The following is a 55,793-nucleotide window of genomic DNA, read 5'->3' on the forward strand; positions in this document are numbered from 1 at the left end:
GCGCCAGAACCCGGCGGGGCCGACCACATCACGTACGAGCTGATCGTGGACGGCGAGCGGTCCGTCCGTTACGACGCCCTGCCGCAGGACTGGCAGGACGTGACGGCCATCCTCGACCAGGTGATCGAGCGCCAGTAGGGAGGGCCGTGCTCGAAGGGGCGGTCCCCGCCGCCCTTTCGTACGGACCTCCGGTCCTTCTTGCCCGCTGCGGAGCGTGTCAGCGTCGGGGAAACGACACTGCTCCCAGGGGGCGCTATGCACAGGCATGCCGGTGACCTCGGCGCGGAGTTCCGACCGCCGGGCGACCGCGCGCGAACCGACGAGGGGGCGGCTCTCGACGCGGGGGGAATGGATCCACGCGGCCTGCTCGGCCTGCAGCGCACGGCGGGCAACGCGGCGGTCAGCGGGATGCTGGAGGAGGAACGCTCGCCGGTCCACGACGTGATCTCCTCGGGTGGTCAGGCCCTCGACCACGAGGTCAGGGCCGACATGGAGGGCAGGTTCGGCGCGGACTTCTCCGACGTGCGGATCCACACGGGCGAGCAGGCCCGGCACTCGGCCACCTCCGTGAACGCCCAGGCGTACACGGTCGGGTCGGATGTCGTGTTCCAGCACTACGACCCGTCCTCCGACGCCGGCCGTCACATGCTCGCCCACGAGCTCACGCACGTCATCCAGCAGCGCAACGGCCCGGTGGACGGCACGGAGTCGGGGGGCGGCGTGCGGGTCAGCGACCCGTCCGACCGCTTCGAGCGCGAGGCCTCGGCCACCGCCGACCACGTGATGTCGGCCCCCGCTCCCGCCGTTCAGCGCGAGGAGGCGCCGGAGGAAGAGGAGGCGACGGCGCAGACGCACGTCCAGCGCCAGGAAGAGCCCGAGGAAGAGCAGGCGGAGTAGCCGTGCCGCCGATCGTGGACCACTCGCGGAGCGAACCTCTTCGTCGTCCGGCACAGGTGCAGCGGTGTGGAAGAGATCACCCCTGCGACTGTTCGGAGGAGCAACAGGCGGCGGCCGCCGTGCAGCGCACGGTCAGCGACCCGTCCCAGGCGGTGCGGTCACCTACCGCCCTCCTCAGCCTGCAACGGACTTCGGGAAACCTCTCGGTCGCCCACCTGGTCGTCCAGCGGAACACCTACACCAGCGACAAGGTGAAGACACTCCTCACGGAAACGGCGGCCGATGACGTGCCGGGGGCGATCACTTCCGACCACGGCGCATGGCTGGGCCAGGCGAGCGACGACGAACGCATCGCACTGCTCAACGCATGCACCGGCGGTTCGTCCAAACAGGCCGAGCAGGCGATCGACCTCATCTGGCACCGCACGCAGAACTGGCGGGCCCTCGCCGCGGCCAATCCCGGCGTGTGGCAGCGCAGCGTCAAGGCACTCCCAAGCGACGGCTCCTTCTTCCGTAACCTCGAGGACGCCTTTCTCGAGGACACCGAGCAGGTGGCGCGTGGCTACCTGACGATGAACGAGCAGTACTGCGACTCCTCGCTCACCTCTATGGCGTACGACAGGAACGGAAAGCCAATCATCGGGCCGCCGACCGCCGAGCAGGCCAAGGCCAGGGAGAACCCGGTCGACCAGCAGGCCGCGAAGGACCTCGTCGTCCTGCAGGAGAAACTGTCGGAAGCCCGGAAGATCGAGCTCGGCACGCGCCCAGTGGTCACCGGGTCCGCGGAGAGCCCCTCGACGGAGTGGGTGCCCGTGTACTTCAACCCGGACGCGGCTCCGGCCGATTATTCGAAGAGCCCGTCCGCCCCGCCGTACGAGGAGCTGAAGAAGGCCTACGACTTCGGCGTGGAGGCCATAGGCGACCTTCTCTCACTGCACCCCCGCCTGTACATCCTCGTCCGCGACAAGATCGAGGACACCTCCAAGACCGCACGCGTCTCCTCCGACACGTCGGCCGGCCGCCAGGACACGCTGACCCTGATCGCGACCGAACTGGCCGCGACGATCGCCAGCATCGGGACGACTCGGCCGATGCTGGGCAAGGTCGTCGCGAAGGAGCTCACCCCGATCCACCGGCAGCTGCGCCAGGGCACGGCCACCAGCCCCGCCAGGCCCGGACGTAACTGGAGCAACGATCCCGTGTGGAAACCGGTCGCCGACATGTACGCCGAGCGCTCCGGCGATCCGCCATGGTGGGTGAAGCTCGGGCTCACCGCACTGGAGATGGGCGTGTACGTCATCGCCGGCCTCGCCACCGGAGGCATCGGTTTCGCGGCGGCCATGGCGATCAAGGGTGCCGGCGAGGCCGCACTGGCGGCGGGAAAGGCCGGCATCCTTACAGCCGCATCCCGGGCCAGCGTCAGTGACGACACCAAACTGGCTGACTCCCGCAAAGCCGAGGAAGCTCAGTCCGAGGTCAAGATGGCGCTGGCGTTCGCCGCGCTCGACGCCGTGATGATCGGCGTGGAGGTCCGGTCTCTCCTCATCGCCGGGAAGGTCGCCACCGCCGAGGGCGCGCAGGCGATCAAGGCGATCGAGATGTCCGGCGAGGTACTCACCATGGAACGCAAGCTCCTCGGACGAGTGCCGCTGGCCGAGGCCGAGGAGACCACCGCGCTGGCCCGCACCAAGGCGGACGAGGTGCGCAAACTCGCCGGGGAGGCGCGCGCCGCGGCGGCCAAGAGCGGCGGCAAGGACGCCCAACTGGAAGCCAGAGCACGCATGGCCGAGGCCGCGGCCGAGCGAGCAGACAAGGCCGCCAACCGGGTCAAGGACCTCAAGGACAAGATCGCGATCAGCGAGCAGGCCAAGTCCGCGGTGCCCAAGGAGGAGTTGGGCGAGGCGTTCTCGATCGGCCTGGAAGGTGGCGGCGAGCTGATCGTCACCAAGACCGGGAAGCTCTTCGTCTGCCAGTCCCCGTGCATGGCGCTCACCGAGCGCTACGCGGCCGTCATCTCCCGCAATCGCGAACTCACCCAGCGCGCCGTGGCCGTCAGGATGGCGGAGCAGGACGCGGAGAAGCTGCTGCCGGGGATGAAGGCGCCGTCGGCGAAGGCCGTACAGGCCCGGCTGGGTGCTCTGGCTCAGACATTCCAGCGGGACTGTGTGCTCTTCCAGCGCGCCGAGGAGATCGCCGGCTGGTTGCACACGGCCGAGAGCACCTATCCAGGGCTCAAGGGCGCTAATCTCGACGCCGCCGCGGTCGTCCGCGTCCTCAAGAAGGGGCCGGGTGTGGAGGCGGCGAAAGGGCAACTCCTCGAGGAGATCGCCGCTGTCCAGGTCAAATCGATGCTGGCGACGTCCGAGGGGAGGGCGAAGCTCGCCGGCCAGTTCGCGGGTGAGGCGCTGGAGTTCATCCCCGGCCACAGGTTGCGGGACGCGCAGGGCCGGCAACTCACCGACGGCATCATCGGGTTCTGGGAGGGGCCGAAGTTCCGGATCGTCACCGTGATCGAGTCGAAGGCGGGACGCTGGTCGGCCGAGGGGTTGCGCTACGGCAAGCAGGATCTCCAGGCGATTCTCACCGCCCGGTCGAGAGTCATCCGCAAGGCGTTCGCGCAGAATCCGGACGCGGTGCCCAACATCCGGGCGCTGTCTCTCGACGACTTCATCCAGCTGTACGACCCCGAGATCAAGGCGGCGCTGCGCAGGGTCGAGTCGGAGGACGACTGGAAGCGGGAAGCCCTGGAAGAGGTGAAGAAGCGGGCCGCGGCCGAAGTCAGAGCCGCCGGAAACGCCCGCGAGGCCGCCAGGATCCAGGGCATGGGCCTGAAGGAGTTCTCGGCGAAGTTCCCCGAGAAGGCGGCGCTGGCCGACGACCTGGTGCCGTTGCCCGAGGCCGGGCAGTTCGCCCTGGATCTCGAACGCGCCGAGCAGATCGGCGGCCAGATACTCGACGCCGGCAACCTGCCGCAGATCGCGGAGGACGGAAAACTCGGCAAGGGATGGGCCGGCGCCCAAGTGCCGTCCGGCACCTGGAAACCGACCGAGTTCGTGGGGAACCGCGGTTCCGTCCGGATGCAGGGATTCGTCCCGGCCGACGCCAACGCCGGCCAAATCGCCGCCAACATGCAGTCCACCCAGGGCCTGCAGGGAGACGTCGCCAAGAGCGGCCTGTCCACCACCGAGTTCCACGACATAGCCGACGAGATCGTCAAGCGCGGCAAGAACCAGTCGAAGTAGCACGTGACCAGCGGTGCCGGCCGCCAACAGACCTGCCCCTTGGGGCAGCGGACGAGGGACCAAAGGGTGGGCGCGCGGACGCTGTGCTCACGGCCTGGGCGTCTGATTCTGGATGCGGGACGAGATTCCGCGAACGGAGGCAAGGATGCCCACATATCTGACCCCGGGTGTGTACGTCGAGGAGGTCGAGGCGGGCTCACGACCGATCGAGGGGGTCGGTACGGCGGTCGCCGCGTTCGTCGGCTTCGCGGCTCTCGGGCCGTACAACACCGCGACCCTCGTCACGAGCTGGAGCCAGTTCACCCAGACCTTCGGGGACTTCATCCCGGGATGCAATCTCGCACACGCCGTTTATGGATATTTCCTGAACGGCGGCGGCACCTGCTACGTCGTCCGCATCGGCGGCGACGGCGCGGGGACCATGCCGGAACCGCAGGCGATGCTCGGCACCTACCGCGTCGCCGCGAAGGAGCTGAAGAACGGCACGCCCGAGATCGTCGTCGAGGTGGCGCAGCCGGCCGGGCAGGAAGAGGCGGGCGACAGGTTCAACCTGGTCGTGAAGCGCGACGGCAAGGTCGAGGAGACCTACGACGGCGTCACCGCCAAGCGCGGCAAGGACAACGTGGCGACCCAGGTGCAGAGCAAGTCCCGGCTGATCACGCTCGTGGACACCGGCACCACCGCCGCCGTGCCGTCGCCCCAGTCGGTCACCCTGCGGACGCCGCCGGCCCCCGCCGCCGTGCCGGACCACGTGTCGGCCGACGACTACGTCGGCAACGTCGCGGAGCGCACGGGCTTCGGTGGTCTGGAGGCCGTCGACGAGATCACCATGGTGGCGGTGCCCGACCTGATGGGCGCCTACGAGCGGGGGGCGATCGACCTCGAGGGAGTGAAGGTCGTCCAGGACGCGATCATCGCGCACTGCGAGCTGATGGGCGACCGCATGGCGATCCTCGACGCGCCTCCCGGCATGACGGCCCACCAGGTGAAGGAGTGGCGCACCGACCTGGCCGGATACGACAGCAAGTACGCCACGCTCTACTACCCCTGGGTCAAGATCTTCGACCCGGCGGTGAACGCCACCCGATTCCTGCCGCCCAGCGGCCACGTCGCCGGGATCTGGGCGCGCAGCGACGCCACGCGCGGTGTGCACAAGGCCCCGGCCAACGAGGTCGTGCGCGGCGCGGTCGCCCTGCAGACCCAGCTCACCAAGGGTGAGCAGGAATTGCTGAACCCGATCGGAATCAACTGCATCCGGGCGTTCTCCGGCCGCGGGATCCGGATCTGGGGCGCGCGGACGTTGTCCTCCGACCCGGCCTGGCGCTACCTCAACGTCCGGCGCCTGTTCAACTACCTGGAGGAGTCGATCCTCACCGGCACCCAGTGGGTGGTGTTCGAGCCCAACGACGACGCCCTGTGGGCCCGGATCCGGCGTTCGATCGGCGCCTTCCTGATCCTCGGCTACCAGCAGGGCTCGCTGTTCGGCCGCACGCCCGACGAGGCCTTCTACGTCAAGTGCGACGGCGAGACGAACACCGCGGAGAGCATCGAGGCGGGACAGGTCATCTGCGAGATCGGCGTCGCCCCGGTGAAGCCGGCCGAGTTCGTGGTCTTCCGGCTCGCCCAGATATCGGGCGGCGCCGGCCTCATCGGCGAATAGCACCCCGAACAGCACTCAAGGAGTTAGGTGATGGCACTCCCCGAGATGGACACCTCTGTCGGTCACTCCTTCGGCCTGGAGATCGACGGCATCGTCATCAAGCAGATCAGCGAGGTGTCCGGGCTCAAGATGGAGCAGGACGTCATCGACCTGCCGCAGAACACGGCCGACGGCAAGTTCATGCGCAAGAAGCTGCCCGGCCGTCCGAAGCCCGGAGAGGTGACGCTCTCGCGTGGTCTCACGAACGACCAGAGCTTCGAGAAATGGGCCAAGGACGCCCAGTTCGGCAAGATGAAGGACGCCAGGAAGGGCGGCGCCATCATCGTGTACGACTTCGAGGGCGTCGCCATCAAGCGGTACAAGCTGCACAACGCCTGGCCGAAGAGCCTGGAGATCGGCACCCTCAAGGCCGGCGACGCCACCGTGCTGATGGAGAAGCTCGTCATCGTGCATGAGGGGATGGAGCCCGCGTGATGCGCCGCACCGCCCCGGCCGCCATGTCACCGGCCCTGTCACCGGCCCTGTCACCGGCCCTGTCACCGGCCCTGTCCCCTGTCGCCGCGGCCGTCCCCGGTACGGGCGATCCCGGCATGGCCGCGGCCGTCACCGGTGACCACGCACAGAACGGCCGGCCGTACGGCGCGGCCGAGTCCCGGCGCGAGACCATGCGCACGGAGTTCGCGTTCGAACTGCCCCGGGGCTACGTCGACGAGTACGGCACGGTCCACCGCGACGGCGTCATGCGCCTGGCCACCGCGCGGGACGAGCTGGTCCCGCTCAGGGACGACCGGGTGCGCGAGAACCGCGCCTATCTCACGGTGGTGCTGCTCGGCCGGGTCGTCACGCGCATCGGGACCATCACCGACGTCCATCCCGGGCTGATCGAGAACTTCTTCGCCTCCGATCTGGCCTTCCTGCAGGACCTGTACCGGCGGGTGAACAGCGAGGGTCAGTCGCGGGCGGCCGTCGCCTGCCCCGAGTGCCGCCACGAGTTCACGGTCGACCTCTCGGGCAGCCGCCTGGGGGAACCATGACCGACCGGCTGTACGAGGAGATCACCTATCTCGCGTACCACCTGCACTGGCCGCTCGACGACCTCCTCGACCTGGAGCATCACGAACGCCGCCGGTTCGTCGCCGAGACCGGCCGGCTGGCCGGGTAGGCCACGATGCGGTGGCCATGGACGCGCTCCGAGCCCGGGCGACCCGGCGAGGACGGCGCACGGACCGGGACCCGGGAGGACGCCCTGGTCGAGACTCGGCCGGCTCCCGTGCATCGCGGTGAGTGGCGGTCGTTGCCCCCGCTCCAGCGAGTGGTCGGCCCGCACCCGCTGGCCAATCCGGGCGACGCGTTCTCCGGCGCGCTGACGGCCTGGCGGAACCCGTCGTCGCTGGCCCCGCTCGGCCACTACGTCGTGGACCGGACCGGCGGCCTCATCGGCTCCCTCTCCCCCGATACGGCTCCCGCCGCACGGCCGGGCACACCGGGTGACGACCACCCGCCGGTACGGCCGGCGCCCCCGGCCGGGCACGAGCCGGTGGCCATCTCCCGGTGGACGGCTCCGGCACCCTCTCCCGGCGCGCTGCCGGTCGTGAGCCGTGAGGACGGATCCTCGCTCGCGGACGCGGGGTCGCACGGCCAGATGGGGGAAGGCGTGCACGTCGACGTTTCTCATGGAAACACCCAGGCGTTCCCGGGAGAATCCTCGGGCGACACCCTCCGCCATGCTGCCAGCGCCTCCGCCGACTATCCCCCGGACCACTCCTGGGGGGCCCACGCGGACGACGCCCCACACGGCGCCGGGGGCACCCACGCCATCGGCACCTGGGACGGCTCGGCGCACGTTCACGCAGGTGACGCGGGCCTCGCGGGAAGCGGCATGCGTGCGCTCGCGGGCGACACGTCCTTGAGCACGAATGCCGCCGAGCCCGCTCCGCCGCTCTTTCACGAGACCGCCTCAGGGCAGGTCTCCGCGAAGGTGACCGGGCCGCGGAACCACCGCGAACCGCAGGCAGCGGGTCTTCCCTCTGTGCAGCCATCCGTGCAGCGCACGGCCGGACGGCGGCTCGGACTCGGCCCGCCCCTCGAAGGCGACGCGCTGGGAAACGGCCACTCTGCGGACGCGCTGGGAAACGGCCGGCCTGCGGACGCACTGGGAAACGGCCGGCCTGCGGACGCGCTGGGAGGCTCGCCGACCCGGACATCCGGCGCAGGACGGTCATCCGGCGGGACAAGCGGGTCGGACATGATTCCCACGGTCGCGCGGATGGAAGCGCCCGGCACCACCGGCCTCGCGAACTCGTCGATCCAGCCGCACACGCTCACCCGATGGGCCACCCGCGACCCGGCGGAGACGCCGTCCGGCGTGCGGGCACAGGTAGACGCGGACCCCGTCGCGTCCACGCTCGGGTGGGATCGGCTCGACCTGACCGTGTCCCCGGCCGACTCCGGTCGCACCACCACCGGCACGGAGCGAGCGGGCACCACGGCCACCCGAGGGCCCGGCGAACCCGTCCAACGGACGCCGGCGGGCACCGTCACCTCCCGAGGCCCGGATGAACCCGTTCGACGGACCGCAGCTGGAACCGATGTCCTGGGCAGCCCGGCCGGCGCCCGGCCGGATGTCGTCGCGCGAGCCGTACGGCCGGAAGTGGCGGAGACGCGCCCACTTCTGGGCCTGAGCCTCATGCCCGAGGCGCCGCAGGCCGTTTCCGGCCTGCTCTTCGACGGCGGTCCGCAGCCGTCCCCCGGCGATCCCGCCGCAGGCGCCTCCCCGGTCACGCGGCCGAGCATGAGGCAGGCGGAGCAGCCCGGGCTCCAGCGCTCCACGGACATGCGGGGGCGCACCACGCTCCGGACGGCGGCCTGGCCGGAGAGGCCCCCGGGGATCCGGACGGCCGGCTTCAGCGCACAGGCCATGCCTGCCGTCCAAGCGTTCAGCGCATACGCCATGCCTGCCGTACAGACCGCACAGACCGTGCAGGCCGTGCAGGCCGTGCAGGCCCTCGGCACTCCCGCGGACTCCTCCGGCACCGGAGCGGAGTCCGGCCACGCGGCGCCGTACGGCATGGCGGAGATGGCGGAGCGCGTCGTGATGCGGCTGGCCGCGTCGGGAATCCCGGTGGCCCGCCAGGAGGATCCGGCCGCCGACCCGCCGGCAGTCGTGGAACCACCACCGCCAGTCGCGCCGCCGGCCGAACGGGCGGGACGCGCGCCGGGGGACGCGAAGCAGGATCAGGAACTGGTGGGACGGCTGCTCGAACCGCTGCTGCGCCGCCTCCGGGCCGAGCTCTGGCTGGAACGCGAGCGCCGCGGCGACCTGTCGGAACCCGGCGGGAGGCGTTTCTGAATGACTCGAATGGGCGGGCTCGGACAGGCGACCCGGATAGGTGATCCGCATGGATGAGGACCTGATCGCGGTCTCGGTGTGCTTCGTCGTCACGATCGACGGCAAGAACATCGGGGCGTTCAACAGCTGCGAGGGCCTGGGCTGCGAGGTCATGATCGAGCAGCGTGAGGTGGGCGGCAACAACGGGATGGTGCTGCAGTTGCCGACCCGGTTGAAGTACCCGAACGTGAAGCTGACCAGGCCGATCACCAAGGCGACCGCCGACAAGATCCCCATGTGGCTGACGAGCCTGGCCAAGGGCGTGCAGCGCAAGACCGCGACCATCGAGGCGCGTACGGCCATGGGCGAGGTCATCGTCGCCTGGGGCCTCACGGGGGTGGTCCCCGTGAGATGGACCGGGCCGCAGTTCACGCTCGACTCGCCCAAGGTGGCCACCGAGACGCTGGAGCTCGCCCATCACGGGTTCACCGGACCGGGATGGGGGGGCTGAGCGATGGCCGCCACTCCCGTCACCTTCAGCGCCCCCGGCGTCACCGGCGCGGCTCCGGCCAGCGTGCAGGAGGCGTTCCTCGCGATCCACGAGCCGCCGAAGACGCCGACGGACCGCAATCCCGGCGCGCAGATCGGCACCGTGAAGTTTCAGTACAACCCGAAGGAGCTCTCGCTCACCAAGTCGGCGAGCTGGGAGCGCAAGGCGCAGAAGAAGACCGATCGCAGCGCCCGTCCGCAGTATCTGGGGTCGGACCCCTGCAAGCTGCAGCTGGAGATGTTCCTCGACGCGACCGAGAAGATGGACGACGGCGTGGTCAAGGCGGTGGAGCGGCTGTTCTCCTGCATGGTCTGCGCGGAGGGCAAGCCGACGCCGCCTTGGGTGATCTTCAACTGGGGCGGGCTGACCGGCTTCCCCGCGTTCGTCAGCAGCGTGACCGCGAAGTACACCCTGTTCACCCCCGGCGGGATGCCCGTACGCGCCCTGTGCACGATCGCCGTGGAGGAGGTGTTCGGCACCACGAAGCGGCAGAACCCCACGTCGGGCTCCCTGGCCGCCAGGGACGTGCACGTGGTGGTCGCCGGGGACACCCTGGCCGGCATGGCCTACGCCTACTACGGCGAGCCCGGCTTCTGGCGGGAGATCGCGAAGGCCAACGACATCGGGGACCCGATGCGGCTCCGGCCGGGCGCCCGGCTGCTGATCCCCGCGAGGGAGGAACTCGGTGGCGGGTGAGACGTTCTCCAGTGCCCTGCTGGTGGAGGTGGGCGGCGCCGAGCTTCCGCCGGAGATCGCGGCGCTGCTCGTCCACGGCTACGTGGAGGACAGCAGGAACCTGCTCGACACGTTCCTCCTGCGGTTCCGCGACCCGGGCCACCTGGTGGTGGAGAAGGGCGGGCTGACGGTGGGCGCGAAGGTGACGCTGAAGGCGCAGACCTCCGACCCCGGCCCGCCGGTGACGCTGATGACGGGCGAGGTGGCCGGGCTGACGCTCGACCTGGACGCGGCGGGCACGATCACCGAGGTGCGCGGCTTCGACGCGGCCCACCGGCTGATGCGCGGCCGCCGCGTCGCGGCGTACCCGAACATGACGGTCAGCGACGTGGTCCGCCAGGTCGCCAGACGGGCGAACATCCCGGTCGGGCAGATCGATCCGCTGCCCGGCGTCGGCGGGCGGCTGCACACCCAGCTCAGCCAGGACAACGTGAGCGACTGGACGTTCCTGACCCGGCTGGCCGACCGGGTCGGCGCGCAGGTGGGGGTCTCCGACGGCAAGCTCTTCTTCCGCCTGCCCGCTCCCCCGTCCGGCGCCCCGGGGCCGACGGAGAAGGCCGAGCAGAACCCGCTCGTGCTGGAGGCCGACGCGAACCTGGTCTCGCTGCGCGCCTCGGTGACCGCCGCCTCGCAGACCGCCGAGGTGGAGGTTCGCGGGTGGGACTACGAGCACAAGCAGGAGATCACGGCCACGGCCACGCCGGCGCTGAAGGAGGCGGGCGCCGATCCGGCCGAGCTCGGCCGGACGTTCGGCGCGCCCACGGTGCTGGCGGGAGTCAGCGGGCACCGGACGCAGGCCGAGGTGAAGGCCGCGGCGGACGCGCTCGCCGCCGACCTCGGCGGCACGGCCGTCGAACTGGACGGCGTGGCCAAGGGCAACCCGCGGCTGCGTGCCGGCGCAGCGGTCTCGCTGGCCGGGGTCGGCGCGCCCTTCGCGGGGAAGTACACGCTGAGCGGCACCCGCCATCTGTTCTCGCCCGACACCGGGTACACGACCGCCTTCTCGGTCTCGGGCCGCCAGGACCGTTCGCTGTACGGCCTGGCCTCGCGGGGCGCGTCCGGCGTGGCCCACGGGCTCGTCCCCGCCATCGTCAGCAACATCAAGGATCCGCTCACGATGGGCCGCGTGTGCCTCACGTTCCCATGGCTGAGCGGCGAGTTCACCAGCGGCTGGGCTCGCGTGGCCCAGCCGGGCGCGGGCAAGGACCGCGGGCTGGAGTTGCTCCCCGAGGTGGGCGACGAGGTCCTCGTCGGCTTCGAGAACGGCGACTTCGACAGCCCCTACGTCCTGGGAGGCCTGCGCAACGGGACCGACACCGCACCGAGCCTGTCGGCCGCGGTGGTCGACGACACGAGCGGCCAGGTGGCGGTGCGCGCGCTCGTGTCCCGCGCCGGCCACCGGCTGGAGTTCCTGGAAGAGCCCGGCGCCGTACGGCTCAGCACCGGCGACGAGCAGGTGACCCTGACGCTGGACGGGAAGTCGGGAGCCGTCGTGATCAAGGGGGCGAAGGGCGTGACCGTCGACGCGGGAACCGGCGCCATGGAGGTCACGGCGACCTCGGGCATCACCCTCGACGCGGGCACAGGGCCGCTGGAGCTCAAGGGGAGCCGGGTCACCGTCAGCGGCCAGGCCGACGTGACGGTCACCGGCGCGATCATCAAACTCAACTGACCGAACTCAACCGACCGAACTCAACCGACCACGGGAGACGCGAGATGCCGGCCGCCGCACGTGTGGGAGACCTGACCGGGCACCCGGGAACGATCAGCGGGCCCGGCGTGCCGACCGTGCTGATCGGCGGGATGCCCGCCGCCACCGTGGGCACGATGCACACCTGCGCCTTCCCCGCGGTCCCCCCGGCGCCCCCGCATCCGCCGACGCCGCTGGCCGGGCCCGGCTGCCCCACCGTGCTGATCGGCGGGATGCCCGCCGCCGTCCAGGGCGACATGACGGGGTGCGGCGCGCCCGTCGTCATGGGCTGCCCCACCGTGCTGATCGGAGGCTGACCGTGACGTCCGACTTCATCGGCGCGGGCTGGACCTTCCCCGTCCGCACTGACGCGACCGGCTCGATCGCCCTGGTCCGGGGGGAACGGGAGATCGCGGAGAGCATCCGGCTCATCCTCGGCACCTCGCCGGGCGAACGGCCGATGCGGCCCGAGTTCGGCTGTGCCATCCACGACCTGGTCTTCGCGCCCGCCGACGCCCGCACGGCGGGCAGACTCGCCGCGGAGGTGCGTCTCGCGCTCGAACGGTGGGAGCCGCGCATCGACCTCGACGACGTCCTCGTCCACTTCGACCAGGTGGACGAGGGGATCCTGCTCCTCGACATCAGGTACGCGCTGCGCGGTGACAACGATCCCCGCAACCTCGTGTTCCCGTTCTACGTGATCCCCGACGACGCGGCCCCCACCGGTGACGAGGGAGAGATCTGAATGACCCTGCCCGTGCCCGACCTCGACGACCGGCGGTTCCAGGACCTGGTGGACGAGGCCAAGCGCCTGGTCCAGCAGCGTTGCCCCGAGTGGACCGACCACAACGTCTCCGATCCGGGCGTGACGCTGATCGAGACGTTCGCGTTCATGGTCGACCAGCTTCTCTACCGGCTCAACCAGGTGACCGACCTGCACTACCTGCGCTATCTGGAGCTGATCGGCGTGCGCCTGTTCCCGCCGACGGCGGCGCGCACCCAGGTCACCTACTGGCTGTCCGCCGCGCAGCGGCAGCCGGTGGTGATCCGGTCGGGCGCGCAGATCGCGGCCGAGCGCAAGGAGGGGGACGAACCGGTCGTCTTCACCACCGAGGACGAGCTGGCCATGCCGCCGTCCGCGCTGGTCCGCGTGGTGACTCAGAACGGGGGCGGCGAGCCGGTCGACCGGGGAGACGACCTCGCCACCGGCCAGGGATTCGCGTGCTTCTCCGAGGCGCCGGCCGCCGGTGACCTGCTGTATTTCGGCCTGTCCGTGGCGGTCCCCCGCTGCGCCGTGCTGCTGCGCGTGGAGTGCGAGCTCACCGGCGCGGGGGTGGACCCGCGCGATCCGCCGCTCGTGTGGGAGGCGTACACGGGCGCCGGCTGGACGGCCTGCGAGATGGACCGGGACACCACCGGAGGGTTGAACCGGCCCGGTGACGTGGTCCTGCACGTGCCCGAGGGTCACGTCACGTCGGTGGTCGGCCAGCACGCGGCCGGCTGGCTGCGCTGCGTCGTGTCCCAGCCCGCCGAGGGCCAGCCCTTCTACACCTCCTCGCCCCGGCTGCACGCCGCGGCCGCCTCCACCATCGGGGGCACCGTGGCGGCCGTGCACTCCGACTTCGTGTACGACGAGGTGCTGGGCACGAGTGAGGGGATCCCCGGCCAGCGGTTCGGCACCCAGCACGCCCCGATCATCAGCTCGGACAAGCCTCTGGTGGTGCTGGTGGTGGGCCACGGAGGCTTCCAGGAGTGGTGGGAGGTCGCCTCGTTCGCCGAGTCCGGGCCGGGAGACCGGCACATCCGGGTCGACAGGGCGGAGGGGACGATCGAGTTCGGGCCCGCCGTGAGGGAGGCCGACGGGTCGCTGCGGCAGCACGGCGCGGTCCCGCCCAAACGAGGCGTCGTCCGCATCCCCGTCTACCGGACGGGCGGCGGACGGCGGGGCAACGTCGCCCGCAACGCGCTCGTCGTCCAGCGCGACGCCGTGCCGTACGTCGCCTCGGTGACCAACCGCAGGCCCGCCACGGGCGGCGTGGACGCGGAGTCCGTCAGGGACGCGGCGGTGCGCGGGCCGTTGCTGCTGCGCACCCGGGACCGCGCGGTGACCACCGGGGACTACGAGCAGCTCGCGAGGGAGGCGGCGCCCGACCTCGCGCGGGTGCGGTGCGTCCCCGTGGGCGCGGACGAGCGCGGGGTCGCCGCGGGCGTGCGCGTGCTTCTCGTGCCCGCCGTGCCCGACCCGGTCGAGGTGGCCTTCCGCGACCTCCGGGTCCCCGCCCCGCTGCGGGACCGGGTGACCGCCTACCTCGACGAACGCCGCTGCGTCGGCGCCAGGGTCGTCGTCGAGCCGCCGTTCTACCAGGGCATCACGGTCGTGGCCCGGCTCAGGGCGGCACGGGACGCCTCACGCGACGGCGCCCGCGACCGTGCCCTGCTGGCGCTGCGGACCTATCTCAACCCGCTGGTCGGCGGGCCGGACGGCAGGGGCTGGCCGTTCGGCAGGGCCGTACAGACCGGGGAGGTCTTCGCGGTGCTGCAGCGGGTGGCGGGCGTCGAGCTCGTCGAGGAGGTCCTGCTGTTCAAGGCCGACCCGGTGACCGGGGAACGCACGACGCAGGCCCAGGTCATCGACCTCACGCCGAACGCGCTGGTCTTCTCCTACGGCCACCAGATCAAGGTGGAGGTCTAGATGCGCGGCGGCCTGAGCGGGCTCGGCACCGCGTTCCCCATCGGTGAGGCGCTCCCCTCCCTCTACGCCGAGGACGGGTACACCCAGCGACTCACCGAGGCGCTCGACGAGGTGCTCGCGCCCGTGTTCACCACGCTCGACTGCCTGGACAGCTACCTGAGTCCCGAGCTCGCCCCCGAGGACCTGCTGGAATGGCTGGCCGGGTGGGTGGCGCTGAGCCTGGACGAGCACTGGACGGTACGGCAGCGCCGCGCGATGATCGCCCGGGCGGTGACCGACTCGCGCGCCCGCGGCACGCTGCACGGGCTGCGCGACCAGTTGCGGCTGCTCACCGGCACGGACCTGGAGGTCGTCGACACCGGCGGATGCGTCTGGTCGGACGAGCCGGGCGCCCCACTTCCCGGCTCCGTGGCCAACCAGGTGCTGATCAAGGCGCCCGGGCTGGATCCCGACCGGGTGCGCGCCCTGGCCGAGCGCATGCTGCCCGCCCACGTCCGCGTCGTCGTCGACGGCGGTACGGCTCCCGCGGACGCCTGACCGGTGCGCGTCCGCGCAGCGGCTGGGATGTCTAGCCGGTCCAGGCCGGGCCGCTCGTCCCCTCCGCGGAGACGAGCACCCCCGATTCGGTCGGCGTCAGCCCTGGCTACCAGGCGAGCTCGCCCGTCGTCTCCTGGAAGGTGCCGGTGGGGCCGTCCTTGCCGATGGACGCGAGGCGCACGATGACCTCGGCGCTCTCCTGAACCGGACGCCCACCACCCCCGAAGGGGGCAGTGAGGTCGGTGGCGGTGTAGCCGGGCTCGACCGCGTTGAACTTGATATCCGGCAGCGCCTTGGCGTACTGGACCGTGAGCATCGAGACGGCCGCCTTGGTCGCCCCGTACACGACGAAGGCGTTGTGCGACTCCTGGCGCTCCGGGTTGGTGACCGCCCAGAATGAGCCGAGGCCGCTGGAGATGTTCACCACGACCGGGTTTTCGGACTTGCGCAGCAACGGCAGCGCGGCCTGGGTGACGCGGACGACGCCGACGGCGTTGGTGTCGAACTCCACGAGCGCGGTCGCGCCGGTGAGCCCGTCGACGCCGACGAGGCCGTCCCCGATGCCGGCGTTGTTGACGAGGACGTCGAGACGGCCGTCGCGTTCCTCGATCACCCGCATGGCGGCCTCCACCGACGCGTCGTCGGTGACATCGATCCGCAGGAAGCGGGCGCCGAGTTCGGCCGCGGCCGCCTCTCCTCGCGCGATGCTGCGCGCCCCGATGTAGACGGTGTGGCCCGCCGCGATGAGTCGGCGGGCGGTCTCGAAGCCCAGCCCCTTGTTCGCCCCGGTGATCAGTGTTGTTGTCATGCCCCCAGGTTTCGGTGCGGCGGCGTGATCAGCCAGTCGTCCCGCCTTCCTGGGACTTCCGGTACCAGGCAGGTCGGCGGCCGACCGGGCACACTGGTGGACATGAGGGCGACGGAATTCGGACAGGCGGTGCGCCGCTGGCGCGACCGGGTCTTGCCTGAGACGGCCGGCCTGCCCGCCGGCGGACAGCGGCGCGCGGCAGGGCTGCGCCGCGAGGAGCTGGCTCTGCTGGCCGGGATCTCCGTCGACTATGTCACCCGCCTCGAACAGAGCCGGGCGACCAACCCGTCGGCTCAGGTCGTGGAGGCCCTGGCCCGGGCGCTGCGCCTGTCGGGAGACGAGCGCGCGTACCTGTTCCGGCTGGCCGGGCTCGTGCCGCCCGGACCCGAAACAGTGCCGGCGTACATCACCCCGAGCGTCCAGCGGATGCTGGACAGACTGGCCGGCATTCCCGTCGGGATCTACGACGCGTCCTGGACGCTGCTCATGGCCAACCCGCCGTACGCGGCGCTGATGGGCGATCCGTCCGGGTGGCGCGGCCACGAACGCAACGCCGTGTGGCGCAACTTCCTCGGCCCGGGCAGCCGGGTCCGTTACGCACCGCACGAGCAGCGCGCCTTCGAGGCCGCGGTGGTCGCCGACCTGCGCGTGACCGCCAGCCGGTATCCCGCCGACCAGCAACTGCGGCGCCTGGTCGCACAGTTGCGCACGAACAGTGAGCGGTTCGCCGAGCTGTGGGACGCGGGCGTCGTCGGCGAGCAGCAGGCCGCACGCAAGACCATCGAGCACCCGCAGGTGGGCCCTCTGACGCTGGACAGTGACGTGCTCAGCGTCGCAGGCAGCGACCTGCGGATCATGATCTACACGGCCGAACCCGGCACCCAGGACGCGGAGCGCCTGGCACTCCTGTCCGTAGTGGGGACACAGTCACTCGTCGGATGAGCCCCCGGCCGCGTCCTTACGTGGTCGTGGCGGGATTCGGGTCGATGAACGCCGAGCCGTCCTTCGACGATGAGGAGACCCTCGTCGAGGTCCTCACCGACGCGTGGACGTCGATCCTCTACGGCCGGCGCGACCCCGCGCAGTTGTCGGAGGCCCGGCCTACTGTGGGCAGCGACACAGGATCCGCGACGAGAGATAGAAGATCCTCATGACGACCCTGCTCGATCGGCCGAACACCGCGCTGCTCGTCATCGACGTCCAGAACGGCGTGATGGCCAACGCCCATGATCGCGACGGCGTGATCGCGAACGTCAACACCCTGGTCGGCAAGGCTCGCGCGGAGGACGTGCCCGTGGTCTGGGTGCAGCACTCCGACGACCAGCTCAAACGGGACAGTGAGAGCTGGCAGTACGTGCCGGAGCTGGTCCGCCGTGATTCGGAGCCTCTCGTCCACAAGACCTACGGCGACTCGTTCGAGGGCACCGACCTGGAGGCGCTGCTCGCCGAGCGCGGGGTGGGCCGGCTCGTCGTCGCGGGCGCCCAGACCGACGCGTGCATCCGCTCGACTCTCCACGGAGCCTTCGTTCGCGGGTACGACGTGACGCTGGTCGGCGACGCGCACTCGACCGAGGACCTCAGCGCGTACGGCGCACCGCCCCCGGACCAGGTGATCGCGCACACCAATCTCTACTGGCAGTGGCAGAGCGCACCCGGGCGCCGAGGGGGGACCGTCGACACGGCGGAGGTCACCTTCGCGGCGGGCGGCGCGGGCTGAACCCGGGCGGCCGCGAGTGCCGCGGGCGCCCCAGGTGAGAGGCCGGTGCGCCCGCAATCCACTCGATCCACTCGAGAAGAACGACGTCTCGGCGTGGACGGATCACGAGTCGGGGCCGGCTTCGGCGATCAGCGCGGTGCCGACGGAGCGGAAGCCGAGCCGTTCGTAGATCCTGGCGACGTCCGCGTCACCCGCGGAGAGGAACACCGTGGTGACCCCTCGCGAGTGGGCGTCGGCGGCCAGAGCGGCGGTGACCGCGGATGCCAGGCCCCGGCGGCGCGCGGAGGGCAGGGTGCCGACACCGACGATCTCACTGACCTCCCCGACCGGTTGATGCCTACCCGAGCACAGCGCGACGCCGTCGGCCGTCGTCGACGCGGCGACGACGGTCAACCCGGCACGCATGCGCTTCCTTACGGCCTCCACCGGCTCGTCGCCGCTCTCGGCGACCTTCGCCGCCAGTTCGGCGACACCGGCCCGGCCGACGCCCGTGCCGGGGTCGGCGAACGCCAGGTGCACCAGCGCCAGCGCGGAGGGCAGAGCCGGATCGTCCACGTCGAGCACCCGCGCCCCGCCGTTCGCGGCCGCCGGCCCGCCAGGGCCGAGAACCATCAGCGGGTGCTCATGCACCTCGAGCCCCGATGCCTCCACCGCCGCCCGTAGGCCGGGCGTGGTCTCGGCGACCCATTCGAAACTCTCCGGGATCCCCAGCTGCCGCTGACGTTCCCGAATGCGGAGCACATCGTCGAGACCGGCCGCGCCGGTCCGGCCACGGGTCGGGCGAGCGTAATACGGGAATCCTTCGCCTTCGCGTACGAACAGGGTCAGGGGCCCGAACTCCTCCGCCCGCGCCGCAGATCGGGGAACCGCGTCGTAGTAACACTCGAGCCGGTCCAACAGGTCCCGATGATCAAGATCCTCCACAGTCACGGGGAGCACTCAACCAGACGCGATGCGCCGCGACCACTCGGTTTCTCGTCGAGGCGCCGCTCAGGCGGCTCGCGACCCAGGCTGACGATCGTCCTGATCGCGCTCCCGGACGCAGGCGGGGTGCGGCCGGCTCAGCCGGCGAAGAACGCCGTCAGCGCCGGGGCGATGGCGGCGGGGTCGACGTTGTGCGGCTGGCCGTCCAGGGTGTGGCGTCGCGCGCCCGGCAGCGTGGCGGCGACGGCTTCGGCGGCGACGGTCAGCCAGGGGGTGGTGCCACCGTCGATGACCACGGTGGGGACGGTGACCGTCGCGATCCGGTCGGCGGGCAGGGAGAAGTCACCGGTGATGGCGGCGTCGTAGACGAGGGTGTGCGCGATGCCCTCCATGGCCTGCCGGCCGGGCATGGCGCGCATGGGCGCGACGAACTCCGCGGGAATGCCGACGGCGGCGATGAAGAACAGGTCGAGCATGTCGCCCCTGCGGTCCTCGTCCAGAAGGCGGGCGAGCTGGTCCGCGTAGTCGGCGGGGACGGCCGGGCGGCTTCCGGGGAGGATGTACGGGGGCTCCCAGACGGCGAGCCTGGTGATGGACAGACCGCGCGCCGCGGCTTCCAGGGCGATGATGCCGCCGCCGGACGTGCCGTAGACCAGCGCCGATCCGCCGGCTTCGGTGATGAGCGCCTGAATGTCCTCATACTCGCGGTCGACGGCGTACGGCGTGGTGTCGCCGCTGTCCCCGCGGCCGCGGCGGTCGTAGTTGTACACGGTGAAGTGCTCGGACAGCAGGTCGGCCAGAGCCGCGTTGGCCGAGCGGTCGGTCGGGCCCCCGCCGATCAGAATGAGCGCGGGCCCGTGACCGAGCCGGTCGAACGCGATCGAGGTGCCGTCCGCCGAGATGACCTTGTTCATGATTTCTCTCCTGGTCCTCACGCCCGCCTCGCGGCCGGGCTCGTTGTGCCTTCGACCACGCCTCGATCGGCGAACGGCCGTTTCGACACTCCGGACCGATTTTTTTCGAGAGATTCCGCGATGAACTTCTGACGGGCTCCCCGTCCCCCCGATGATGCGGGTCAGATCTCCTGGGCCGCGAACAGTTCCAGGTGTGCGCACCGCGGGCATCGGTAGGCGTCGACCTGCCAGCGCTGCCGGCCTATTCTCTTGGCTCCGCCGAACGGGCCTCGTTCGAGGGCGCCCGCGATCCATCGCAGGTATCCCTGCGAGCTCTGACCGGCATCCTCGACGAAGCCCGGTTCCAGACCGACCTCACCACATTGCGTGCACTTGAAGTCATTCATCTTGGGGAGCCTAATCGCCTGCCGCGCCGCGGTCACCGGCCATCAGGGCGCACTCGCGATCACCTCGTGGAGCTTGGCGGCGAAGCTCTCGGGCAGCGCGCCGAAGCCCCCGTGGTCGCCCGGGAACGCCACGGGCCGCGTCCCCAGCCGTTCGGCCACCGCGGCCGCGGCCCGGTTGGGCGGCTCGCCCTCCGACGCCTCGCCCGCCGCGGCCACCACCCGCACCGGCGACGTCTGGAGAGTTTCCAGGTCGGGGACGTACCTGGAGAACGGCGGCACCTCGTAGCCGATGAAGAACTCCATGTTCCGCCCCAGACGCGCCATCATCTCCAGCGTCTCCGGGTCCGGCTCCCCCAGCGGGGCCTCCTCGCCGCCGGGGATCCGGCGCTCCTCGCCGGAGGACTCCTCCGCCGGCTCGCCTCCGCTCATCCGCAGACCGTCGGCGAGTGCCTGATTGGCGGCTGCGGCGCCCTCCTTGAGGAAGGCGTCCTCCACCTCCTGCACGACGGCACGCCAGTGGTCGCGGTCGGGCAGCAGATCGAACAGGGGCGGCTCATGGGCGACCAGCAGGCGCACCTGCGCTGGATGGCGGACGGCCAGTTCCAGGCCGATCATCGCGCCTGAGCTGTTGCCGAACACGTACGCGGGCGCGTCCGCCGTGACGCCCACGGCCTTCAGGACGCGGTGCGCGTCGTCGCCGTGGACCTCGATGCTCTGGTGCTCGGGCGGCCCGTCCAGCGGGCTGCGCGAGTTGCCGCGCCGGTCGTACGTCACCACCGTGTACCGGTCGGCCAGGCGATCGGCGAGGCCGGCGTAGCCGGCGGCGTCGTAGACCCCGCCGCAGATCAGCAGCAGGACCGGGCCGGAGCCCCGTACCTCGTAGTAGAGGGTCGCGCCTGGAACTCTCAGCATGTCCGTCTTCGTGGCTGCCATGGCCGTTGCTCTCTCCTGTTGTGGGGTTTCACAGGGAAGTCGGAGCGGCCGGCCGCATCTCTACATCGGGCCGGAATCTTTTTTCGCCGCATTCGGCGTGACGATCCCGCCGCCGGCCGGAGCCTGTGTGAATGCCCGCCTATCGCGCGCCGAGGAAGGCGAGCACCCTCCTGGTCAGGAGCGCGGTCGCGTCCGCGTCGTACGACGGCAGCGAGTTGTCGGCGAACAGGTGCCGGTCGCCGGGGTAGAGGAACAACTCCGCGTCGGCGGCCTCGCCGACGAGCTCGCGGGCCGCGTCGATGTCGCCGTCTCCGACGAAGATCGGGTCGCCGTCCATCGCGTGCACCTGAACCGGCACGCCGGCCGGCCAGGCGGGGCCGAACTCCGACACCGGGATGCAGGATTCGAACAGAAGCGCACCACGCGCACCGGCACGGGTCTGCGCCAGCTTCTGCGCCGGGACCACTCCGAGCGAGAAGCCGGCGTACACCAGGTCGGCGGGCAGCCCCTCGACCGCCCGGAGGCCGCGCTCGAGCACCTCGCCGAAGCCGATCTTCCCGGCGTTGGCCATTCCCTCCTCGAAGACGGTGAAGGTGCGGCCGTCGTACAGGTCGGGCGTGTGCACGGTGTGCCCGGCGCGGCGCAACTCGCCGGCGAAGGCGACGACGCCGGAGGTCAGCCCCAGCGCGTGATGGAAGAGCACCACGTCAGCCATCCCCGTACTCCCTACTTCTCGAAAGCATGATCGGATGATCCAGATTCTAGGCCCGCCGATGTCGATCGAAATGCGGATTGTGAAATCTCCGACGGGCTCGAGGTGAGCACGGCGGTCCGGTCGATCCACGTCGGCATCCCCGGAGACCGCGAGTCCATCGGCGGGCGGCCGGGCGGATCAGCGCACCCAGCACCGCCACGAGCAGGCAGCCCCAGAATCACAAAGCGGGGACCTCCAGGTCGTCCAGCATCGCGGAGTAGCGCCGCCGCGCCCGCGCCGCCGCCATCACGTCGCCGAGCCGTTCGTAGGCGGCGATGAGCGTCCGCCACGCCGGATCGTGCCACTCGTCGATCTCCAGGCATCGGACGGCCGCGAGCACCGCCGCGTCAGGCCGGCCGGCGGCGAGTCGCAGGGTGGCCAGTTCGCTCGCACACTCTGCGGCCTGCGTGCGCAGAACGTCACGCTCGTGCACGACCCACTCGGCGGCGCCGTCCTCGGGCAGCAGGTCACCACCGTACATCGCGAGCAGGCCCTCCAGGGCCGGGGCCGTGCGCGGTCCGCGCAGCGCCCGGCGGAACTCGGCGACGTCGCACGGCGCGTCGAGGAGATACGCCTCCCCGCGCCGGGCGACCACCCGGGCCAGGCGGTGGGCGGCGAGGGAGGTACGCAGCGCCGAAAGTGCGACGTGCAGCCCGCGCGTGGCCGCCGCGGGATCACTCTCGGGCCACAGTGCGGCAAGCAGCACATCACGGTGCACCGGGCGGCCCGCGTTGACGGCGAGCAGGCGGAGCACGGTGCGCGCCTTCGGGCGTACGGCGGACAGGTCCAGCGCGTCTCCCCCGACCTCGACGGCGAAACCGCCGAAACACCGCACGACGAGGCCACCCTCCTCCGGCATGTCGCCCGCGTCTGCCTGGCCGCGCACCCGTGCACGAGCAGCCTCCGGTACATGCGGGGGGCGGGACGCGTGGACCCTGCGTGCGGCCGTGGCCAGCGCGCGCGCCGCGGGCACTCCGGCGGCCCGTGCCCGCGCGTCCGCCTTCCTCGCCTCCTCCGCTCCCGTCCCGGGAAGCACCGCTCGTACGGCCCGGGCCCAGGCGGCGAACACGCCCGCGCCGAGCGGCAGCGCGAGCCGTACGACCTCGTCGGCGCCTTCCTGATCCGGCCGGCCCCACAGCAGATCGGCGAGGCACCACACCGAGGCGGCCAGCAGCGCCCCCCACGGATCGAGGTCGCGCTCGCATTCCTCCGCGATCCTGCGGGCCTCCTTCCTGTCGGGCTCCGCGCCTCCGAGCGCGGGCGCGGCTCTCGCCATCCGCGACAACCAGGGCAGGCGGGCCCGCTCGGCGTCGTCGGCGAGCCTCTCCAGGTCGGCGGCCGCGCCGGGATCGCCGCCGGCGGCCGCGAGGGCTCCGCGTACGAGCCGCAGCGCCAGGCCGTCCAGGTCGAGTGCGTCCGGGTCGGCGGTCGCGGCGAGTCGCCGCGCCGCGGCCACGTCCCCGGAGAGCAGCCGGGCGGCGAGCACGGCCACCGGCCGCGTACAGGTCACCTCTCCGGGGTTCGCCTGCGTCGCCGCACGCAATTCGGCCGTCCAGTGCGGGTGCGTGCCGCCGACGGCGGCCCCCGGCGACCACATCGCGGCGAGCGCGCGATGGCGTCGGCAGGCCGCGAGCGTCGAGGGGTGCCGCGCCCGCTGCTCCGCCTGCCGCAACACGTCCACGGCCTGGTCCACGCGCCCGCGGCTGAACAGGTGGCGGCCCTGCGCGAGCAGCAGCAGCGGCTCCTCCGCGACCAGCCAGGCGGGCAGCACGTCATGCCAGAGATCACCGGCCTCCCGCGAACCCGTCTCGGGCGAGCCGGGCACCCCCGCCTTCGGGGGTCCCTCGCCGAGTCCGGTCCTCGGGATGAGACGCCGTACGGCAGGCCAGTCGGCGGCCCGCGCGTACGCCTGTGCGGCGTCCGCGTAGGCGCCCTCGGCCTCGAGCAGGGCGGCGGCCCTGCCGTGCCACTCCCGTGCGCCCTGCTCTCCGAGGTCCTCCACGAGCTCGATCTCCAGGTGGGCGCGCAGCGCCTCGTGGTAGCGGTAGGTGCGGCCGTGGTCGGGGCTGAGCGTGAACGCCTGCAGGGCGGCGAGCCGGTGAAGGTGGTGGCGGGCGTCGTCCGTCCCGAGCAGGAGGTCGCACCGTTCCGCCGTCAGCACGGTGAAGACGCACGTGCGCACCAGGAAGTCGCGCGCGCCCTCGGGCAGGTCGGCCAGGACGGTCCGCGCCAGGTATGCCTGCGACTGGGGCAGCCTGCCGTCCAGGGCGCGCACCGCGGCCCGGCGTTCCACCTGCGACCGGCCGGACGTCGAGAGGTGGAACATGTGCAGTCCGGCCGCCCATCCGCCCGCGCGCCTGGTCAGCACGGCCGCGTCCTCGGGCAGCAGCGGCTCGGCGTAGACGTCGCGGAACAGTCGCTCGACCTCCCACGTGCGAAAACGCAGCGCGTCCTGGCCGATCAGGTTCACCGGGCCGAGCTCGTGACGGTGCAGGTTGATGCCGGGCATCCGGCGGCTCGCGAGCACGGCCTGGACGGGGGCCGCGCTCAGCAGGCGTTCGATGTGTTCCTCGGCGGCCGTGCCGTACAGGAGGTGGAGGTCGTCCACGACCAGGAGGCTCCCTGGAGGGATCTCCCGTGCCGCGTCGACCAGGGCGACGGCGTCCTCGTCGGCCGGGGCGCCGGTGTCCTCGCCCGGATCGGGCAGGAGCGGGGCGAGCGCGGTCCTGAGCCGGCGTGCCAGCGCCGGAAGGGCCGCGTCGCCGGGCTCAAGCCGCAGCCAGGCCACCGGCCCGGGAAAGCTCGCGGCATGGTGGGCCAGGAGCGTCGTCTTCCCGCATCCCGCGGGCGCGGTGACGACCGTCACCCGCCGCGCCGGACCGCTTCCTGACGCTCCGCTCAGCTCCACCACCAGCCGGCCCCGCACCAGCCCGTCCAGCTCGCGCATCATGTGGCCCAGCGTGACCCGGACCCGCGGGGCCGCGCATGAGTAGCCCCCTACCCAACCACCCGTCCCCCCGGATGAGAGGCCTGCCGGCACGGTGGCCTGCCGGCGCACCGACCAGGTCGGCGGACCGCGCGGGGATCAGCGGCCGGAGGTCGGACGGAGGGCTCCGCGCGGCGGCTCAGATGTCGAGGACGTACCTGCTGACGAACTCGTTGGCGAACGTGCCGGCGGGGTCGAGCTGACGCGCCAGCTCGCGGAAGTCGTCCATCCGGTCGTATCGGGAACGCAGGACCTCCGGGGTCACGGTGAAGAGCTTCCCCCAGTGCGGCCTGGCGTCGAAGGGCGCCAGCCGCTCCTCGATCATGGTCAGCACGGGGAGCACCGCCTCCGTGTCCTTGACCCACGTGAAGTGGAATGCCACGGTGTCGCGCCCGTAGGAGGGGCTCAGCCACAGGTCGTCGGCCGCGACGGTGCGGATCTCCGAGATCTGCAGGACGGGGGCGATCCGGTCACGGATGTCGTCCAGCGCGCGCAGCGCCGCGACGGCGTGCCGCCGGGGCAGCAGGTACTCCGCCTGCAGTTCCTCGCCGCTGCTCGGGGTGAAGTCGGGCCGGAAGTGCGGGAGGCGCTCGAACCACGGGCCGGGGACGCCCATCTGGGTCGTGCAGGCGTCGGCGGCCACACCGGGGACGGGGTGCCGCGGGCCGTCCGCGGGCGTGGCCCCGAACAGGCTCGGCGCGGGGGTGCCCGCCTCCCCGCCGAGGCGCTCCTTCACCCAGACCTGGTTGATCCGGGACGACCGCCAGTCGGTGAACAGGCTCACGCTGTAGGCGGAGGAGACGATGTCCTCGAAGTGATCGTCCAGTTCCTCGCCCGCGAGGCCCTCGTAGACGTACTGCCGCACCTCGAACGCGGGGGCGATGTCCAGCGTCATCGTGACGACGGCGCCGAGCGCGCCGAGCGCCACGACGGCTCCGTGGAAGCGGTCCCCGTCCTCGTCACGGCTCAACGTCACGAGGTCGCCGTCCGCGGTGACCATCTCGATCGCCGCGACCGCGGTCGCGAGACCTCCGTTGGCGTTTCCGGAGCCGTGCGTGCCCGTCATACAGGACCCGGCGACGGAGATGTGCGGCAGCGACGCGAGGTTGGGGACGGCCCAGCCCTTTTCGTGCAGACGGCGGCCGAGTTCGGCGTAGCGCACGCTCGCGGCGACCTTGACGGTCGCGGACGCGCTGTCGATCTCCACCTCGGGCGGCAGGCCGTCGAGTGCGACCAGCGACCCGGACGAGTCGGCGATGTCGTTGAACGAGTGCCCGCTGCCCAGCACGCGGATCTTCTGGCTGCGCGCGACCAGTCCGCGCAGCTCCTCCAGGGAGGAGGGCCGTTCGACGCGCTCCGCGCGGAAAGCGACGTTGCCCGCCCAATTCGTCACTGTGTGGGTCACTTGAGGTGTTCCTCTGATTCAGTTCACGAAGTCAGATCTGCCGTATGTGCACGATAGAGCACGGGCACAGACGGAGACCGGGCGCCGTGTTCACACCCCGTCCGGGCGGCGGGCGCCCTATTCGCCGACCGGACGGCCGGGCGCCCGGCCGGAGTGATATCGCCGCCGCCTGGCGGAGGTGGCCAGCGCGGCGGCCCTCGCCGCCTCCGTCGGCGTGAACGGCAGCGCCGGACGGCTCACCAGCAGCGCGCGTTCCGGATGGACGGACACGACCAGGGTCGTCCCGAGTTCCCCCGTGCCGTCGACGGTGTCGCCGGGACGCCGCCAATGGACCGTGGGGGCACGCAACAACTCCGCCATCGCCTCGGGCAGCCTTTGGGGGTCCTCGCTGACGCGATGCGCCAGGACCAGGGCCTGGACTCCGGGATCGACCAGATCCTCGACATGGGCGCGCACGATCACGGTGTCGAGGCCACCGGCCTCGCCTACGGCCGACCGCAGGTCCCGCATGGTGAGGTCGGCGGGCGCCTCGATCACGAACTCGTCGAGGGCGTCGCATCCGGAGGGCGACGTCGCGCTGCTGCCGGTGGCCGCGATGTGCAGGGCGAGGACGTTGCAGCGCAGACGGGCGAAGGCGCCGGCGAGCCCGGCCAGGCGGCCCGGCCTGTCGACCACGCGGGTGCGGATGCGCCACAGGCTCATGGGCCGGTCCTCGTCGACGTCCCTCGGATCACCGAGAGGGCGGACGCGCCCGCGCCGCATACTCAGCCGTTTGTGGACGAAAGCCCCGGCGATCACGGCGACGCCCAGGCCCACGAGCAACATGGGACCGGGGTCGGTGTGCCCGAGGAGGATGGCGAGCAGATGGGCCAGGCCCACTGTCAGGAACAGCACCGCCAACTCCACGGCCTCGCGCTTCCATGACGCGGAGACCTCGTCCGGGGTGCGGGCCCGATCGGCACCGTGCGCTTCACTCATGAGGCCAGGCTGACCGTCGGTTGTTTCACGATCACGCAGTGTGCAATTACGGCAGCATTAAACCGTCCGCACGTCCGGACCGCCGACTCCGGGCCGGCGTCACCCCGCTTCGCTCGATGACGTACGGCGGAGCACATGACCGCGGGCGGCCGCGTCGCCGGGACCGTCCCGCTCGGCGAGCCGGTCCGCGACGTACCGGCGGTGGGCCTCGTCGACGTTCCCGCCGTACTTGAACTTGCCATTGATCTTCTGGACGGCCAGTCGCAGGCCGCGGATGCCCGGAAGTCTCCTGGAGTGCTCACGGGGATCGGCCAGACCGGCGTCCAGGCGGGCCAACTGGGCCCGCAGGATCTCGAGCACGCCGTCCGCGTCGGTGACGACCTCCGCCCGGCAGACCAGCTGCACGGCCGCGTAATAGGTGGTGGGGACGCCGAGGCCGGGCTCCTCGTCCGTCCCCGGCAGGGCCTTCCACGCGCCCTCGATGTACGCCCAGTCACCCGCGACGGACAGCACGACCATGGGGTTCTCCTCGATCGCCGCCCAGATCGGGTTGGGCCTGGCCAGGTGTAGCACGATCGCGGACTCACCGGTCACGAGGAACTGGGTCGGCACGACGACCGGCACCTCCCGGTCACGGCCGGAGGCGACCAGATGGCCGAACTCGTTGGCGCGGACGAAGGCCAGCGCCTCGTCGTCACCGGCGGCGTCCCAAGGGTGAATCAACATGCGGTGACATGTATGTACATTCCAGCGTGAATGGCAATCGAGATTTCGTCCGGCGACGCGCCGCCGGCGCAGAAAGCGCAAGCCCCGCGCCTCCCGGAGGGGAGATGCGGGGCGATCAAGCGCGACTCGTCAGTTGTTCGGCGGGGCCGCGCTGATGTCGGACAACGCCGAGGACGGATCCCGGTCCACGGCCATGTCACCGATGGTGACGATGCCGACCGGATGACCGTTCTCCACGACCGGAACCCGGCGCACGGCCTTCTGGCGCATCAGGCGCACGACCTCGTCGGCGTCCTGGTCGGGGGTGACGGTCGCCACGTCCGAGCTGCAGAGCGCGCCGATCGGAGTGACCGTCACGTCACGGGTCTCGGCGACGGCGCGTACCACGATGTCGCGGTCGGTCACCACGCCGCACAGCCGCTCGCCGTCCTCGATGACCAGGACGTCACCGATGCCCTGGTCGCGCATGAGCTTGGCGGCCTGGGCGACGGTCGCCTCCCGGGCCAGCATTACCGGACCTGGAGTCATGACATCTCGCACTTTTTGCGTCATCTCCCACCCCTCCTTCCGGTTAGCCGCTCTACCCGGAGAGAAGAGGGCTAACCCGGGCGTCCGGCCCCGAAGGGCCGCGCCTCGGTCCGGGCGTCAGGCGAGACCGGCGTCGTGGGCGAGGAGCGCGATCTGCGTGCGGTTCCCGAGGCTGAGCTTGGTCAGGATGTGGGTGATGTGCGCCTTCACGGTGCCGACGCTCATGAGGAGTTCGGCGGCGATCTCGGCGTTCGTCAGCCCTTGGGCGATGGCCAGGACGACGTCGTGCTCGCGGGGGCTCAGGCCGGCCAGGGCCTGGCGCGCCTGTTCGTACGCGCCGGACTCGGTGGCCACTTTCTCCATCAACCGGCGGGTGATCGCCGGAGACAGGATCGGATCTCCCGCCGCGACCCGGCGCACGGCGTCGACGATCTGGGCGGGCGGGGTGTCCTTGAGCAGGAATCCGCTGGCGCCGGCGCGCAGCGCCCGCAACACGTTCTCGTCGGTGTCGAAGGTCGTCAGCACGATGACCTCCGGGGGCGCCTGCCGCCGACGCAGCCGGTGAATGGCCGTGATCCCGTCCAGCCGCGGCATCCGCAGGTCCATGAGCACGATCTGCGGGGCGTGCGCGTCGATCGCGGCGGGGACCTCGTCTCCGTCCGCGGCCTCCGCGACCACCGCGATGCCGTTCGCGCCGTCGAGCATCAGCGAGAGCCCCGCACGCACCAGAGGGTCGTCGTCCACGATGAGAACGCGCACAGCATGACTCACGCCGGCCATGGTAGCGAGGCGCGGAGGCGGAACTCGCCGGAAGTGATCTCATGGTCGAGCCGGCCCCCGGCGAGCCGCACCCGCTCGGTCAGCCCGATCAGGCCGGTTCCGCTGCCCGGAATGGTGGAGACGGCCTCCGGGTCCTCCGGCAGCGGATTGCGGAGGTCGATCACCAGCCGCGTGCCCGGCCGCCCGTCCAGCGTCACCTCGATGGGCACGCCGGGCGCGTGCTTGCGGGCGTTGGTCAGCCCTTCCTGGACGACGCGATAGGCCGTGCGGCCGGTCGTGGCCGGCAGTGTGGCCGGGTCCGCCGTCCGGTCGTCCAGCCGCACCCGCATTCCCGCGTCGAGCGACTCGCCGACCAGCCGGGGCAGGTCGGTCAGCACCGGCTGCGGGCGTCCCTCACCGGCGGTCCCCTCGGGGCCGTCGTCGCGCAGCAGGCTGATGACGGCACGCAACTCGTCGAGCGCCTGGTGCACCCCCGCCCGCACCACGCCCGCGGCTTGCGACAGCTTCTCCGGAGACGCGTCGGGACGGAACTCCAGTGCGCCCGCGTAGGTGGCGACCAGGGAGAGACGGTGAGCCAGCACGTCGTGCATCTCGCGGGCGATCTGGGCGCGCTCGGCCACCCTCGCCTCCGCGACACGGCGGCCCTGCTCCGCCTCCGCGCGGTCGGCGCGCTCACGCAGCGACACGATCAGGCTGTGGCGGGCCTGCCCCAGCGCGCCCCAGCCGACCAGCGCGGCGTACGCGACGACGGTCATGAACACCCACCAGCCGTACGACAGTCCCCCCGGCGGTCGCGACAGGGCCTGGATCGCGTGCGCCGCGATGCCCGCCGCCGCCACCGCGCCCGCGACGGGGAAGCGACGCCATCGGGCGACGTACCAGGCGCCCATGGTGGCGGTCGGCGTGACGACCGGGGACAGCGCGACCAGCACCGTCAGCGCGAGGGCCCCGGTGACGGGCCGGCGAAGCATCACGGGCACGAGGGCGCAGGCCGCGACGCCGGCCATCAGGTCCACGAGCAGAACCGCCGTGGTGCCGTGCGCGTCGGTCTGGCCCCAGAACGCGAGCGCGGTCATCGCGGTCATCCCGAGCGTCACCGCGACCGTGACGACCCGTCCGGGGACGCCCGCGCGGGGGCTCATCATCTCGGCCGGCGCACACTCATTCACACGCTCACAGTAGATCGGAGCCCCGGATCCCCGACACCGACCAAAGTCGATGCTCCGCCCGACCTGAGTCGTACCGTCCGCGGCCTCGCGGCCGATGCGCCCGCCGTCGCACGCGGGTCATTCTGCACTGGACGCCGAGAGACAAACCCCGGCGGCACAGCGTTTCACCCCCCGAAGGGAACGAAAATGTCCGCTCGCCCCGAGCTCGCACCCACCTCCACCACGCCGGCGGCCGGCCGGCCCACCCGCGTCCGCCGGCTCGTCGTCGTGGCCGGCGCCTCGGTCGCCGCCCTGGCGGTCTGGGCGGTCGCCGACCCCCTCGCCGGGATCGACCTGACCGTACGGCTCAGCGGTACCGAGCAGCACGTCGGCGCGGGCGCCGTCGTCGCCGCGAGCCTCGTCGCCGGGTTCGCGGCCTGGGCGTCGGTCGCACTGATGGAGCGCCTCACGAGAAGGGCCCGCCGCATCTGGACGGTGATCGCCGTCGTGGTGCTCGCGCTCTCGCTCAGCGGCCCCCTCGGCGCGGTCACCACCGCGGGCACGGTGGCGCTGGCCTGCATGCACCTGGTCGTCGCGGCGGTGCTCATCCCGGGCCTGACCGTACGGCGCCGCGGGTGAACCCCGGACGCACTGCCGGGCCGGACACGGATCACGGCCCGGCGGGTGTGGATGAGGCGATCGGCGACATGGCCGCCTACACCAGGCGCAAGCACCGCCTCCTCGGCTCTCTGACCGGCACGGTTCTCGAAGTCGGAGCCGGCCGGGGAGCCAACTTCGGCCTCCTCCCCGCAGGCGTCACCTGGGTCGGCCTCGAACCGGACCTGCTCCTGCACGGCCGGCTGGCGCGGGCCGCCGCCGCCCACGGCCGCCGGCCGACGATCCTCGACGCCCCGGCTGAGGAGATCCCGCTGCCCGACCGGAGCGTGGACGCCGTCCTGTCGACCGTCGTCCTGTGCTCGGTGTCCGAACCCGGCCGCGTACTCGCCGAGATCCGGCGAGTGCTGCGGCGCCCCGGCCGTTTCCTGTTCTTCGAACACGTCGCGGCGCCGTCCGGCACGTGGGCGCGGCGGTCACAGAGAATCTGGGCCGGCGTCTCCTGGCTCTGCGGGGACGGTTGCGATCCCGGCCGGGAGACCTGGAAGACCATCCGGCGCGCGGGCTGGGATGACATCGACCTGCGATGGTTCGCCTCCGGAAGGCGCCTCGCCGTGCACGGGCCGTACATCGCCGGGCAGGCGTTCATCCGCTGACCTCAGTCCCGAACCCGTCGCGAAATGTCCCCCCGTCTCGCTACGGTCGCTCCAGCGAGAGGAGATCATGCGCGTGAGCGAGAACGAGACAGATGGCGAGATGTTCCGGAGCAGGGTGCGCGGCTGCCTGCTCGGCGGTGCGATCGGCGACGCCCTGGGGGCGCCCATCGAGTTCGACTCCCTCGGCGTCATCCGGCGCGTCCATGGCCGGGAGGGACTGACCGACCTCGTGCACGACTGGCGCGGCAAGGTCGGTCTCGTCACCGACGACACCCAGATGACCCTGTTCACCGTCGAGGGACTGATCCGTGCCGGTGTGCGCCGGAGGGAGAAGGGCATCGCCGGGGCCGATGTCGACGTCGTCCGCAACGCCTATCTGCGCTGGCTCGACACCCAGGACCACCGCTCGCCGCCGCCGGTCGACGGCCTCGTCCGCACGGGGTGGCTCCGCGAGCAGGCCTGGCTGTACTCGCGGCGCGCACCCGGCAACGCCTGCCTGTCCGGCCTGCATCAGAGCCTCGGCCCGCTCGCCGCGCCGGGCATGCCGGGCCCGGTCAACCCCGGCTCCAAGGGCTGCGGCACCGTCATGCGTTCCGCCCCCTTCGGCCTGGCCGCGTCCGACGCGTCCGGCGCCTTCCGGCTCGCCGCGCAGTGCGCCCAGATCACCCACGGGCATCCGACGGGATACGTCGCGGCCGGGGCCTTCGCGGCGATCGTCTTCTTCCTGTCACGTGGCGCCACGGTGAGCCAGGCCGTACGGGAGACCCTCGGACTGCTCGGCGGGCAGCCCGCACACGAGGAGACGACCGCCGCGGTCGAGGCCGCGGTGGCCCTGGCGGGCGAAGGACGCCCGTCGCCGGAGGCCGTGGAGAGCCTCGGCGGCGCCTGGATCGCAGAGGAGGCGCTCGCGATCGGCGTCTACTGCGCCCTCGTCAGCGAGGACGACATCGAGCGGGCGCTGCTGCTCGCCGTCAACCATTCCGGTGACAGCGACTCCACCGGCTCTCTCTGCGGCAACCTCCTGGGCACCCGCCACGGCGAGGCGGCCCTGCCCCGCCCCTGGCTGTCCCGGCTGGAAGGCGGGGACACCGTCACCGAACTCGCCGACGACCTCACCGACCTGCTCACCGGTTCCGGTGACCCGCGATCGGACAGATATCCCGGCGCCTAGGTTGGGGGCACGTTCCGTTCTCCCGCCTGTCCTCCCGCGCACGACCTCGCGTGGCGGTCAGCGGCGCGGATCCACGTGGACCTTCGGGGCGTCGCCCCATTCGGGACGGCGTTCGCCGCCGAGCACCGCGGCGAGGTCCTCCAGGGCGACGGTCGCGGCGACGAGCGGACGCGGGTCGACGGCGCCGGAGGCGTAGAGGCCGACGGTGCCCTCGAGGCCGCCGGAGGCACTGAGCACGCCGACGGCGGTGACGTCCTTGAGGGCGATGGTCCGGGTGTCGACGAGGCTCGGCTCACCGGCGAGGCCGATGTAGACGACGTGCCGTCCCGGCTCGACCAGGTCGAGCGCGAGCCCGGGCAGCGAGGCGGCGTTCGACGCGTCGATGACGGCGTCGAACCGGAGCGCCGGCAACGTCTCCGTGGTCCACACATGGGCGAAGCCGAGTCGGCGGGCGAAGTCCAGCGACTGCCGCGTACGGCCCAGCAGGTGGACCTCGGCCCCTTCCGCCGCGGCGATCCGGGCGGCGAGCAGCCCGATCGTGCCGGGTCCCAGGACGAGCAGCCGCTCTCCCGGCTGGAGGCCCGCTCCCCGCACGGCGCGCAGCGCGTTGCCGCCCGGCTCGACCAGGGCGCCGAGCGCCGGATCGAGTGTGTCGGGCAGCGACTGCAGGGCACGCACCGGCACCGGGAGTTGCTCGGCGAGGCCGCCCGGCCGGCCGTTGCGGATGCCGATCTCGTAGCGGTCGGCGCACAGATGCTGTCGACCGGCGCGGCATCGGTGGCAGTGCCCGCAGCCGAGCATGGTGTCGCCGGTGACCCGCCGGCCGATCCAGGAGTGGTCGGCCGCGTCGCCGACGGCGGAGACGACGCCGGCCCACTCGTGGCCGATCCGGATCGGGTAACGCGCCTCCCCGGTGTGCAGGTAGGCCATCTCGCCGGAGAAGAACTCGGCGTCGGTTCCGCAGACACCGGCACGCTCGACGTCGACGATCACCTCGTCGGGAAGGGGCTCCGGCCGTGGGACGTCCCGGACCTCGGCACGTCCGGGCCCGGTGATGACGAACGCGCGCATGGTCGTCACGGTGCGGGAACCCGCCGTGTGCGCCTGCCGATTGCCGACCGTGGCCGGGGCGGCCTGTGCACGTCTTCGGGCTCCACAGGGCGGTATCGTACCGGCGTTCCGCTTATCAGAGCATTGTTCCGATAAGTCCCGGCGGCGGGACGTGTGGGCCGCGGCCCGTCAGAGCGCACCGGGCCCGCTCCGCCCGGCGTGATCCCCGGGCGGCTCCGGGCCGGCTCCCGCCGCACGGACAGCGCGGGCACCCAGCTCACGCAGGTAGGCCACCAGTTCAGGCGGGTCGTGCACTTCCAACTCGCACCCGAGCATGAGCAACCGCGCGGCCAGCCACTCCAGGGTGTCGGCCCGCCCGCGCAGACGGCAGCTGTGCTCGTCGATCGGCTCGACGTCGCCAGAAGCGGCGCCGAGGGCCGCCACCACCTGGCGGGCGGGCAGATGCACGGTCGCCGCCACCTCGTAGGAAGGCGCGAGTGAATACATCCTGTTCCTGACGAATGCCACCGCGTCCTTCTCCGGCGGTTCACGCGGCGGGACGCGCACGCCGGTCGGAAAGGGGTCGCCGATTCGGTCGACCCGGAAGATCCGCCAGTCGTCCCGATCGAGGTCGTAGGCCAGCAGGTACCAGCGGCGCCCGGCCGCGACCACGCGATACGGCTCGACCAGGCGCCTGCTCTCGCTCCCGTCAGCCGCCTCGTAGGCGAAGCGCAGCCGTTCCCGATTGACCGCGGCGGCACCGAGGACCGCCAGGTGCCGGGGGTCGAAACGCGGCCCGCCCGCCGACGGCATCGGGACGGTCGCCGCGCCGAGAGCTCCCACCCGGGCCCGCAACCGAGACGGCAGCACCTGCTCGAGCTTGGCCAGCGCCCGCACCGACGACTCCTCGATGCCGTCCACCGGATGCCACGCCGCGGTGCGCAGGCCCACCGCGATCGCCACCGCCTCCTCGTCGTCCAGCAGCACCGGGGGCATGGCCGTACCCGCGGCGAGCCGGTAGCCGCCGGCCGCGCCCATCGTCGCCCGCACCGGATAGCCCAGCTCACGCAGCCGGTCGATGTCACGCCGGATGGTGCGGGGGCTGACCTGGAGGCGCTCGGCCAGCTCGGTGCCGGGCCACTCCCGGGTGGTCTGCAGGAGGGACAGGAGCGTGAGCAGCCGTGCGGAGGTGTCGCCCATGGATCCATCCTGCCGACCATATGGGCCAGGATCTGACCTACATGATGCCTAGGGTCGCCTCATGAGCACCGAGACCGACCCCGTCCGCCTCTCCTTCCGCGACGTGTGCGCCCGGCGGCTGGAGTGGCATGGGCTGGCCCGCCCGTCGGCCGGATCACGGCCCGCCGACGTCGCCCGCGCCATGGCGGGTGTGCACGCGCAGGTCATCTCAGGCGCCGAGCTCGGCGTCGGTCTGCGCATCGCGGGCGCGACGCGCACCGACGTCCGGGCCGCCCTGTGGGGCGACCACAGTCTGATCAAGACGTTCGGCCCGCGCGGCACCGTCCATCTGCTGCCGAGTGACGACCTGCCCCTGTGGGTCGCGGCACTGTCGGCCGTCCCGCCCCCGCGCGAGGGGTTCCCCGAGGACGTACGGATGACCCCGGAGCAGACCGAGAAGGTCCTCGCGGCCATCGCGGAGGCCTTGCAGGACGGAGAGCTGACGATCGACGAGCTCAACGACGAGGTGATCCACCGGGCGGGGTCCTGGGCGGGAGACCTGGTCATGCCCGCGTTCCAGGGCAAGTGGGCGCGCTGGCGGCAGGCCGTCCACCTCGCAGGGATGCGGGGCGTTCTGTGTTTCGGACCCAACAGGGGCCGCAAGATCACCTACACCCATCCCGGCCGGTGGTCACCGGGGTTCGAACCCGCCGAGACGCTTCCTGCCCTCGCCCACGTGGTGAAGAGCTATCTGCGGGCGTACGGCCCGGCCACGCCCCAGCGGTTCGCACACTGGCTCAACGCCCCGGCCCGCTGGGCGGCCGACCTGTTCGCCTCCCTGGCCGGTGACCTCCAGCAGGTCGAGGTCGAAGGAATCGCCGCGTGGGTGGTCGCGGGCGACACCGCGGTGCCCGCCCCCGTGACGCCGTCGGTGCGGCTGCTCCCCTACTTCGACACCTACGCCTACCGTGTCGGCAACCAGCCGCCGGGGCTGCTCTATCCGGGCCGGGCCCGCGACCGGGTGCTCCGGGGGAACTTCCAGGCCCTGATCGTCGACGGAGTGGTCGCCGGCCTGTGGCATCAGCGCCGCTCGGGCGGCCGGGTCGACCTGACCGTCGAGCCGCTCGTGCGGCTCGACGCCGCGCAGCGCGACGAACTCGGCGTCCAGGCGGAACGAGTCGGCGAGATCCTCGAGGCGAAGCCCCGGCTGACGATCGGCACCGTCACCGTCGGCGGTCACGCGTAGCCGCCGCAGAGGTGCCGTGATCGGATCACCGGCGAGGGAACCGATCATCGGATTCCCGGGGAACTCCGCCGTCAGGACTCGGCCAGAGGGATCTTGAAGACGAACTTGGCCCCTCCGCCGGGTGACTCGCCCGCCCGCAACGATCCGCCGTGCGCGTGGGCGACGTCGCGGGCGATGGCCAGGCCGAGGCCGGTGCCCCCATGATCGCGACTGCGCGCGGCGTCCAGCCGAGTGAACCGTTCGAAGACCCGTTCGCGGTCGGTCTCGGGGATGCCCGGCCCGTCGTCGGACACCACCAGTTCCGCGAAGCCGCCGCACCGTCCCACGTGGACCTCCACGCCGTTCCGCGCGTGCCGCTGGGCGTTGTCGAGCAGATTCCGCAGCGCCCGGACGACCTGGGCCTGGACCGCGCTGACGTAAACGTCGGGTTCGGCCCACAGCCGCACCTGCGGCCTGCCCGGCCGCTCGGAGACCTCGCGCTGGGCCAGGTCCGACAGGTTCACATGCGCCCTCTCGCCGTCACCGGTGGCCTCGACCTTGGCCAGCAGCAGCAGATCGGTGATGATCTGCTCGAGCCGGTCGACGTCGCCCATCGCGTCGTCCAGCAGGGCGGCCAGGTCGGTCTCCCCCGGGTGCATCTGCGCCTCTTCAAGCTCCGCCCGCAATCCCGCGAGAGGGGTGCGCAGCTCATGCGAGGCGTCGGCGACGAACTGGCGCTGCCTGCTCAGGATCCGGTCGCTGGAGCGCTTGGCGTTCTCGATCCGGCCCAGCGTGCCGTTCACGGTCCGGGCGAGCCGGGCGATCTCGTCGTCCCCCGAAGGCTCGGGCACCCGTCCGCTCAGGTCGTTGAAATTGATCGCGGCGAGGTCGGTGCGGATCACCTCCACGGGCTTGAGCGTGCGACCGGTCACCTGCCACGTCGCCCACGCCGCCAGGAGCACCAGCACGGCGTCCTGAATCCCGAACAACCGGGCGAAGATCTCCGTCGAGGTCAGCGCGGCGACCGGCCGGCCCGCGTAGACGACCGGCGAGTCCGCCGACGGCAGTACGCGGAGCGCCGACAGGCGGACGCATCCCACGCGGGCGGAGGCGCAGGTCTGCAGATCGCGTTCCGGATCACTCGCACTCGGCCAGACCGAGCTGAGGGGCGGTAGCCCCCGGGCGTCCTTGGAGGCGTCGATCACATGGTGGTCTGGCGCGACCACCTGGACCAGGGTCGCTCCCCCCATCCGCGGGAGGATCGGATCGGTCGTGGTTCCCGCCCGGACGGCCGCCGCCGTGAGGTCGGCCTGTTGCCTGGCCTCCAGCCAGATGGCGTCGGCGATGGCCTGGCGACCCACCGCTCCCTCGGCGACGGCCGTGGGGACGAGGAGGGCCAGGGCCAGCAGCGTGATGAGAGCGGTGATGCGGCCACGGATGGAACGCGGGCGCGCATACGACAACAAGCGCCGGATGCGCGTCGCGCGCCCGGGCCTGTCGGCCGAAAAGCGTCCCCCTCGCAGATGCCCCATCTCCCCCGATAGAGGGAATTGCATATTGTATGCGCCTTATGGGTGCTACATATCCCCGCTGGTCGAACCGGCCGTCAGCCTGATGCGGACGAAAGCCGGTGGTGACTCCTCCACGATTCCAGCCCGTGGGGCTCTCGTCGTTACCGCCAGCCACCATTCGGCCCTCCCGCTCGCACCTATGCGCGGAGCCCCGCGAACAGGTCGTCCTCCCGATCCGGCGCACTGATGCGGCAGAAGTGACGGACGAAGGACTCTGAGGAGAAGACGCGCTGCCGGATGTCGTCGGGCAGCCGCAGCAGGAAACTCCCGTCCTCCTGGCTCGCATGGGCCTGAAGGGCCTTGATCTTGTTCTCGGCGTAGGGCGCGACGTCGACGAAGGTGGTGACGAGCTCGTCCGGCGTGCCGAAGTCGTCGGGCATCTCGTCGTCGCCCATGTCCACGCCCACGGAGCGCATGTATTCGAACATCTCCCGCATCCTGGCGCGGGGCATCGCCGCGTAGTACAGCTTGTCCGGGATCCCGGTGCTCTCGGTCGCGGCCACGGCGATCCGATGTGCCTGAATGTGATCGGGGTGACCGTAGCCGCCGTTCTCGTCATAGGTGACGACGACCTGGGGCCGATAACGCTCCATGAGCTCCCCGAGCCTCGCGGCGGCGATCTCCACCGGGACGTTGCGGAAGGCGTCGGGGTGCTCGTTGGCCTCCCAGCCGTCCATGCCGGAATCCCGGTATCCGAGCAGCTCGACATGGGCGATGCCAAGGTGCCCGACCGACTCCCGGAGCTCGGCGAGCCGATGCTCGGCCACCGCCTCGGGGTCGTGGCCCTGTTCACCCGGTTTCACTCCGCCGGGTCCGTCACCCTGCTCCCCGTTGGTGCACGTCACCAGGACCGTGCGGATTCCCTCCCGGGAATAGCGGGCCAGGATCCCGCCCGTGCTGATCACTTCGTCGTCCGGGTGGGCGTGGACCGCCATCACCGTCAACTCTCGAGCCATTCGATCCTCAGTTCCGTTGGTCACGGCCGGCCCGCCGACGGCGTGGGGTCCTCGCCGGCCGGGCCTTCCCATTCGTGGTTTCCATCCTGGACTCCGCTCGACGTGCCCGGGCGTGCGGCTCTGCCGAGCCCGGCGTGGACCGCCCAGGCCGCCCCGGCTCCCACGGCGTACCAGAGCAGGTCAGGGGGGTTGAACGTACTGCCGAGAATCGGGCGCACGAGCGCGGGCAGATCGAGGAGCTGCGACAGCTCGATCAGCCAGCTGGCGGCGACCGCGATCGCCGCGACCCGGGAGGGGCGGGCGGCCGGGACCACGAGCAGGACGAGCAGATACAGCAGGACGGTGTAGAGCGCGTCCCCCGCGTATTTGGCGAACGGACCGCCGAGGAACGCTCTGATCAGCAGCCCGGCGGCGATCGTCACGATCGCGGCCACGGCGACGGGGGCACGCGACATGTCACGACCGTATCGGCCGCCTCCGACAGATTCCGCGCGGCTCCTCCTCGGCGGGGTCGCCGAGCCGGGTCATTCACCGTCCAGCGGCGGCTGTCCGGTGGCGAAACCGTGGATGAGCCGCCAGACCTCCGCGGCCGCCTCCTCCTGGGCGAAGTGGCCGGCGTCCGGCACCAGGGCCGTGGTCAGGTCCTCCACCCCGGCCGCGCGGAACCCGGCGGCGTACGTCGCGATGTCGCCCCCTTCACTTCCGCCACGCAGGTAGAGCACCGGGGTGTGGACGGCGGCGCTCGCGGCGGCGTTGTCCCGGGCGTCCTGGGCGAACGCGCGGTAGAGGTCGAACCCGGCGGTGAGCGAGGCGTCACTGGCGTAGGCGGCGGCATGGGCGGCGCGCGATTCCGCGGTGATCTTCGACGGGTCCACGGACAACACGTCGTAGAAGTAGGCGAAGTAGTCGGCCTGGTGTCCCCGTACCAGCGTCTCGGGCAGCGCAGGCACGTTGTGCAGGCCGAAGTGCCAGATGTGGGGGTTCCTGATGACCTCGGTCCACGGCTCCACCCCGGGAATCACGGTGTTCATGATGACGACGCGAGCGATCTGCGGATACCTCCGGAGGAAGGCGTAGGCGACCATCCCGCCGGCGTCGTGCCCGACCAGGGTGACGTCGGTGAGCCCGAGGGCCTGGATCAGCTCGTGGACCTTCTCGGCCAGGGCCCGCTTGCCGCCCCCGCCCGCCGTGGCGGTCGACTCCCCCACCCCGGGCAGGTCGATGGCGATGGCGCGGGAGTCCCGCCCGGCGAGGGCCATGACCTCCGTCCAGGTCCGCCACGATTCCGGCCAGCCGTGCAGGAACAGGTACGGCCGGCCGTGGGGGTCGCCTGCCTCGACGACGTGCAGCGTGCAGTCTCCGACGTCCACTCGGCTGTGACGCAGCTCAATAGACATGAATCATGTATACCGAAAAGACATGATTCATGTCTACCTGGTAAGGTGGCGGCCGTGATCGGAAGTGACGACCGCCGTCCCTCGTACGAGCGCGGCACCGGGTTCCTGCTGGCGCGCCTGGGATCACTGTGCGCCCGCTCCTGGACGGCCTTCCTCACCGCTCACGGCCTGACCCAGAGTCAGTACTCCGTGCTGGTGGTCCTCAAGGACCAGGGGCCCCTGGGTCAGCGACGGCTCGCGCAGCTGGTGGCCGTGGACACGCGCAACATCGTGCCGGTGCTGGATCAGATGGCCGCCAAGGGGCTGATCCGGCGGGAGGCCGACCCGATGGACGGCCGCCGCCGCACGATCACCCTCACCGCCGACGGTGACACGCTCGCCGGCACTCTCGCCGCCACGGCGTCCTCAGGACAGGACGACTTCCTCGGGATGCTGGACAACGAGGAGCGCGAGAGCCTCAACGACCTGCTTCAGCGGCTGTACAGCGCGCACGCGCGTGATCACTGATCATCGGGCCGACACGATCAGCCGCGCCCGCGGACGCGGCGGCATCCGCGATGCGGCACTAGCATCGGTCGGGATATGAGCGCAACGATCGTGGTGAAAGACCTGGCCGCCGGGCACGGGGACCGGGTCCTGTTCTCGGGGCTCGACCTCGTGGTCGCCCCAGGCGACGTCATCGGGCTTGTCGGAGTCAACGGCGCGGGCAAGTCCACGCTGCTCCGCCTGCTGGCCGGCCTCGACGAGCCGGAAGAGGGGGACATCCGGCTCTCCCCGCCCACGGCGGTCGTGGGCCACCTTCCCCAGGAGCCGGACCGCAGGCCGGGAGAGACCGTCCGGCACTTCCTCGGCCGCCGCACCGGCGTCACCCGGGCGCAACACGACCTCGACGCCGCCACCCAGGCGCTGGTCGAGGGCCTCACGGGCGCCGACGACGCTTACAGCACGAGCCTGGAGCGCTGGCTCACGCTGGGCGGCGCGGACCTCGACGAGAGGGCCGCCGAGGTGGCCGCCGACCTGGGTCTCACCATCGACCTCGACCAGCCGATGACCTCGCTGTCGGGCGGCCAGGCCGCGCGCGCGGGCCTCGCGTCCCTGCTCCTGAGCCGCTACGACGTGTTCCTGCTCGACGAGCCGACCAACGACCTCGATCTCGACGGGCTCGACCGGCTGGAGAAGTTCGTCACCGGTCTGCGCTCAAGCACCGTGCTGGTCAGCCACGACCGCGAGTTCCTGGCCAGGACGGTCACCGGCGTGCTCGAACTCGACCTCGCCCAGCAGCAGATACGACTGTACGGCGGCGGCTACCAGGCGTACCTGGAGGAACGTGAGGTCGCCCGGGCGCACGCCAGGGAGCAGTACGACGAGTACGCCGACACCCGGGCCCAGCTCGAGTCCCGGGCCCGTACCCAGCGCTCCTGGATGGAGAAGGGCGTCCGGAACGCGCGCCGCAAGATGAGCGACAACGACAAGATCGGGCGCAACGTCCGCATCGAGTCGACCGAGAAGCAGGCGGCCAAAGCCCGTCAGACGGAGAAGCTCATCGAGCGGCTCGACGTGGTCGAGGAGCCGCGCAAGGAGTGGGAACTGCGGATGGAGATCGCCGCCGCGCCCCGGGCCGGCGCGGTCGTCGCCACGCTGCGCGGCGCCGTCGTCCGGCGCGGCTCCTTCACGCTCGGGCCCGTCGACCTGGAGATCGGCTGGGCGGACCGGGTGGCGATCACGGGCGCCAACGGCTCGGGCAAGTCCACGTTGCTGGCCGCACTGCTCGGCCGGCTCCCGCTCGACGAGGGCCACGCCTCACTGGGCCCCGGCGTCGTGGTCGGCGAGGTGGACCAGGCCCGTGGGCTCTTCCTGGGAGACGAGCCGCTGCTGGACGCCTTCGCCGCGCTCGTCTCACCGATACCGCCCGCGGAGGTCCGGACCCTGCTCGCGAAGTTCGGGCTGAGGGCCGCGCATGTGACCCGCCCGGCGGCGACCCTGTCCCCCGGCGAGCGGACGCGTGCCGCGCTGGCCCTGCTGCAGGCGCGGGGCGTCAACCTGCTCGTGCTCGACGAACCGACCAACCATCTCGACCTGCCCGCGATCGAGCAGTTGGAGTCCGCCCTCGCGAACTACCCGGGCACACTGCTCCTGGTCACGCATGACCGGCGGATGCTGGCGGCCGTCCAGGTGGACCGCCGCCTGCGGGTGGAGGCCGGGCGCATCTCCGAAGTCTGAGTACGGCACGACCTGCAGAAGCACACATGACCCAATCAAAAGGGCAAATGCACCCTTTTGCGGTATTTGAGTCGTAGCGTGTCACTATGAGCGCCAAGAAGCCACTTGGCGATTTCCTGCGGGCCAGGCGCCAGGTCACGACCGTTGATCAGGTGGGACTTGCGGGCGGGGGCAGCCGCCGCATCCCGGGGTTGCGCCGCGAGGAGGTGGCCACCCTGGCCGGCGTCAGCACGGACTACTACATCCGGCTGGAGCAGGGCAGGGAGCGCCACCCCTCGGATCAGGTGCTCCAGGCCCTGGCGCGGGTCTTCGATCTCACGTCGGAAGCCACCGAACACATGTACGATCTCGCCAGCCCCCGGGCCCACCGGCGCCGGCCTCCCGGCGGGAGCGACCAGGTCAGCGCGGGCGTGATGCGGCTTCTGGACAGGTGGGACCACGCTCCGGCGTTCGTGGTGAACCACCGGCAGGACGTGCTGGCCAGGAACCATCTGGCCGACGGCCTCCATGCGTGGATGGACCACAGCGACAACCTGCTGCGGTTCACCTTCCTCAATCCCGCGTCGCACGAGTTCTATCTGGACTGGGAGGACGAGGCCCTGGCCAAGCTGGCCGATCTGCGCGCCTTCGTGGGGGCGGACCGTGACGACCCTGCCCTGTTCGAACTGGTGGAGGAGCTTTCCGAGGCGAGCGAGGACTTCCGCCGGATGTGGGCCCGCCACGACGTCCGCGCCAAGACCGACGAACTCAAACGCCTCCACCACCCCCTCGTCGGCGACCTGATCCTCTGGCACGAGACATTGGCCATCGCCAGCACTCCTGACCTGCGCATATTCGTCAGCTCGGCAGAGCCTGGCAGTCCCTCCGAACGGGCCCTCGCACACCTGGGCAGACTCGAACCCGACGCTCACGTGCCCCGGTCCGTTCGCCGTGCCGTTCCGGACGTCGCCGGGCGGAGACGCGCGCGCTCCCTCCGCGACTGATCCGGCCGGTCATCGCGCCGGTCGCACACGATGACGTTTCCATCGAGCGGCGAAGGCGATTCACCCGCACACGCCGTCGCGACCATGGCCGCTCATATTGCGCAAAGCGGGCTATTACCGTGCGACCCGGCCGATTAGCGATATCACGAATCCTTTACCGCAAATCCCCGACATTCATCTTCGCGGCAGGAAATTTCATGGCAATGATCGAGGCATTCTGGGCACGTGCAGACCTCCTTCCGTGATCAGACAGCCTTCTACCTGCCCGGACACCAAGGCCGATGCCGCCGAGAGATCTGATCGGGTATTTCCGACAACTCTCCATATTTATTTACATCGCGATAATCATCGACCCCCAATATGATCCGCATGTCGGATAACGGGAATGACGCGATCGCTAAGTAGAGTCGGAGACAATGGCGCATGTGGGTGATGCGCCTGAACTGAGTAAATACCAGGGAAAAGGACGGCTTATGATTAACGCCAGTCACCCCCGTGTCGCGTCACGAAATATCACCCGTCCCTGGATGGCAGGGCTCGCGGCACTGATCGCGATGGGGGCCGTCGTCGCTGCACCGAACGTCGCGAGTGCGGCATCACCCTTGCGGGTGGAACTCGGCGGTGCAACGAGATTCGCGGTTCTGGCCTCGTCGACGGTCACGAACACCGTCACCCCCACGGTCGTCTCCGGCGACCTCGGCGTGAGCCCGGGTACGGCCGTGACCAACTTCCCGCCCGGCATGGTGACGAACGGATCCACCTTCGTCGACGCCGCCCCCGAGGCCGTAAGTGGTCAGGCCGGCCTGACCACCGCCTACAACGACGCCGCCTCTCGGACTCCCACCATCGTGGGGACGGAGCTCGGCGGGACCATCAAGCCGCCAGGCGTGTACAGATCCGCGGCGGGTGACTTCCAGATCACCACAGGCGCGGGCCCACTGACTCTCGACGCGCGGGGGGACCCGAACGCCGTCTTTATCTTCCAGACGGCCAGCACCCTCGTCACCGCAGTCAGCAGCCAGGTGCTCCTCATCAACGGCGCCCAGGCGTGCAACGTCTTCTGGCAGGTCGGCAGCTCGGCCACTCTCGGCGTGACCTCCACGTTCGTCGGAAACATCATGGCGCAGGCCACGATCACCGCGAACACCGGCGCGACCGTGATCGGCCGCCTCCTGGCCCGCACCGGGGCCGTCAATTTGGACTCCAACACCGTCACACGGTCCGACTGCGCGATTCCGCCCAACAGGACCACCACCACCACGCTGACCTCCTCCTGCGCCGCGGGAGTGCCGGGCCGGATCTCCTTCACCGCGACGGTGAGATCCACAGCCGGGCCCATCCCGCCGGGATCGATCGCCTTCAGCTCCGACGGCGCGAGCCTGGGCACGGTCCCGCTCGACGCCAACGGGCGCGCCACCTTGAGCTACACGAACCTCAGCGAGGGAACGCACCAGATCGTCGCGGTCTACCAAGGCGTGCTCGCGCTGAACCCCAGCGCCGCATTGTCTAACCAGCGGGTCGGACCGGGCGGTGTGTGCCCGGTGGTGCGAAAAATAGTGGTGGTGAAGAAACCTCAGGCGGTCAAGCACAAGGACAGGGACGTGGCCCCGGCCATCCACCGCAAGAAGGACCACACCACCTTGATCGTCAAGGCGCCTCATGCCGTGACGGGTGTCAGTGAGGACGGATGGACCCTGCATCAGACGCCGCACTTCAACCATGTGCGACCACGGGGGTAGCGAAGCCGTGTGACCGGACGGCGCAGGTGCGACACAGCCGAGCCGCATGACCGGAAACGGTGACGTGACAGCTCGACGGCCGCGGGGCCCGTCCGATCGTTCGGACGGGCCCCGCACTCGTGTCGGTCCGACGATCCGAGGAGATGACCGGGTTGTCGCGGCCCGGTTCGGAAGCAGGACGAACGGGCGATCAGGAAGGTCGGTCGTCGCTGACCGCCGGTGCTGTTTCGCTGGAGGCCAGATGGCCGGGGAGATCGGCGGGCGGGTCGGCGGTTTCCAGCCAGCCGAGTCGGCCGGCGATCTGCCGGGCCGCATCGATGACGGCGGCCACGTAGGGTGACGGATCCCCCGCGCGCCACAGGAGCGACCACGGGTAGAGCGGCACCGGTTCGATCAGCGGCCGCCATACGGTGCCCGGCCGGCTGGACGTACGGGAGGAAGCCGGCACGCACAGGACACACCGTTGCTGGAGCACCAGATCGGCGGCTGCGCGGTTGCTCTCGACGGTTCCCTCGTAGACGGTGGGGACGAATCCGACCGAGCCGCATAGTTCCCCGACGAACTGGTTGAACTCCGGAGTCTGGGTCTCCTCGCCGAGCAGGAGCCGTTCCTCAGCCAACGCGGCGACCGGCACGCCGTCCTGGGTGGCGAAGCGGTGGGTGGCGGGGACCAGCACGCCCAGCGGATCGAGCCGGATGAGCTCGGAGGCCACGCTGGGCGAGGGCTGGGAGGCGTGGCCGATCCCGATCTCCAGACGTCCGTCCGCCAGCTGACGGTACTGCTCAGGGGCGCCGGCTTCGATCTGGTGGATCGTCAGTTCCGGATGGCGCCGCTGCACGGCTCGCAGGATCTGCGGCATGGTGTCGTAGCTCGCGTCGACGATGCCTGCCCGGAGGGTTGGCGGCGACCCGGCGGTGTTCCGGGCCGCATGGGCCGCCCGGCCGACATGGTCGAGGATCTGGCGGGCCTCGACGAGGAAGGCGGCGCCGGCCGGAGTGAGCTCGACGTGGTGGGTGCTGCGATTCAGCAGTCGCACCCCGAGTTCCCGTTCGAGACGTTGCACCTGCTGACTCAGGGCGGACTGCACGATGTGCTCGCGAAGGGCTGCCCGGCCGAAGTGCAGTTCCTCAGCCAGGGTCACGAAATACCGGAGTTGGCGTAGTTCCATGGCCGCCACCCCCTTCCCGCAGGGCGGTGCCGAGGCGGACCCTTCTCCACACCCTAGGTCCCCAAGAAGGCCGGTGGACGTCCAGGCGCATGGATCGGGGAGACAAGGCCGTCACGATCACCGCAGATGGTGATCGCCCACATCGCCGACGGCGGCCTCCGGGCGCCGGTCAGAGTCCGGCCGGTGCGCGGGCTTCCGGGGAGGCGTCGGTCCTGCGGCGGCCTTCGATGCGGTCGTGGTCGGCCCATCGGACGTCGGTGGCCCAGCCCAGCCGCTCGAAGATCCGGATCAGTCCGGCGGCCGGGTCGATCTGGTACCGGTCCAGGCCGTGCCGGGCGCAGGTGGGTTCGCTGTGGTGGCCGTTGTGCCAGCTCTCCCCGAATGAGAGCAGGGCCAGCGGCCACAGGTTGGTCGAGCGGTCGTGGCGGCGCGTGGTGAACGGCCTGCTTCCGACGACGTGGCAGAGGGAGTTGACGCTCCAGGTGACGTGCTGCAGGAGAGCGACGCGGACAAGCCCGGCCCACAGGAACGCGGTGATCCCGCCGAACAGGCTGCCGCTGATCGCCCACCCGGCCAGGAACGGCAGTCCCAGCGACACGGCGCACAGGGCGGGGAAGGCGCGTGCCACCCTCACCATCGCCGGGTCGGCGAGCAGGTCGGGTGCGTAGCGGGACGCCGGGGTCGGATCGTCGGTGAACATCCAGCCGAGATGGGCGTGCGCGAGCCCGCGGAGCTGGCCGTACAGGCTGGTGCCGTACCGGTAGGGGGAGTGCGGATCGCCGGGGCGGTCGGTGAAGGCGTGATGGCGGCGGTGGGTCGCGACCCAGTCGATCACGTTGCCCTGGAAGCTCATCGAGCCGGCGACCGCCAGGACCACCCGGAGCCACGGGCGGGCCGTGAAGGATCCGTGGGTGAGCAGCCGGTGGAACCCCACCGTCGTCCCGAGCCCGGTCACCACATAGAAGACCGCGGCCAGCAGCAGATCCGTGAGCGCGACGCCGTGCCCCCATGCCAGCCAGACCCCGAGCCCCAGCGCGACGAACGGCACCACCACGATCGTCCCGGTCAGCCACCTCTGGGCCCGGCCGGCTGGAGCGTGCTCCACGGTCCCGGGGAAAGGTGACACACCGTCATAGTCCTCCCGGCGTCTCACCGGTTGTTCAGAAACAGTCATGAGCTCTCTTTCCGTCTCGCTTCACAGGGCCCGGCCGTGCACGTAGCACCATCGCCAGGCCGTCTCCGTCTCCAGCGCGCCGACCACCGGATGGTCGGTCTCCTGGTAGTGCGCCCGGGCGTGGCCGCCCGGCGAATCATCGGAACAGGCCACCCACCCACATGTCAGGCAGACCACCAGCCGCGCCCAGGTCAGGCCGAGGATCAGACACATCGCACATTCAGGGGCGCCCTGTTCGGCCCCCGGCGGCACGCGGAGGTGCTGGCAGCGCGGCGCCCCGCCGTTTGGACCGCTGTGCGTGCTGACCTTCACGCTTTCCACATACAGGGTCATCACGACCCCCTAACGGCGACAGTGACGCAAGATGCGCCAACTGATGCATACAGTCAACGTGACCGGCCCGCCGGGTGGAAACGGGCAATCCCAGCAAAGGTCATCACCCGCCGCGATAGCGGGCCTGCCGTCGAGCGCCACCCCTTTGAATTCCTGGGCGCGACCCAATGCGATCTGCGACGACGATGAGCTTTGCTGACATCGGCCGTGTCCGTTCGCCGGTGGATGTCGTTGACTCGAGGTGCCCGGCTCCCGCCTTCAGGCGTGCACGCCGGATGTTCACGGCGGGTCGGACAGACCGCACGCTGACCGCCCAAAGGAGTGACGACCCTTTCTCGTCGTGATCTAGGAGGCGGAAATGAAAGCCGGTGGCACGACCAGCGGACCACGAGGTCCCCTCAACATCATCGGCGGCCACGCCGGCGGACCTTTCGAGGCCTCCGGGTCCCGCCTGCGCATCACCCCGCCCGTCTGTCCGCAGGGACTCTGGATCGAGGGTGATCTCGACCGCACCACCATGGCGGCCCTGACTCACGCGCTCGCCTCGCTGGCGAGTGGCGGCAGCCTCTTCGTCGACCTCGGCGGCCTGGTGTTCATCGACGTCGGCGCCCTCCGCGCCCTGGTCACGGCCGCCGCCCGGCTGGAGGGCGACGACGTTCTGACGTTGCGCTCGGTGCCGCCGCGCGTGCGGCGCCTGCTCGACCTCACCGGCTGGCACGACGCGCCCCATCTCTGTCCGGAGGAGCCGGCGTAGCCACTGCGGCGAGACTCATGAACACGTACGGCTGAACAGATCAACGGGTGATCAGGTCCTTGTGGCATCACCCGTTTCCCCGCGGAAGGCGGAGGATGGTCAGCCGTCGGCGGGGGGCCGGTTGAGCGAGCCCGCCGTTCCCGGCAGGCCGGGACGAGGCCAGGAGCGCCCCTCGTGGTCCTCGACCGCCATGTTGAACCGGGCCAGAACGCAAGCGAAGTCGGCGAGGTCCTCCGGCGTCCAGTCGGCCAGCACGACACCCAGCCCGTCGGTGGCCCAGGCACGGTCGGCGTGCAGGCGGCGCAGGCCCTCGGCCGTGATGCGCACCTTGCGCGCCATCCCGCCGTCCGGGTCGGGGATCCGCTCGGCCACGCCGGAGCGCAGCAGCGCCGCGGTCTGGCGGTTGACCGTCGACGTGTCCAGCCCGAACGCCTCCGCGAGCTGGCCGATCGACATCGGCCCCTCGATCTCGATCCGGCTGAGCAGGAGGTAGGCGCTGCGTTCTAAACGACCTTTCGTCCCGAACGCGCCCATGGCGACACTGCGGCCGATCAGCCTCAGCTCACGCTCGATTTCCGTGATCTCTCTCTCCATGCCCGCACCTCCTCGTGCCTCGACTGGACCCCACCCCCCGATTATGCATGCTGCACAGCATATGTATGATGCATATCGCCTGGTCCGGGGATCCTGGCCGGGCTTTGTCAACGTCGAGCGGAGACGTCATGAGCACCACCGCCCCCGTATCGCGCACCGGCGCGATCGTGAGCGTGCTGGCCGCCGCCGGAATCACGGTGTCGGTCATGCAGACCCTGGTCGTCCCCCTCATCCCAGAGCTGCCTCAGCTTCTGCACACCTCGGCGGCCAACGCCACGTGGGCGATCACCGCCACGCTGCTCGGAGGAGCGGTCGCCACGCCGGTCGTCGGCCGGCTCGGCGACCTGTACGGCAAGCGGCGCCTGCTGCTGATCAGCACCGCCCTGCTGGTCATCGGCTCGCTGGTGTGCGCGCCCGCGAACTCGCTCGCCCCGATGGTAATCGGCCGGACGCTGCAGGGCTTCGGGATGGGCGTCATCCCCCTCGGGATCAGCATCATGCGCGACGTCCTGCCCGCTGAACGGCTGGGCTCGGCCATGGCGATCATGAGCTCCTCGCTCGGAGTCGGCGGCGCCCTCGGCCTGCCGGCGTCGGCCGCCGTCGCGCAGAACGCCGACTGGCACGTGCTCTTCTGGGGCTCGGGCGCCCTCGGGCTCATCGCGGGCGTGCTGGTCCTCTTCTTCATCCCCGAGTCCTCCGTACGGGCGGGCGGGCGCTTCGACTTCGTCGGCGCGATCGGCCTGTCCGCGGGACTGCTCTGCCTGCTGCTGCCGATCTCCAAGGGCGGCGACTGGGGCTGGGGCAGCGGCACCACGCTCGGCTTGTTCGCCGCCGCGGCCGTGATCCTCCTCCTGTGGGGCGCGTGGGAACTGCGCCACACGGCCCCGCTGGTCGACCTGCGCACCAGCTCACGCCGCCCGATCCTCATGACGAACCTCGCGTCCATCGTGGTCGGTTTCGCGATGTACGCGATGTCCCTGGTCGCTCCGCAGTTGCTGCAGCTTCCCGAGGCCACCGGCTACGGCCTGGGCCAGACCATGCTCGAGGCCGGACTGTGGATGGCCCCCGCAGGTCTGGTCATGATGGCCGTCTCACCGCTCGCCGCCAGAATCTCCGCCGCGCGCGGGCCCAAGATCTCCCTGCTCATCGGCGCGCTCGTGATCGCCGGCGGGTACGGCGTGGCGCTCACGCTCATGGGCAGCGCGTGGGGCGTGCTGGTCTTCGCCGCGGTGATCAGCGGGGGTGTCGGCTTCGCCTACGCGGCCATGCCGGCCCTGATCATGAGTGCCGCCCCCGCCTCCGAGAGCGCCGCGGCCAACGGGCTGAACAGCCTGATGCGTTCGATCGGCACCTCGACCGCCAGCGCCGTCATGGGCGTGGTCCTGGCCCACATGACCGTCAAGCTGGGTCCGGTCAGCGTGCCCTCCGAGGCCGGGTTCCGCGCCGACTTCATGATCGCCGCGGGCGTCGCCCTGCTCGCCGCCCTCGTCGTCCTTGCCATCCCCGGCCGTGCGGGAGGCGCGCTCGCCCGGCGCACCGCCCGGCAGGGCGCCCAGGACGCCGTCGTGGAAGGGTCCGCCCTCCGGTAGAGAAACGCGACGTGGACGGCGCCGGACCAGGCGGCCCCGTGGTGGGGCGGCGGCCGGCGCCGTTTCGGCGCTTCACGCCATCGCGGGTGTGGGGCGCGGGAACAAGGCGAGGAACCGCTCGGCGACCCGCCGGTCGCCGAGGAGATCGAGGTCTCCCGCCCGCAGTGCGTCATCGAGGTCACGGCCGCCGAACACCAGGGCTCGCAGTGTGGCCGGGCCGGTCATTCGCAGAACGGCCGTGCCCGGCACGGCATTCGGCCCGTCCCCGTTCCCGCCCGTATCCGGTCCGGTCCGGCCGAGGGCGACGCGGCTGAGGTCGACCCTGCCGTCGGCGACCCCGGCGTGGAAGCGGTCGTCGCCCAGCCACAACTCGACCTGGGCCCTGAACTCACCGGCCGCCTCGCCGTCGAAGGCCGTGCGCATCGCGATGATGAGCGCGTCGGTGCTCAGCTCCCCGTCCGTCGTCATCGGCGCGCGGCTCCCCCAGCGGCCCAGATGGAACAGGACCGGCTCCAGCTCACGGCCCCAGGCCGTCAGCTCGTACGCCCAGGAGACGGCGGGAGGCCCGAGCCTGCGCCGCCGTACGACCCCGGCCTCCTCCAGTTCACGCAACCGGTGAGTCAGGACGTTCTGGCTCAAGGCGGGCAGACCGCGGTGCAGACCGGAGAACCGTTTGGGGCCCAGCAGGAGCTCACGGACGACCAGGAGGGCCCACCGTTCACCGACCAGGTCCAGTCCGCGCGCGATGCCGCACGGGTCGTCATAAGTGCGCTTGCCCGTCATGGCAGGAGTGTAGCCAAAGCGCTTGCATATCAGGAGCATCCACTCCTAGGTTAGGAGCAGATCCTGAAGTCCAGACTCCTTCCCGACGTCCGGTCCGGCACGAAAGAGGCCCTCAGCACGTGACGACCTATGTCCTGATCCCCGGCGCCGCGTCCACCCCCTGGTACTGGCATCGGGTCACCCCTCTGCTGCGCGAACGAGGCCACGACGTCGTGGCGGTCGACCTGCCGTCCGACGACGACCGCGCCGGACTGGCCGAGTACGCCGACGCCGTGGTGGACGCCGTCGGGGGCCGCACCGGCCTGGTGCTGGTGGCCCAGTCGATGGGGGGATTCACCGCGCCGATGGTCTGCGACCGGATTCCCGTCGACCTGCTGGTCCTGGTGGCCGCGATGGTCCCGCGGCCGGGTGAGAGCCCGGGTGACTGGTGGACCGCGACGGGTCAGGAGCAGGCCCGCCGCGAGAACGAGGAACTCGAAGGCCGTGACCCGGACGCGCCGTTCGATCCGGTCACGGCCTTCCTCCACGACGTTCCCCCTGAGGTCGCGGCCGAGTCGGCCCATCACGTGCGGGAACAGTCGGGCACACCGTTCGAGAAGCCATGGCCGCTTCCTGCCTGGCCGGACGTGCCGACGCGGTTCCTGCTCTGCCGGGACGACCGGCTCTTCCCCGCGGCCTTCCAACGGCGCGTCGTCAGGGAACGGCTCGGTTTCGTCCCCGACGAGATGGGAGGTGGTCACCTGCCCGCGCTCGCGCGTCCCGGCGAACTCGTCGATCGGCTGGAGGCCTACCGGATCTCGATCAGCGACTCATAGGGCCGCCAGGACGTTCACGACGGCGTGCGCCGCGGACCCGAGCCACCCTTCGAAGGAGACCGCGATCGTCGCGGCGACGCAGAAGGACAGGATGATGCCGCGGACGCCGCCCAACGGGTTGGCCGGCGGCTCCTGAGGCTCGACTCCCCACCACAACGATCGCGGTTCGAGGAGCAGGTACAGGACGGCGCCGATCTGGCCAAAGGTGAACAGCCAGAACCAGGCCCACCGATTGCCCACGCGATGCACCTTCGTACGGAGCATCATGACGAACGAGATGATCCAGGCGAGCATCACCAGCCAGCCGAAGGAATCCGGGACGCGGAGCGTCCACATGGCGGCGAGCCATCGGGGGTGGGTCAGGCTTTTCGCCCCCACCACGTACGGATACGTCCCCCCGGGCCGGACGAGGTTGGTCAGGCCGTGCTTCAGGTTGGGATCCACCGAGTGATACCAGGTGAACGGACTGGTGGACCAGCGGAGATCGACATCATGATCGACATGGCGATAGATCACGGCGGACACCTGTCCGGCGTACAGCTTCGCGTGGAACTCCGCGGCGGAACGTTCCTGAGGGAGGGCGGCGAAGAAGGCGAGCAGCGTGCCCCACAGGAGCACGACGAGCAGGACGACCCGGACGAACACCGCGGTGAGCCGGTCCACCTGCCGCGTCACCGGCAGTTCTTGGTACAGCCGCACTCGCATCCCCCGTCGTACTTTTCAGTCAATCAGGGGAATTCTCCGGTCAAAGGTGACGCGGCGCCAGATGAACCGCGCATCGTGTTTCGGCCGCCTCGGCGCAGGCCTGCCGTACTCCTGTTCTCCCGGGATGCGGAACCGTGAACTCCTGCCATGATGGGCCGACGCTGAACGAATGGAGTGACCTCGTGAGCGACACGTTGCCCGGCGTCCCAGGCGTCCCAGGCGGCAAGCGGGCCGTGGCACGCTCGGCCGCCGGTTACGAGATCGAGCACCAACTGGTCGCGGGCGGAGCGACCCTCATCGCCGGCGTGGACGAGGTCGGCCGCGGCGCCTGGGCCGGGCCGTTGGTGGTCTGCGCGGCCGTCACCGATCTGAGCCCGGCGCCGGAGTTGCCCGGCAGGGGCACCCGGACGGTGCGGCTCAACGACTCCAAGCTGCTGTCCCCCGCGCATCGCGAGGCGTTCGCCGAGGTCCTGCCGGGCTGGCTCGCCGGTCACGCGATCGGCGAGTCGAGCCCGGCGGAGATCGACGAGGTGGGCATGACCGAGGCGCTGCGGCGCGCGACCCTCAGGGCGCTCGACGCGCTGCCGCGGCGTCCGGACATGGTGATCCTCGACGGCAAGCACGATTTCCTGGGCAGGCCGTGGCGCGTGCGGTGCGAGATCAAGGCCGATCAGCGCTCGGTCAGCGTCGCCGCCGCGTCGGTGCTGGCCAAGGTGCATCGTGATCGCCTGATGGCGGCGCTGGCCGCCGACCATCCCGCGTACGGCTTCGCCGACAGCGCGGGCTACCCCTCCCCCGCGCATCAGGAGGCCCTGGCGGCCGCCGGGCCGACTCCGCACCACCGGCTCTCCTGGTCCTACCTCGACGACCTCCCCCAGTGGCGGCACCTCAGGAAGCATCGTGATCCGCTGGCCGGCTCCGGCCAGATGACGCTGCTCTGATCCCGCGCCCCTACTCGGCGAGGAAGGCGAGCAAGGCCTCGTTGACCTGCTCCGGATGCGTCCAGGCGATGTTGTGCGGGCCGCCCTCGACCTTCACGAACCGCAGATCCTTGATCAGCCCGGGCAGCCGGGCGGCGGTCGCCTCGAAGGGCAGGATGCGGTCGGCGTCGCCATGTACGACCAGCGTCGGGACGTCGAACTTTGGCAGGTCCTCGCGGAAGTCGGTCAGCCACGCCCCGACACACGCGTAGGTGGCGTGGGCCGACGCGTCGGCGGCCACGTTGAAACTCGCCTGCCAGGCCTGGTCGCTGATGCGAGTGCCCGCCAGGACGTCGGTGTTGTAGAAGTTGTCCAGGAAGTCCTTGAGGTAGGCGAACCGGTCCGCGACGATCGCCTTCTGGATCCCCTCGAAGACCGCTCCGTCGACGCCCTCAGGATTGTCGTCACGTTTGAGCAGGAAAGGCGGGATCGCCCCCAGCAGCGCGGCCTTCTTCACGCGTGCCGTGCCGTACGTGCCGATGTAACGGGTGACCTCGCCCGTCCCCATCGAGAAGCCCACCAGCACCACGCTGTCGAGACCGAGTTCGTCGAGCAAGGTGCCCAGGTCGGCGGCGAAGGTGTCGTAGTCGTATCCGATGGTCGGATGGCTGGACCGCCCGAAGCCGCGGCGATCATAGGTGATCACCCGGTGACCGGCGGCGAGCAGGACCCTCTGCTGCTTCTCCCAGGAGTGCCCGCTGAGCGGGTATCCGTGGATCAGCACCACCGGTTCGCCCGTGCCGTTGTCCTCGTAGTAGATCTCGATGTCGGAGCCGTTCTCCTGACCGACGGCGACTCTGGGCATGGCGTTTCCCCCCGAATCTCATGACCACATCGCAGGTTGGGCCGGTGAGACCACGTGGTCCTCCCAACCCAGGATGCCCTCCCACCGGCCGGGTCCGCCGGGCGCCCCGCGTGGCCCGCCCTTGTCGGCCCACGATCGGATCCGGGGATCGCGTGCCGGCGACAGCGGGCCTGCGTCAGAGGCTCGGGCTCCAGCGCGCCGGGCTACGGTGACCCGAGTTTCAGCGGGCGGGGGTTTCAGCGAGCGGTGCCGAGCCTCGCAAGCAGAGCGGTGAGGGCCGAGCCGAGCGGAGCGTCCAGAGCCACGAGGGCGTGGTCGTCCCCTCGGGTCGCGCCCTTGTTGATGATCGCGACAGGTATGGCGCGCTCGCCGGCGTGGCGGACGAACCGGAAGCCGGACATCACGGTCAGCGATGATCCCAGAACCAGCAACGTCCTGGCGTCCCCGGTCAGCGCGTAACACTCGTCGACGCGAGGGCGCGGCACGTTCTCGCCGAAGAACACGACGTCGGGCTTGAGCAGGCCGCCGCAGCTGTGGCAGTCGACGATCTCGAAGCCGTCGATCTGGTCATCGGCGATCACGGCGTCACCGTCGGGATTGATCACACTCACCTGGGCTCGCCAGCCGGGGTTGATCTCACGCAGGCGCTGGTCGAGCAGCCCGCGGGCGGTCCGCTGACCGCAGGAAAGGCACATCACCCGGTCGATGGCGCCGTGCAGTTCGATCACCTGCTGGGCACCCGCGGCCTGGTGCAGGCCGTCGACGTTCTGGGTGATGATCCCGGCGACCAGGCCACGGGCCTGCAACTCCGCGACCGCGTGATGACCGGCGTTGGGCGCGGCGCGGGCGATGTGGCCCCAGCCCAGATGGCTCCGGGCCCAGTAGCGGCGGCGGGCTTCCGCGCTGCCGATGAACGTCTGGTACGTCATCGGATCGGCCTGCCGCTTTCTGCCGGTCTCCCCTCGGTAGTCCGGGATGCCGGACTCCGTCGACAGGCCGGCTCCGCTGAGGAT

The 55,793-nt window shown here is 71.1% G+C and carries 57 protein-coding genes (2 of these 57 cut by a window edge); 30 read left to right on the plus strand and 27 right to left on the minus strand.

Going from position 1 to position 55,793, the window contains the following annotated elements; genetic code table 11:
• The 15 genes from Psi02_RS16345 to Psi02_RS16410 form a co-directional block, all read left to right on the plus strand.
• Positions 1 to 138, plus strand: partial view of a hypothetical protein gene (locus Psi02_RS16345; RefSeq protein ID WP_203974965.1) — the final stretch only. It extends 1,335 nt beyond the left edge of the window; the window shows 138 of its 1,473 coding nt (coding positions 1,336-1,473); the start codon falls outside the window, past its left edge; its stop codon occupies positions 136 to 138.
• Positions 139 to 255: 117 nt separating this feature from the next.
• Complete coding sequence (locus Psi02_RS16350) at positions 256 to 897, plus strand: eCIS core domain-containing protein (RefSeq protein WP_203974966.1); 642 nt, start codon at positions 256 to 258, stop codon at positions 895 to 897.
• A 119-nt stretch (positions 898 to 1,016) separates the two neighbouring features.
• Positions 1,017 to 4,139 (plus strand): hypothetical protein, encoded by a 3,123-nt coding sequence (locus Psi02_RS16355; protein ID WP_203974968.1) that lies wholly within the window; start codon positions 1,017 to 1,019, stop codon positions 4,137 to 4,139.
• A 145-nt stretch (positions 4,140 to 4,284) separates the two neighbouring features.
• Positions 4,285 to 5,799, plus strand: coding sequence for a phage tail sheath family protein (locus tag Psi02_RS16360; RefSeq protein ID WP_203974970.1), 1,515 nt, complete (start codon positions 4,285 to 4,287; stop codon positions 5,797 to 5,799).
• Positions 5,800 to 5,829: 30 nt separating this feature from the next.
• Positions 5,830 to 6,273 carry a phage tail protein gene (locus Psi02_RS16365; RefSeq protein ID WP_203974972.1) on the plus strand — a complete coding sequence of 148 codons (444 nt, stop codon included), beginning with the start codon at positions 5,830 to 5,832 and terminating at the stop codon, positions 6,271 to 6,273.
• Positions 6,273 to 6,833, plus strand: coding sequence for a hypothetical protein (locus tag Psi02_RS16370; RefSeq protein WP_203974974.1), 561 nt, complete (start codon positions 6,273 to 6,275; stop codon positions 6,831 to 6,833). The genes Psi02_RS16365 and Psi02_RS16370 overlap by 1 nt, the downstream gene beginning before the upstream one ends.
• Complete coding sequence (locus tag Psi02_RS40715) at positions 6,830 to 6,961, plus strand: DUF6760 family protein (protein WP_275409551.1); 132 nt, start codon at positions 6,830 to 6,832, stop codon at positions 6,959 to 6,961. The genes Psi02_RS16370 and Psi02_RS40715 overlap by 4 nt, the downstream gene beginning before the upstream one ends.
• A gap of 6 nt (positions 6,962 to 6,967) precedes the next feature.
• Positions 6,968 to 9,148, plus strand: coding sequence for a hypothetical protein (locus Psi02_RS16375; protein ID WP_203974975.1), 2,181 nt, complete (start codon positions 6,968 to 6,970; stop codon positions 9,146 to 9,148).
• A gap of 49 nt (positions 9,149 to 9,197) precedes the next feature.
• Positions 9,198 to 9,638 (plus strand): phage tail protein, encoded by a 441-nt coding sequence (locus tag Psi02_RS16380; RefSeq protein ID WP_203952222.1) that lies wholly within the window; start codon positions 9,198 to 9,200, stop codon positions 9,636 to 9,638.
• Positions 9,639 to 9,641: 3 nt separating this feature from the next.
• Positions 9,642 to 10,373, plus strand: a complete 732-nt coding sequence (locus Psi02_RS16385) for a CIS tube protein (protein WP_203974978.1) — start codon at positions 9,642 to 9,644, stop codon at positions 10,371 to 10,373.
• On the plus strand, positions 10,363 to 12,084 hold the full coding sequence (locus tag Psi02_RS16390; RefSeq protein ID WP_203974980.1) for a VgrG-related protein: 1,722 nt from the start codon (positions 10,363 to 10,365) through the stop codon (positions 12,082 to 12,084). Before Psi02_RS16385 ends, Psi02_RS16390 begins: the two co-directional genes overlap by 11 nt.
• Positions 12,085 to 12,128: 44 nt before the next feature.
• The gene (locus tag Psi02_RS16395; RefSeq protein ID WP_203974982.1) at positions 12,129 to 12,419 is read left to right on the plus strand and encodes a PAAR domain-containing protein; all 291 of its coding nucleotides are present in this window, start codon (positions 12,129 to 12,131) and stop codon (positions 12,417 to 12,419) included.
• A gap of 2 nt (positions 12,420 to 12,421) precedes the next feature.
• Entirely contained in the window at positions 12,422 to 12,847 is a 426-nt protein-coding gene (locus Psi02_RS16400; protein WP_203952226.1) for a GPW/gp25 family protein, read from the plus strand.
• Complete coding sequence (locus Psi02_RS16405) at positions 12,848 to 14,794, plus strand: putative baseplate assembly protein (RefSeq protein ID WP_203974984.1); 1,947 nt, start codon at positions 12,848 to 12,850, stop codon at positions 14,792 to 14,794.
• Entirely contained in the window at positions 14,795 to 15,331 is a 537-nt protein-coding gene (locus tag Psi02_RS16410) for a phage tail protein (protein ID WP_203952228.1), read from the plus strand.
• Positions 15,332 to 15,437: 106 nt separating this feature from the next.
• Here Psi02_RS16410 and Psi02_RS16415 read toward each other — a convergent pair whose 3' ends face one another.
• On the minus strand, positions 15,438 to 16,139 hold the full coding sequence (locus tag Psi02_RS16415) for an SDR family NAD(P)-dependent oxidoreductase (RefSeq protein ID WP_203974986.1): 702 nt from the start codon (positions 16,137 to 16,139) through the stop codon (positions 15,438 to 15,440).
• Between the two features lie 102 nt (positions 16,140 to 16,241).
• On the opposite strand from Psi02_RS16415, the gene Psi02_RS16420 reads away from it, so the two are divergent.
• The 3 genes from Psi02_RS16420 to Psi02_RS16430 are packed head-to-tail and all read left to right on the plus strand — an operon-like array spanning position 16,242 to position 17,856.
• A complete protein-coding gene (locus tag Psi02_RS16420) occupies positions 16,242 to 17,081 on the plus strand; it encodes a helix-turn-helix transcriptional regulator (protein WP_203974988.1) in 840 nt (279 codons plus the stop codon).
• Entirely contained in the window at positions 17,078 to 17,293 is a 216-nt protein-coding gene (locus Psi02_RS16425) for a hypothetical protein (RefSeq protein WP_203974990.1), read from the plus strand. The genes Psi02_RS16420 and Psi02_RS16425 overlap by 4 nt, the downstream gene beginning before the upstream one ends.
• A complete protein-coding gene (locus Psi02_RS16430; RefSeq protein WP_203974992.1) occupies positions 17,290 to 17,856 on the plus strand; it encodes a cysteine hydrolase family protein in 567 nt (188 codons plus the stop codon). The genes Psi02_RS16425 and Psi02_RS16430 overlap by 4 nt, the downstream gene beginning before the upstream one ends.
• A 102-nt stretch (positions 17,857 to 17,958) precedes the next feature.
• Here the strand turns inward: Psi02_RS16430 and Psi02_RS16435 are convergent, their stop codons facing one another.
• From Psi02_RS16435 to Psi02_RS16490, 12 genes are all read right to left on the minus strand, one after another.
• Complete coding sequence (locus Psi02_RS16435; protein ID WP_203974994.1) at positions 17,959 to 18,786, minus strand: GNAT family N-acetyltransferase; 828 nt, start codon at positions 18,784 to 18,786, stop codon at positions 17,959 to 17,961.
• Between the two features lie 131 nt (positions 18,787 to 18,917).
• The gene (locus Psi02_RS16440; protein ID WP_203974996.1) at positions 18,918 to 19,694 is read right to left on the minus strand and encodes an alpha/beta fold hydrolase; all 777 of its coding nucleotides are present in this window, start codon (positions 19,692 to 19,694) and stop codon (positions 18,918 to 18,920) included.
• Positions 19,695 to 19,855: 161 nt separating this feature from the next.
• Positions 19,856 to 20,080: a hypothetical protein gene (locus Psi02_RS16445; RefSeq protein ID WP_203974998.1), complete on the minus strand. Its 225-nt coding sequence runs from the start codon at positions 20,078 to 20,080 to the stop codon at positions 19,856 to 19,858.
• Positions 20,081 to 20,122: 42 nt separating this feature from the next.
• Entirely contained in the window at positions 20,123 to 21,013 is an 891-nt protein-coding gene (locus tag Psi02_RS16450; RefSeq protein WP_203975000.1) for an alpha/beta fold hydrolase, read from the minus strand.
• A 139-nt stretch (positions 21,014 to 21,152) separates the two neighbouring features.
• Positions 21,153 to 21,728 carry a dienelactone hydrolase family protein gene (locus Psi02_RS16455; RefSeq protein ID WP_203975002.1) on the minus strand — a complete coding sequence of 192 codons (576 nt, stop codon included), beginning with the start codon at positions 21,726 to 21,728 and terminating at the stop codon, positions 21,153 to 21,155.
• 217 nt (positions 21,729 to 21,945) lie between these two features.
• On the minus strand, positions 21,946 to 24,717 hold the full coding sequence (locus tag Psi02_RS16460) for an AfsR/SARP family transcriptional regulator (RefSeq protein ID WP_203975004.1): 2,772 nt from the start codon (positions 24,715 to 24,717) through the stop codon (positions 21,946 to 21,948).
• Between the two features lie 175 nt (positions 24,718 to 24,892).
• Positions 24,893 to 26,158 carry a D-arabinono-1,4-lactone oxidase gene (locus Psi02_RS16465; RefSeq protein ID WP_203975006.1) on the minus strand — a complete coding sequence of 422 codons (1,266 nt, stop codon included), beginning with the start codon at positions 26,156 to 26,158 and terminating at the stop codon, positions 24,893 to 24,895.
• Between the two features lie 117 nt (positions 26,159 to 26,275).
• The gene (locus Psi02_RS16470; RefSeq protein WP_203975008.1) at positions 26,276 to 27,136 is read right to left on the minus strand and encodes an ACT domain-containing protein; all 861 of its coding nucleotides are present in this window, start codon (positions 27,134 to 27,136) and stop codon (positions 26,276 to 26,278) included.
• A gap of 99 nt (positions 27,137 to 27,235) precedes the next feature.
• Positions 27,236 to 27,862, minus strand: a complete 627-nt coding sequence (locus tag Psi02_RS16475; protein WP_203975010.1) for an FMN-binding negative transcriptional regulator — start codon at positions 27,860 to 27,862, stop codon at positions 27,236 to 27,238.
• Between the two features lie 129 nt (positions 27,863 to 27,991).
• Complete coding sequence (locus Psi02_RS16480) at positions 27,992 to 28,414, minus strand: CBS domain-containing protein (RefSeq protein ID WP_203975012.1); 423 nt, start codon at positions 28,412 to 28,414, stop codon at positions 27,992 to 27,994.
• A gap of 93 nt (positions 28,415 to 28,507) precedes the next feature.
• On the minus strand, positions 28,508 to 29,170 hold the full coding sequence (locus Psi02_RS16485) for a response regulator (protein ID WP_203975014.1): 663 nt from the start codon (positions 29,168 to 29,170) through the stop codon (positions 28,508 to 28,510).
• Entirely contained in the window at positions 29,158 to 30,339 is a 1,182-nt protein-coding gene (locus Psi02_RS16490) for a sensor histidine kinase (protein ID WP_239094934.1), read from the minus strand. The genes Psi02_RS16485 and Psi02_RS16490 overlap by 13 nt, the downstream gene beginning before the upstream one ends.
• Before the next feature lie 186 nt (positions 30,340 to 30,525).
• On the opposite strand from Psi02_RS16490, the gene Psi02_RS16495 reads away from it, so the two are divergent.
• The 3 genes from Psi02_RS16495 (at position 30,526) to Psi02_RS16505 (ending at position 32,760) form a co-directional block, all read left to right on the plus strand.
• On the plus strand, positions 30,526 to 30,957 hold the full coding sequence (locus tag Psi02_RS16495) for a DUF6069 family protein (RefSeq protein WP_239094935.1): 432 nt from the start codon (positions 30,526 to 30,528) through the stop codon (positions 30,955 to 30,957).
• Positions 30,954 to 31,589 (plus strand): class I SAM-dependent methyltransferase, encoded by a 636-nt coding sequence (locus tag Psi02_RS16500; protein WP_203975016.1) that lies wholly within the window; start codon positions 30,954 to 30,956, stop codon positions 31,587 to 31,589. The genes Psi02_RS16495 and Psi02_RS16500 overlap by 4 nt, the downstream gene beginning before the upstream one ends.
• Positions 31,590 to 31,656: 67 nt before the next feature.
• Positions 31,657 to 32,760, plus strand: a complete 1,104-nt coding sequence (locus Psi02_RS16505) for an ADP-ribosylglycohydrolase family protein (protein WP_203975018.1) — start codon at positions 31,657 to 31,659, stop codon at positions 32,758 to 32,760.
• A gap of 57 nt (positions 32,761 to 32,817) precedes the next feature.
• Here Psi02_RS16505 and Psi02_RS16510 read toward each other — a convergent pair whose 3' ends face one another.
• Positions 32,818 to 33,831 carry a zinc-dependent alcohol dehydrogenase gene (locus Psi02_RS16510; protein WP_203975020.1) on the minus strand — a complete coding sequence of 338 codons (1,014 nt, stop codon included), beginning with the start codon at positions 33,829 to 33,831 and terminating at the stop codon, positions 32,818 to 32,820.
• A gap of 168 nt (positions 33,832 to 33,999) precedes the next feature.
• The gene (locus Psi02_RS16515; RefSeq protein ID WP_203975022.1) at positions 34,000 to 35,010 is read right to left on the minus strand and encodes a helix-turn-helix transcriptional regulator; all 1,011 of its coding nucleotides are present in this window, start codon (positions 35,008 to 35,010) and stop codon (positions 34,000 to 34,002) included.
• Positions 35,011 to 35,071: 61 nt separating this feature from the next.
• Between Psi02_RS16515 and Psi02_RS16520 the strand changes: the two genes are divergently transcribed.
• Positions 35,072 to 36,235: a winged helix DNA-binding domain-containing protein gene (locus tag Psi02_RS16520; RefSeq protein ID WP_203975024.1), complete on the plus strand. Its 1,164-nt coding sequence runs from the start codon at positions 35,072 to 35,074 to the stop codon at positions 36,233 to 36,235.
• A gap of 71 nt (positions 36,236 to 36,306) precedes the next feature.
• Here Psi02_RS16520 and Psi02_RS16525 read toward each other — a convergent pair whose 3' ends face one another.
• From Psi02_RS16525 to Psi02_RS16540, 4 genes are all read right to left on the minus strand, one after another.
• The gene (locus Psi02_RS16525; RefSeq protein WP_203975026.1) at positions 36,307 to 37,677 is read right to left on the minus strand and encodes a sensor histidine kinase; all 1,371 of its coding nucleotides are present in this window, start codon (positions 37,675 to 37,677) and stop codon (positions 36,307 to 36,309) included.
• 245 nt (positions 37,678 to 37,922) lie between these two features.
• Complete coding sequence (locus Psi02_RS16530; protein WP_203975027.1) at positions 37,923 to 38,741, minus strand: PIG-L family deacetylase; 819 nt, start codon at positions 38,739 to 38,741, stop codon at positions 37,923 to 37,925.
• 20 nt (positions 38,742 to 38,761) lie between these two features.
• Positions 38,762 to 39,196, minus strand: a complete 435-nt coding sequence (locus Psi02_RS16535) for a DUF2809 domain-containing protein (RefSeq protein WP_203975028.1) — start codon at positions 39,194 to 39,196, stop codon at positions 38,762 to 38,764.
• 69 nt (positions 39,197 to 39,265) lie between these two features.
• Positions 39,266 to 40,138: an alpha/beta fold hydrolase gene (locus tag Psi02_RS16540; protein WP_203975029.1), complete on the minus strand. Its 873-nt coding sequence runs from the start codon at positions 40,136 to 40,138 to the stop codon at positions 39,266 to 39,268.
• Between the two features lie 54 nt (positions 40,139 to 40,192).
• Between Psi02_RS16540 and Psi02_RS16545 the strand changes: the two genes are divergently transcribed.
• The 4 genes from Psi02_RS16545 (at position 40,193) to Psi02_RS16560 (ending at position 45,080) form a co-directional block, all read left to right on the plus strand.
• Positions 40,193 to 40,645 (plus strand): MarR family winged helix-turn-helix transcriptional regulator, encoded by a 453-nt coding sequence (locus tag Psi02_RS16545; RefSeq protein WP_203975030.1) that lies wholly within the window; start codon positions 40,193 to 40,195, stop codon positions 40,643 to 40,645.
• A 75-nt stretch (positions 40,646 to 40,720) separates the two neighbouring features.
• Positions 40,721 to 42,358, plus strand: coding sequence for an ABC-F family ATP-binding cassette domain-containing protein (locus tag Psi02_RS16550; protein WP_203975031.1), 1,638 nt, complete (start codon positions 40,721 to 40,723; stop codon positions 42,356 to 42,358).
• An 86-nt stretch (positions 42,359 to 42,444) separates the two neighbouring features.
• Positions 42,445 to 43,341 (plus strand): helix-turn-helix domain-containing protein, encoded by an 897-nt coding sequence (locus tag Psi02_RS16555; protein WP_203975032.1) that lies wholly within the window; start codon positions 42,445 to 42,447, stop codon positions 43,339 to 43,341.
• A gap of 527 nt (positions 43,342 to 43,868) precedes the next feature.
• Positions 43,869 to 45,080 (plus strand): ice-binding family protein, encoded by a 1,212-nt coding sequence (locus tag Psi02_RS16560; protein ID WP_203975033.1) that lies wholly within the window; start codon positions 43,869 to 43,871, stop codon positions 45,078 to 45,080.
• A 190-nt stretch (positions 45,081 to 45,270) separates the two neighbouring features.
• Here the strand turns inward: Psi02_RS16560 and Psi02_RS16565 are convergent, their stop codons facing one another.
• The 3 genes from Psi02_RS16565 to Psi02_RS40095 form a co-directional block, all read right to left on the minus strand.
• Positions 45,271 to 46,248 (minus strand): LysR family transcriptional regulator, encoded by a 978-nt coding sequence (locus Psi02_RS16565; RefSeq protein WP_203975034.1) that lies wholly within the window; start codon positions 46,246 to 46,248, stop codon positions 45,271 to 45,273.
• Between the two features lie 169 nt (positions 46,249 to 46,417).
• Positions 46,418 to 47,374 carry an acyl-CoA desaturase gene (locus Psi02_RS16570; RefSeq protein WP_239094937.1) on the minus strand — a complete coding sequence of 319 codons (957 nt, stop codon included), beginning with the start codon at positions 47,372 to 47,374 and terminating at the stop codon, positions 46,418 to 46,420.
• A gap of 69 nt (positions 47,375 to 47,443) precedes the next feature.
• Positions 47,444 to 47,755, minus strand: a complete 312-nt coding sequence (locus tag Psi02_RS40095; RefSeq protein ID WP_239094938.1) for a UBP-type zinc finger domain-containing protein — start codon at positions 47,753 to 47,755, stop codon at positions 47,444 to 47,446.
• A gap of 358 nt (positions 47,756 to 48,113) precedes the next feature.
• Between Psi02_RS40095 and Psi02_RS16580 the strand changes: the two genes are divergently transcribed.
• Positions 48,114 to 48,509 (plus strand): STAS domain-containing protein, encoded by a 396-nt coding sequence (locus Psi02_RS16580; protein WP_203975037.1) that lies wholly within the window; start codon positions 48,114 to 48,116, stop codon positions 48,507 to 48,509.
• Between the two features lie 99 nt (positions 48,510 to 48,608).
• On the opposite strand, the gene Psi02_RS16585 is transcribed toward Psi02_RS16580, so the two are convergent.
• Entirely contained in the window at positions 48,609 to 49,103 is a 495-nt protein-coding gene (locus Psi02_RS16585; RefSeq protein ID WP_203975038.1) for a MarR family winged helix-turn-helix transcriptional regulator, read from the minus strand.
• Positions 49,104 to 49,231: 128 nt separating this feature from the next.
• Between Psi02_RS16585 and Psi02_RS16590 the strand changes: the two genes are divergently transcribed.
• The gene (locus Psi02_RS16590; protein ID WP_203975039.1) at positions 49,232 to 50,692 is read left to right on the plus strand and encodes an MFS transporter; all 1,461 of its coding nucleotides are present in this window, start codon (positions 49,232 to 49,234) and stop codon (positions 50,690 to 50,692) included.
• A gap of 72 nt (positions 50,693 to 50,764) precedes the next feature.
• Here Psi02_RS16590 and Psi02_RS16595 read toward each other — a convergent pair whose 3' ends face one another.
• Positions 50,765 to 51,475 carry a winged helix-turn-helix transcriptional regulator gene (locus Psi02_RS16595; protein ID WP_203975040.1) on the minus strand — a complete coding sequence of 237 codons (711 nt, stop codon included), beginning with the start codon at positions 51,473 to 51,475 and terminating at the stop codon, positions 50,765 to 50,767.
• Positions 51,476 to 51,594: 119 nt separating this feature from the next.
• On the opposite strand from Psi02_RS16595, the gene Psi02_RS16600 reads away from it, so the two are divergent.
• Positions 51,595 to 52,290: an alpha/beta fold hydrolase gene (locus tag Psi02_RS16600; protein ID WP_203975041.1), complete on the plus strand. Its 696-nt coding sequence runs from the start codon at positions 51,595 to 51,597 to the stop codon at positions 52,288 to 52,290.
• Here Psi02_RS16600 and Psi02_RS16605 read toward each other — a convergent pair.
• A complete protein-coding gene (locus Psi02_RS16605) occupies positions 52,285 to 52,989 on the minus strand; it encodes a hypothetical protein (RefSeq protein ID WP_203975042.1) in 705 nt (234 codons plus the stop codon). The two genes, Psi02_RS16600 and Psi02_RS16605, sit on opposite strands and share 6 nt — an antisense overlap.
• A gap of 239 nt (positions 52,990 to 53,228) precedes the next feature.
• Here Psi02_RS16605 and rnhB point away from each other — a divergent pair, with 239 nt between their 5' ends.
• A complete protein-coding gene (gene rnhB, locus Psi02_RS16610) occupies positions 53,229 to 53,936 on the plus strand; it encodes a ribonuclease HII (protein ID WP_203975065.1) in 708 nt (235 codons plus the stop codon).
• 10 nt (positions 53,937 to 53,946) lie between these two features.
• Here the strand turns inward: rnhB and Psi02_RS16615 are convergent, their stop codons facing one another.
• Complete coding sequence (locus Psi02_RS16615) at positions 53,947 to 54,780, minus strand: alpha/beta fold hydrolase (protein ID WP_203975043.1); 834 nt, start codon at positions 54,778 to 54,780, stop codon at positions 53,947 to 53,949.
• Between the two features lie 236 nt (positions 54,781 to 55,016).
• On the minus strand, positions 55,017 to 55,793 hold the 3' portion of the coding sequence (locus tag Psi02_RS16620; RefSeq protein WP_308442244.1) for an NAD-dependent protein deacetylase. Its footprint extends 171 nt past the window's final position; only the last 777 of its 948 coding nucleotides appear in the window; its start codon lies beyond the right edge, outside the window — the gene reads right to left on this strand; it ends in the stop codon at positions 55,017 to 55,019.

It is taken from the genome of Planotetraspora silvatica (assembly GCF_016863315.1).
GTDB lineage: Bacteria > Actinomycetota > Actinomycetes > Streptosporangiales > Streptosporangiaceae > Planotetraspora > Planotetraspora silvatica.

Coding starts and splice junctions, on each gene's coding strand:
- Psi02_RS16350 (WP_203974966.1), top strand. CDS start 256: ATGCACAGGCATGCCGGTGACCTCGGCGCGGAGTTCCGACCGCCGGGC.
- Psi02_RS16360 (WP_203974970.1), top strand. CDS start 4,285: ATGCCCACATATCTGACCCCGGGTGTGTACGTCGAGGAGGTCGAGGCG.
- Psi02_RS16365 (WP_203974972.1), top strand. CDS start 5,830: ATGGCACTCCCCGAGATGGACACCTCTGTCGGTCACTCCTTCGGCCTG.
- Psi02_RS16370 (WP_203974974.1), top strand. CDS start 6,273: ATGCGCCGCACCGCCCCGGCCGCCATGTCACCGGCCCTGTCACCGGCC.
- Psi02_RS40715 (WP_275409551.1), top strand. CDS start 6,830: ATGACCGACCGGCTGTACGAGGAGATCACCTATCTCGCGTACCACCTG.
- Psi02_RS16375 (WP_203974975.1), top strand. CDS start 6,968: ATGCGGTGGCCATGGACGCGCTCCGAGCCCGGGCGACCCGGCGAGGAC.
- Psi02_RS16380 (WP_203952222.1), top strand. CDS start 9,198: ATGGATGAGGACCTGATCGCGGTCTCGGTGTGCTTCGTCGTCACGATC.
- Psi02_RS16385 (WP_203974978.1), top strand. CDS start 9,642: ATGGCCGCCACTCCCGTCACCTTCAGCGCCCCCGGCGTCACCGGCGCG.
- Psi02_RS16395 (WP_203974982.1), top strand. CDS start 12,129: ATGCCGGCCGCCGCACGTGTGGGAGACCTGACCGGGCACCCGGGAACG.
- Psi02_RS16405 (WP_203974984.1), top strand. CDS start 12,848: ATGACCCTGCCCGTGCCCGACCTCGACGACCGGCGGTTCCAGGACCTG.
- Psi02_RS16410 (WP_203952228.1), top strand. CDS start 14,795: ATGCGCGGCGGCCTGAGCGGGCTCGGCACCGCGTTCCCCATCGGTGAG.
- Psi02_RS16415 (WP_203974986.1), bottom strand. CDS start 16,139: ATGACAACAACACTGATCACCGGGGCGAACAAGGGGCTGGGCTTCGAG.
- Psi02_RS16420 (WP_203974988.1), top strand. CDS start 16,242: ATGAGGGCGACGGAATTCGGACAGGCGGTGCGCCGCTGGCGCGACCGG.
- Psi02_RS16425 (WP_203974990.1), top strand. CDS start 17,078: ATGAGCCCCCGGCCGCGTCCTTACGTGGTCGTGGCGGGATTCGGGTCG.
- Psi02_RS16430 (WP_203974992.1), top strand. CDS start 17,290: ATGACGACCCTGCTCGATCGGCCGAACACCGCGCTGCTCGTCATCGAC.
- Psi02_RS16440 (WP_203974996.1), bottom strand. CDS start 19,694: ATGAACAAGGTCATCTCGGCGGACGGCACCTCGATCGCGTTCGACCGG.
- Psi02_RS16445 (WP_203974998.1), bottom strand. CDS start 20,080: ATGAATGACTTCAAGTGCACGCAATGTGGTGAGGTCGGTCTGGAACCG.
- Psi02_RS16450 (WP_203975000.1), bottom strand. CDS start 21,013: ATGGCAGCCACGAAGACGGACATGCTGAGAGTTCCAGGCGCGACCCTC.
- Psi02_RS16455 (WP_203975002.1), bottom strand. CDS start 21,728: ATGGCTGACGTGGTGCTCTTCCATCACGCGCTGGGGCTGACCTCCGGC.
- Psi02_RS16460 (WP_203975004.1), bottom strand. CDS start 24,717: ATGATGCGCGAGCTGGACGGGCTGGTGCGGGGCCGGCTGGTGGTGGAG.
- Psi02_RS16470 (WP_203975008.1), bottom strand. CDS start 27,136: ATGAGTGAAGCGCACGGTGCCGATCGGGCCCGCACCCCGGACGAGGTC.
- Psi02_RS16475 (WP_203975010.1), bottom strand. CDS start 27,862: ATGTTGATTCACCCTTGGGACGCCGCCGGTGACGACGAGGCGCTGGCC.
- Psi02_RS16480 (WP_203975012.1), bottom strand. CDS start 28,414: ATGACGCAAAAAGTGCGAGATGTCATGACTCCAGGTCCGGTAATGCTG.
- Psi02_RS16485 (WP_203975014.1), bottom strand. CDS start 29,170: ATGGCCGGCGTGAGTCATGCTGTGCGCGTTCTCATCGTGGACGACGAC.
- Psi02_RS16495 (WP_239094935.1), top strand. CDS start 30,526: ATGTCCGCTCGCCCCGAGCTCGCACCCACCTCCACCACGCCGGCGGCC.
- Psi02_RS16505 (WP_203975018.1), top strand. CDS start 31,657: ATGCGCGTGAGCGAGAACGAGACAGATGGCGAGATGTTCCGGAGCAGG.
- Psi02_RS16510 (WP_203975020.1), bottom strand. CDS start 33,831: ATGCGCGCGTTCGTCATCACCGGGCCCGGACGTGCCGAGGTCCGGGAC.
- Psi02_RS16515 (WP_203975022.1), bottom strand. CDS start 35,010: ATGGGCGACACCTCCGCACGGCTGCTCACGCTCCTGTCCCTCCTGCAG.
- Psi02_RS16520 (WP_203975024.1), top strand. CDS start 35,072: ATGAGCACCGAGACCGACCCCGTCCGCCTCTCCTTCCGCGACGTGTGC.
- Psi02_RS16530 (WP_203975027.1), bottom strand. CDS start 38,741: ATGGCTCGAGAGTTGACGGTGATGGCGGTCCACGCCCACCCGGACGAC.
- Psi02_RS16535 (WP_203975028.1), bottom strand. CDS start 39,196: ATGTCGCGTGCCCCCGTCGCCGTGGCCGCGATCGTGACGATCGCCGCC.
- Psi02_RS16540 (WP_203975029.1), bottom strand. CDS start 40,138: ATGTCTATTGAGCTGCGTCACAGCCGAGTGGACGTCGGAGACTGCACG.
- Psi02_RS16550 (WP_203975031.1), top strand. CDS start 40,721: ATGAGCGCAACGATCGTGGTGAAAGACCTGGCCGCCGGGCACGGGGAC.
- Psi02_RS16555 (WP_203975032.1), top strand. CDS start 42,445: ATGAGCGCCAAGAAGCCACTTGGCGATTTCCTGCGGGCCAGGCGCCAG.
- Psi02_RS16560 (WP_203975033.1), top strand. CDS start 43,869: ATGGCAGGGCTCGCGGCACTGATCGCGATGGGGGCCGTCGTCGCTGCA.
- Psi02_RS16565 (WP_203975034.1), bottom strand. CDS start 46,248: ATGGAACTACGCCAACTCCGGTATTTCGTGACCCTGGCTGAGGAACTG.
- Psi02_RS40095 (WP_239094938.1), bottom strand. CDS start 47,755: ATGACCCTGTATGTGGAAAGCGTGAAGGTCAGCACGCACAGCGGTCCA.
- Psi02_RS16580 (WP_203975037.1), top strand. CDS start 48,114: ATGAAAGCCGGTGGCACGACCAGCGGACCACGAGGTCCCCTCAACATC.
- Psi02_RS16585 (WP_203975038.1), bottom strand. CDS start 49,103: ATGGAGAGAGAGATCACGGAAATCGAGCGTGAGCTGAGGCTGATCGGC.
- Psi02_RS16590 (WP_203975039.1), top strand. CDS start 49,232: ATGAGCACCACCGCCCCCGTATCGCGCACCGGCGCGATCGTGAGCGTG.
- Psi02_RS16595 (WP_203975040.1), bottom strand. CDS start 51,475: ATGACGGGCAAGCGCACTTATGACGACCCGTGCGGCATCGCGCGCGGA.
- Psi02_RS16615 (WP_203975043.1), bottom strand. CDS start 54,780: ATGCCCAGAGTCGCCGTCGGTCAGGAGAACGGCTCCGACATCGAGATC.